Genomic DNA, 57,671 nt, shown 5'->3' with positions numbered 1-57,671 from the left:
ATCGTTGAGGAGTGCGGCATGACCTACGAAACGATCCGCTGTGCTACCGACGCCCGCGGCATCGCCCGGCTGACGCTTGCCCGCCCGGAAAAGCACAACGCGCTTTCCGCGATGATGATCAGTGAGTTGTCGGATATCGCGGGCCGGCTCGCGGCTGACGCGACCGCGCGTGTTGTCATTCTTGACGCTCAAGGGAAAAGCTTCTGTGCGGGCGGCGATCTCGAGTGGATGCGACAGCAGTTTACTGCCGACCGGCAGACGCGGATCGCAGAGGCGACGCGGCTCGCAATGATGTTTAAACTGTTGAACGAAATGCCGAAGCCGCTGATCGCACGGGTACATGGCAATGCCTTCGGCGGCGGCGTCGGGCTGATCAGCGTTTGCGATGCCGTTGTTGCTGCGAGGAGCGCAAAGTTCGGTCTCACCGAAACCCGTCTCGGGCTGATCCCGGCCACGATCAGCCCCTATGTCGTGGCCCGGATCGGTGAGGCAAGAGCGCGCCCGCTCTTCATGTCGGCGCGAATTTTCGGGGCTGACGAGGCGCACGCCGCCGGCTTGGTGACAACCGTGGTCGACGCTGAAGGACTGGAAGCGGCCATCGATAACGAAGCGGCGTCCTATCTCGCCGCCGCCCCTGGGGCAACCGGGCGCGCCAAGCGGCTTGCACGTTCGCTCGGGCTGCCTATCACCGATGCCATCATCGCCACGACGATCGAGCGGCTTGCCGATAGCTGGGAAACGGAAGAGGCGAGGGAAGGTGTGTCTGCTTTCTTCGAACGCCGCGATCCCTCCTGGCGAACCTGAGCGTCGGTTGCGCGGGGATGCTGCCTAACCAAGGACCTTGCCTGGATTGAGGATGCCGTTCGGGTCGAGCGCCTTCTTGATGCGGCGCATCACTTCGAGTTCAGCAGGACTGCGGGATCGATCGAGAAAGTCGCGCTTCAGGACGCCGATGCCATGCTCCGCCGAGATCGAGCCACGATAGCGGCCGACGAGAGTATAGACGATGGCGTCGACCTCGTGCAGTGTCTCGTCGTTCGTGCCCGGAAGAGAAAAGGCGATGTGCAGGTTGCTGTCGCCGACATGGCCGAAGAATGATACATGCGCTATGGGAACTCGGGCGGAAAGGGCTTCACCGCATTCATCGGCAAAGCGACCGATCTCGCCGATCGGCAGACTGATGTCGAGATTGACGAGCGAGGGCAACCTGTCCATCGCGTGGCCTTCGCGCACGCGCCAGAACGCCCGGCTCTCCTTCTCCGACTGTGCGATCAAGGCATCGGCGATCAGCCCGTCCTGAAGCGCCTGTCCGAGAAAGGCCTCGAACTCTTCACCCTCGCCGTCATGGCCACGGATATCCTGCTCGAGGATCACAGCGAAGGCGGGCGGCGTCTCGAAGAAATGCTGCCCTTCGGCTTCGCAATTGAAGCGGAAGTAGCTTTCCCACATTGCCTCGAATGCCGACACGCCGGAAAGCGCCTTCTGTGCCCGCTTGAGCAGGTCGACCACGCCGGGATAGGCGTCAAGGGCGCAGAGCGCGGTCAACCGCCCTGCCGGGAGCGGACGCAGGCGCAACACTGCGCGGGTGATGATGCCGAGCGTGCCTTCGGAGCCGATGAAAAACTGCCTCAGATCATAACCGGTGTTGTTCTTGACCATCTTGTTGAGCGACGAAAGCACGGTCCCGTCCGCAAGCACGACCTCAAGGCCGAGTAGGTTGTCGCGCGCAACGCCATGGCCGATGACCCGGATGCCACCGGCATTGGTCGCGAGATTGCCGCCGACCTGGCAGGATCCGCGTGCACCGAGGTCGATAGGCAGCAGATAGCCGGCGTCCTCGGCGGCACGCTGCGCCACCTCAAGCGGCGTACCGGCGAGAACGGTTATCGTGCCGGCCGCGGCATCGATCTCCTCGATGCCCGAAAGTCTTTCCAGTGAAATGACGATGTCGCGCACGCCCGGATTGGCGCCGCCGGCAAGGCCGGTCATGCCGCCCTGCGGCACCACGCTCTGGCGATGGTCGTTGCAGATCTTCAGGGCAGCGGCAACTTCCGCCACATCTCTCGGACGAATAACCGCCTTCGGGAGGTGGCGCCCGGTGAGGCTTGCATCGCTGCGATGACGTTCGGCGATCCGGCTACCGGTCAGCACTGCGTCGCCAAGGGATCGGGTGAGTTCGTCGATGACGGGCATGGCGTGTTCCTGGAAATATACGGCCTTGTCGGCCACGGCCCGGGATTGTTGCTATCGGAAGCACGCGCAGATCCCTTGCCGCGACGGACGCACTAAGGGCGATCCGATTTCAGGTGCCCGTGCGTGCCAGTTCGGCCGCTGTTTCCGCTCCACGCTGGGTCACCTGAACGGTCTCCTCCTTGCGGAAGAGCGTCCACTTCGTAGGTCGGAAGGCGATGCGGGTGTGATCGGTGGAGCTGGCGCGTTCCGGCGGCAGTTCGATCTCGACCGAAGGGTGGGTCCTGCCAAGATCGAGTTCGAGGTGCCGGGTACCGGCCACTCGGCGGCTGGCAGTGACCAGGCCGGCAAGACAGCCGCCGCAACCGTCGATGAGTTCGACGTCGTGCGGGCGGAAGAAGAGGGTCGCCGGCCCGTCGGCCTCGTTTGCGGACCGCAGGCCTATCGGTCGGTCCTCGAACCAAATTTCGCCGTTGGAAAGCATGACGTTGAGGCAGTTGGATTGGCCGATGAAGCCATAGACGAAAGGCGAGACCGGATGGTCATAGATCTCGTCCGGCGTGCCAACCTGCTCGATTGCGCCCTTGCTCATGACGACGACGCGGTCGGCGAGTTCGAGCGCCTCCTCCTGGTCGTGCGTGACGAATATGGTGGTGTGGCCGGTGCGGTCATGGATTTCACGCAGCCAGCGCCTGAGTTCTTTGCGCACTTGCGCATCGAGCGCGCCGAAGGGCTCGTCGAGAAGCAGCACATTGGGCTCGACCGCCATGGCGCGGGCGAGTGCCACGCGCTGCCGTTGGCCGCCGGAAAGCTGGGCCGGATAGCGTTTTTCAAGCCCCGAGAGCTGCACCAGCTCGAGAAGGTCCAGCGCTCGGCGGCGTATCTCGGCGGCGGGCGGCCGTCGGCTGCCGGGCCGTACCTTCAGACCGAAGGAGACGTTGTCGAGCACCGTCATATGCCGGAATAGGGCATAGTGCTGGAAGACGAAACCGATGTTTCGCTCCTGCACGCTTTTCTTCGACGCGTCCTCGGTGCCGAAGAAGATCATACCCTCGGTCGGACTTTCGAGCCCGGCCACGAGTCTGAGCAGCGTGGTCTTTCCGGAGCCGGAGGGGCCGAGCAGCGCAATCAACTCGCCGGACCGAATATTGAGCGAGACGTCGTCGAGCGCCGGAAAGCGGCCGAATTCCTTGCGTATGTTCTGGACGCGGACTTCCATGGATGTCTGGACCTTTCAGTGTCTGCGACTGGCAGCGATCTCGTCGCTGTAGCGAAGTTCAAGCGCCGTTTTCAATACGAGCGTTACCAGCGCCAGAAGCGCAAGGAGTGCGGCCACCGCGAACGCGGCGACGAAATTGTATTCATTATAGAGGATTTCTACCTGCAGCGGCATGGTGTTCGTTTGACCGCGAATATGGCCCGAGACAACGGAGACTGCCCCGAACTCGCCCATGGCGCGGGCGTTGCAGAGAAGCACTCCATAGAGCAGGCCCCATTTGATGTTGGGGAGCGTCACATGCCAGAAGGTTTGCCAGCCCGTGGCGCCGAGCGACAGTGCCGCTTCCTCGTCGCTCGTGCCCTGTTCCTGCATCAAGGGTATCAGTTCGCGGGCGACGAAGGGGAAGGTGACGAAAACAGTGGCGAGCACCAGGCCGGGCACGGCGAACAGGATCTGAATACCGTAACTCTGCAGGATGGGGCCAAGCAGGCTGTGCGAGCCGAAGAGCAGAACGAAGACGAGACCGGAGATCACCGGCGAGACCGAGAAGGGCAGGTCGATGAGCGTCGTCAGGAACGCCTTGCCTTTGAACTCGAATTTGGCGATCGCCCAGGCGGCCGCCACCCCGAAGATGAGGTTGAGCGGTACGGCGATCGCTGCGACCAGCAGAGTCAGCCGGATAGCCGAAAAGGTTTCTGCGTCGCGGAGCGCCGAGAAGAACTCTGTCGGTCCCTTTCGAAATGCCTCGATGAACACGGTGGCGAGCGGCAATAGCAGAAAGAGTGCCACGAAACCGAGCGCGATCACGATCAAAATCGTGCGCGCAAACCGGCTCTCCGAGGTTGCCGCGTTGACCAGGCTGGATGGCGCCGCGACCGACGCGGAGGTGACTTCATGCGCCATTAGCATATCTCCGTCTGCTCCAAGCCTGAATCAGGTTGATGACCAGCAGCATGATAAAGGAGAGGAGCAGCATCACCGCGGCGATCGCGGTCGCTGCCGGATAGTTGAACTCCTCGAGACGAATGATGATCAGGAGCGGTGCGATCTCCGAGACGTAAGGCAGATTACCGGCAATGAAGATCACGGACCCGTATTCGCCGACGCCGCGCGCGAAGGCGAGCGCGAAGCCGGTCAAACCGGCCGGCAGCAGGCCCGGTAGCAACACCCGGCTAATCGTCTGAAACCGAGTGGCACCAAGCGTGGCCGCCGCTTCCTCGACCTCCTTGTCGATCTCCTCCATGATCGGTTGCACCGTCCTGACAACGAAAGGCAGCCCCACGAAGACCAACGCTACGACGATGCCGGCCGGCGTGAAGGCGATCTTGATGCCGAGCGGCGCGAGAAGCGAGCCGATCCAGCCATTCGGAGCGTAGAGTGCCGTCAAGGCGATGCCTGCGACTGCCGTCGGCAGTGCGAAGGGCAGATCGACCATGGCGTCGATCACGCGCTTGCCGGGAAAGCGGTAGCGTACCAGCACCCAGGCAAGGACGACTCCAAAAACGAGATTGATGATTGCGGCAACGAAGGCCGTGCCGAAGCTGATCGTCAATGCGTTGACGGTGCGTTGGTCCAGTGCCAGCGCCAGGAACTTCGACCAGCCAAGGCCGCTCGATCGCCAAAGCAGGCCGGAGAGGGGGATGAGAACGATGAGGATAAGCCACGCCAGTGTGACGCCGAGCGCCAATCCGAACCCCGGAATGACGCTCGGCTGCCGAAACCGCCATCGCGTGCTGCTGCGAAAGGCCATGGAATCTTATTGTCCCGGCTTGTAGATCTGGTCGAAAATTCCACCATCGGCGAAGAACTTCGGCTGAGCTTCCTTCCAACCGCCGAATTCGTCAATAGTGACCAGCTTCACGTCGGCGAAGCGGGCCGTGTCCTTGGGGTCCGCAACCTCGGGCTTGTACGGCCGGTAGTAGTGCTTGGCCGCGATCTTCTGGCCTACATCGCTGTAGAGATAGTTCAGATAGGCCTCGGCCACTTTGCGCGTGCCATTGCTATCGACATTGCCGTCCACGAGCGCCACTGGCGGTTCCGCCTTGATCGAGATCGACGGCGTGACGATCTCGAAATTGTCCGGCCCGAGTTCTTCAAGCGACAGATAGGCTTCATTTTCCCAAGCAAGCAGTACGTCACCGAGGCCGCGCTGGACAAAGGTGGTCGTCGCACCGCGCGCGCCGGTATCGAGGACCGGAACATGTTTGAACAATTGCGCTACGTATTCCTGCGCCTTGGCGTCGTCACCGCCATTGGCGGATCGTGCCCAGGCCCAGGCCGCAAGGAAGTTCCAGCGCGCGCCGCCCGAAGTTTTCGGGTTGGGCGTAATCACCTGGATGTCTTCCTTGATAAGGTCGCCCCAGTCCTTGATGCCTTTCGGATTGCCCTTGTGGACGAGAAAGACGATCGTCGAGGTGTAAGGCGCACTGTTGTTTTCGAAGCGGGTCTTCCAGTCGGCCGGGATCTTGCCGCTCTCCTTGGCGATTGCATCGATATCTGCTTCGAGGGCGAGCGTCACGACATCCGCCTCCAGACCGTCGATCACTGATCGAGCCTGCTTACCCGACCCGCCATGCGAGGTCTGGATCGTTACGGTTTCGCCGGTGTCGGCCTCCCATTTTTCGGCAAAGGCCGCATTGAAGTCCTTGTAAAGTTCCCGGGTCGGGTCGTAGGACACGTTCAGGATCGTAGTGTCCGCTTGAGCTAAGCCAATCGAGCCAAGCTGCAGGCTTCCGACCACGAGCGCCAGTTTTACTATTCCGGCAAGTCTATTCGAGCTCATATCGACCTCCATCCTTTGCCAGATAAAACTATCAATTTAATCGACTACTACAACGCAAACATATGACGCCGAAGGCGCCTTTCGTGAAATGTCCTATCGCCGGTGCAGCCTAATCAGAAATTTCTTGCCCGCAGCGGGCAGCCGCGAGTGCAAGATAGCACGGTATTTTAGAGATGCACCCAATATGTGGGAACCTGGACTTTGCCTCCGCCGTCCGGCAACGAAAGCGCTATTCCACGTCCGGTTGCGGCAGGTGTTGCTGCTCGGACGAAGAGACGGCCAATGAAGCGATCGCGCGCCTGCGAGGAATTCGCCGGCGACGTGAGGCGTCACCAGGGAGGAAGCGCCCTCAGAGGATGTGGCCGCGCGCCACGACGGCCCATTCTTCCTTCGGTTCATCGCCGTCCACGATGTGCACGACGTCGACCATGTTGGTGACCACGCAGGCATGGTTCGGAACGATGCGGACCTGGTCGCCGACGGCAAGGCCAATGGGGCCATTCGAAACGAGCCGGCCGTGCTCCTCCGAAAGCTGGTCGATGCGGATGTCGTCGCGCCCGAGCACGTGGCCATAGCCGGTGAGGCCGAGGAGATCGGAGGTCAGGACCTTGCTGCCGGCGTCGATGATCGCCCGGTTCTCCGCCGGAACGGACACGACGGTCGCGAGCACCGTCAGGGCGCAATCGTCCCAAGTCGCGACGCCGCGCTCAACCAGCGAGCGGTCGTTGTAAATATAGGTGCCCGGCCGATACTCCGTTGCCACCGGCACATCGGCTGCCTGCATCATGCTGGGCGTGCCGCCGGACGTGATGGTTGGAACTTCCAGGCCCGCCGCCTCGATCAGCTCCTTCGCCTCGCTCATGAAGGATTGGACGCGCGCCGCCCCGTCGGCCGGCGGATAGGTCATCAACCCGCCGAAGCGCAACCCCGGGGCCTCGGCAATACGTTCGGCAAGGTGGGCCGCCTCCGCCGGCGTCGCGACGCCGCAGCGATCTGCGCCGGTGTTGCACTCGACGAGCACCGTGAGCGGCTTGCCTTCGCGCGCAAAACGCGCCGCCAGGCCGTCGATAACCGCAGTATTGTCCGCGACGACACTGAGACGCACCCGTTCGTTCAATCTGGCGAGGCGCGCGAGCTTCTCCTCTCCGAGGATGTTGTAGGTAATCAGCACGTCCTTGATCCGCGGGCTGCCGTCGACCATCGCCTCCGCCTCGGTGACTTTCTGGCAGGTGATGCCGATCGCCCCGGCCTCGAGCTGCAGCTCGGCCATCTGCGGCAGCTTGTGGGTCTTAATATGCGGCCGCACGCGGATGCCATGCCGGTCGGCGTAGGCCTGGAAGGCGCGGATGTTGCGCCGGGCGACATCGATATCGACGAGGACGGCGGGGGTGTCTGGCAGGCTCATGCGGCTTGTTTCCTCTTTCGGAAGGGTGGGTGAATGAATTTAGGCGGTTCCGCTTGACAAGTCATGGCCCAGAGCCTTTGATACGTCAATCCACTATTCAGGACGCATGTCCAGTATATTGGATCTCAGTATTGGGAACCAAAAAAGGGGAGAACTCCGATGATCAAGACATTTTCTGCGGCCGCGAGCCTCGTCGTCGCAACGTTAGCCGCCATGCCGGCCATTGCGCAGCAGCCGTCAAGCAAGCTCGACGAAGTACTGTCGCGCGGCCATCTGGTGCTCGGCACCGGCAGCACCAACGCGCCGTGGCACTTCAAGAGCGCCGAAGACAAGCTGCAGGGTTTCGACGTTGATATGGGCCGCATCATTGCCAAGGCGCTGTTCGGCGACCCCGAAAAGATCGAATTCGTCAATCAGTCGTCGGATGCCCGCATTCCGAACATCACCACAGACAAGGTGGACATCACCTGCCAGTTCATGACGGTAACGGGCGAGCGCGCCCAGCAGATCGCCTTCACCATTCCCTACTATCGTGAGGGCGTGGGCCTGATGCTGAAGGCCGACGGCAAGCATGGCGATTACGAGGCGCTGAAGGGCGCTGGCTCATCGGTTACGATTTCGGTGCTGCAGAACGTCTATGCCGAGGACATGGTGCACGCTGCGCTGCCCGAGGCGACGGTGGATCAATACGAATCCGTCGACCTGATCTATCAGGCGCTGGAATCCGGCCGTGCCGACGCCGCGGCAACCGACCAGTCTTCGCTTGCCTGGTACATGACCCAGAACCCGGGCCGCTACAAGGACGCAGGCTATGGCTGGAACCCGCAAACCTATGCATGCGGCGTCAAGCGCGGCGATCAGGACTGGCTGAACTTCGTCAACACGGCGTTGCATGAGGCGATGACGGGAGTCGAATTCGACTTCTACGCCAAGTCCTTCAAGACCTGGTTCGGCAAGGACCTCACTCCGCCGCAGATCGGTTTCCCCGTCGAGTACAAATAGGCTTCGCTCTTTGGCGACCCTGCTTAATCGGCGGGGTTGCCGTCCGCTCCCCACGGCAATGGCTGGCGTCCATGACTTATTCATTGAACTTCGCGGCTGTCTGGCGCTCGTTCGACCTTCTTTTGGAAGGGCTGGCGCTCAGTCTCGGCCTGGCAGTGGTGGCGATCCTCGCCGGCTGCGTGCTCGGGCTGATCACCGCTTTCGGCCTCGTTTCCAAGAGCGTGTTGCTGCGCAAACCCGCCGGACTCTATGTCACGGTGATCCGCAACACGCCGATCCTGGTCCTCATCCTCTTCACCTATTTCGCGCTCCCCGAACTCGGTGTCCGTCTCGGTAAAATCGAAAGTTTCGTGCTGACTCTGGCGGTCTATTCCGGCGCCTATCTCGCTGAAGTCTTCCGCGGCGGCCTCATCGCCGTTCCGCCGGGCCAAAGGGAAGCGGGGCTGGCGATCGGACTGACGGAGATGCAGATTCGCACCTCGATTATTATTCCGCTCATGCTGCGCAATGTCCTGCCCTCCCTCGGCAGCACCATGATCTCGCTTTTCAAGGACACCTCGCTTGCCGCGGCGATCGCGGTGCCCGAACTCACCTTCGAGGCGCGCAAGATCAATGTCGAGACTTTCCGTGTCATCGAGACGTGGATCGTCGCGAGCTGCCTCTATGTTGCAACCTGTTCGCTGCTGGCCGCGCTGATGCGCGGGGTCGAACGGCGACTTGCGGTTCCGAGGTGATCGTCATGGACTTCGCTTTTCTCGATCAACTCTGGCTCGCCCGGATTCCGCTCCTAAAGGGGCTCGGCGTGTCGATTTCCATTTCGTTCCTGTCGATTGCGGTGGGTACCGTGCTCGGCGTCTTCGTGGGGCTTGCACTCACCTATGGCTACCGCCCGCTGCAATGGGTGGTGCGCGGCTATACCGACTTCATCCGCGGCACGCCGGTGCTCGTTCTTGTGCTTGCGAGCTACTACGTTCTGAGCACTGTCGGCATCGACCTCGGGCCGTTCCAGGCGGGCATCCTGGCGCTCGCCGTCTTCTGTAGCTCACATGTCGGCGAACTGGTGCGCGGCGCGCTGCAATCGATTCCCAAGGGGCAGACGGAAGCCGCGAAGGCGATCGGGCTGACCTTTCCGCAAACCTTCGCCTATGTGCTGGGGCCGCAGGCCCTGCGGCAGGCGCTACCTGCCTGGGTCAATACCGCGGCCGAAATGGTCAAGGCGTCGACCTTGCTCTCGATCATCGGCGTTGCGGAACTGCTGCTACGCACCCAGGAACTGATCTCGCGCACGTTCATGAGCCTCGAATTCTATTTCTTCGCAGGCTTCCTTTATTTCGTCATCAACTACGGCATTGAGCGTTTCGGTCGATTCGTCGAACGCAAGACCGCTGTCCCATCGTGAGGCTTCGGATCCATGACCAATCTTCTTGAAATCCGCGATCTTCACAAGCGCTATGGCACGGTGGAAGTGCTGAAAGGCGTCGACTGCACCATGCAGCAGGGCGAGGTGATCAGCATTATCGGCTCCAGCGGTTCGGGCAAGACGACGATGCTTCGCTGCATCAACATGCTCGAGGAATTCCAGGGCGGCACGATCAGCATCGACGGCCAGGAAATCGGCTACGAGACAGTCGGTGGTGTCCGCCGCCGCAAGCCTGAGCGGGAGATCGCCCGCCAGCGCGCGCTGACGGGAATGGCATTCCAGCAGTTCAACCTCTTTCCGCATATGACCGCCGCCGGCAACGTCATGCTGGGCCTGATCAAGGTCAAGACGATGAGCCGCGACGAGGCAAGGACGGTTGCGGAGAAGTGGCTGGACCGCGTCGGCCTTCTGTCGCGGATGGATCATTACCCCGGCCAGCTTTCCGGCGGCCAGCAGCAGCGCGTTGCGATCGCCCGCGCCATCGCGATGAACCCCAAGCTGATGCTTTTCGACGAAGTGACCTCGGCCCTCGACCCGGAACTCGTCAACGAGGTGCTGCAGGTGATCAAGGGCCTTGCGGAAGACGGCATGAGCATGCTGATCGTCACCCACGAGATGCGCTTTGCCTATGAGGTTTCGTCCCGGGTCATCTTCATGAACCAGGGCCGTATCGCCGAGGAGGGCAATCCGCGCGAGATGTTCCTGAAGCCCAAGACCGAACGCCTGGCGGACTTTCTGAAAACTTCGACGTTCAACTGAGCAAACGATTGAAATGAAAAACTGGAGTGAAGTGTTGTGACGATAAAGCGTTATGGAACGGGCGAAACCGGTGCGGGCAAACAGGCCTTACCCTTTGCGCGCGCTGTCGAGGCGAACGGCTGGCTTTATGTTTCCGGGCAGGTCGCCATGGATGCGGGCGAGGTCATTGGCGGCGGCATCATCGCGGAAAGCCGCAAGGCGATCGAAAACATGATCGCGATCCTCAATGAGGCGGGCTACGGCCTGGAAGACGTGGTCCGCGTCGGCGTCTGGCTCGATGATCCGCGCGATTTCTGGACCTTCAACGGCGTCTACGCCGAATATTTCGGCAAGAACCCGCCGGCACGCGCCTGTGTGCAGTCGCGCATGATGGTCGACTGCAAGGTCGAAGTTGACTGCGTCGCGTACAAGGCTAAATGAGGTGAGCTTGGCACGGGGCCGCTCATGGAACGGGCCCGGCAAGGAGGACGCGATGGCTGATGCGGCAGATACGATCAATCGGCGGGCACGGGGGCTCGATCGGGCGTTCGAAATTCTCGACTTTCTGCGGCTGCAGCGGCAGCCCTTGCGCCCAAACGAGATCGCCCAGGGAATCGGCGCGCCGCGTTCGTCGGTCTATGAACTTGTCAATCTGCTGATCCGGCAGGGTGTGATCGAGTATCGGGGCGACGACGGCCGCGTCTTCCTTGGCCGAAAGCTCTATTTCCTCGGCGCCGCTTATGCCGAACAGTTCGATCTCATGCGCGAATGCGAGCATTTGCTGGCGAGAATCGCCGAAGAAACGCGCGAGACGGCGCAGATGTGCCAGCTGGAAGGCAACAAATATGCCGTCGTTTTGATGAACGAGGGCAGCCGACCGTTCCGCATATCCACCAATATCGGTGAGCCGGTCGCCATTCCGTGGACCGCCTCCGGCCGCCTCCTCGTCGATCATATGAGCGACGAGGAGATATTGGATTTCATTCCGGAAGAAGACTTCGTGCTGCCGAGCGGCAAGCGCCTCGATCCGTCCGAATTCATCCGCCAGGTCCGACAAGCCAAGCTGGACGGTTATTTTACGTTCAACAGCATCGTCGACAGCTTCACGCATTGTTTTGCCGTGCCGGTCTATGACGCCGGCCAGGTTTGCGTGGCGACACTTTGCCTTGTAGCTCCCAAGGAAGACGGGCTGCGCAACCGCGCCGAATACCTGCGCGTGCTGATCGATGCTGCCGGGGAACTTTCCGAAAAGCTCGGCTACAGGCAGGATGGCGGACCTTCGGCGCGGACCCCGGCGCGGGCAGCCACCGGCTATTGAGCTCGGGATCTCATGCCGTCAACAGCGAGCGACCGCTTTCGGGATCGAAGAGATGCAGTGCCGCTTCGTCGAAGGAGAAGACATGCGCCGATCCGGAAGTAATCGCCGTGCGCGGCGGAAGACAGGCCGTGATGCGCTCTTCCCCGATCTTGGCCGTGGTCACGAGCTCAGGCCCCGTCAGTTCCATGACTTCGACACGCGCTGCGAGGCGGATGCCTGAGGCATCGGCCTCTGCGAGCCGCAACGCCTCCGGGCGAATGCCGATTTTGACGCGTCGGCCAGCGGCGGCGTTCCTTAAAGTCGCAGGTAGAGGCAGCATCTCCCCGGAGCCGGCGAGCTTTAGGCCGCTTCCCGTCGTTTCCGCATCGAGAATGTTCATCGGCGGCGACCCGACAAAGCCGGCGACGTAGAGTGTAGCCGGCCGGTCATAGATATCTTCCGGCGTACCAAGCTGCTCTATGCGGCCATCGCGCATGACGGCGATACGCGTTGCGAGCGTCATCGCCTCGATCTGATCGTGGGTGACGTAGACGACCGTCGTCTTCAGCATCTGGTGCAGCCGCTTCAACTCCGTACGCATCTCCATGCGCAGCTTGGCGTCGAGGTTGGATAGCGGCTCATCGAAGAGAAAGACCTCCGGGTTGCGCACCAGCGCGCGGCCGATGGCAACGCGTTGGCGTTGGCCGCCGGAGAGCTGGCTCGGCTTGCGATCGAGGAGATTTTCGATCTGGAGCAGCCTCGCTGTCTCGCGCACCGCTTTGTCGCGCTCTGCCGCCGGCACTTTTCGCATTTCGAGCCCGAAACCGATATTCCGGGCGACGCTCATGTTTGGATAGAGCGCGTAGGACTGAAAGACCATGGCAATATCGCGGTCCTTTGGATGCGCACCGAGGATCGATTGCTCACCGATCAGGATGTCTCCGCCGCTCGGTTCGGCAAGACCGGCGATGATGTTCAAAAGAGTGGATTTGCCACAGCCGGACGAGCCGAGCAGCACCAGGAACTCGCCGCTTTCAAGCGCGATGTCGATGCCCTTAAGCGTCTCCACCTCGCCGTATCGCTTGTGGATGTCGCGGATTTCGAGTGCGCTCATTGTCGGGTCTCCTGGAGGAAGGCCGAAAGGGGTTTGCCGTAGCTGCGCGGCAAGGTCGAGATTGCTTCGGACGCAACGATGACGCCCGTCCTCAGGCAGGCCTCAAGCGGCATATTGGCCGCAAGCGCCGCCAGGAAGCCTGCATTGAAGACGTCGCCGGCGCCGATCGTATCGACGACCTTGACGGGCGGTGCGGGCACGGAAAACTCTGTACCGTTCCGGTCAAGGGCGAGCGCCCCGTGAGGTCCGCGTTTGACGACGACGATGGCCTCAGCAGGCATCCTCTGTTTCAGACTGCGGGCTGCCTCCGCAGTGTTTGAGTTGCCGGTGAGCGTCGTCGTTTCCACCTCGTTGAAGAGCGCGCAATGGCAGCGCTTCAGCCATGCGAGGGTTTTGAGCTTGTTCGCATCGGTCCAGCCATCGAGCGGCCAGCCGGTATCGAGCGCCACGGCGATCTCATGCGCGTCCGCCCAATCGAAGAAGTCGTCGTAGGCTAACGTCAGAGCGTCTGTCAGGAACGAACCGGAGAGCAATGCAAAGCCACCGCGAAGGCGCTCACCGTCGAGTATCGAGCGCACCTCGTCGAAGCTGAAGAGCGGCAGGTGGCCGCGCGTGGTGAAGAAGGTGCGCTCGCCATCCGGATGCGTGATGCCGACCGAGAGCGTGGTGCCGACGGCTTCCACCGGCCAGTCGCGGGCCCGTTCGCCGAAGGCCTCCTTCAGCCAGGCGCCGAACTGGTCATTGCCGACGTTGGCGGCGATCGCATAGTCGACACCGAGCGAATCCCAGGCAAGCGCGCTGTTTCCGGCACAGCCGCCGACACGGAGTTCGTCATGATCGACAATGACTTCGGTCCCGGCCTTCGGCCAGGGCTTGGCGGGGCCGAGGATGAGATCGACATTGACATTGCCGATGGCTGCAAGCGGACGCATATCGCTACTCGCTCCGGGTGATCTTCGTCGAACGCAAGGGCGTGCCGGCATTCTCGACGCGCGCCGCGGCAAAGGCGAGCATGAAGGATTGTGCCACCGGCAACAGGGCGAAAATCGCGGCCATGCCTGCCGCCGGCTTGAATCGGATGTTCGCGAGGCCTTCGACTGGCGGCTCGCCCGATGCGTCGAAGACGACGACCGGCGAACCCGCCTCTGCTGCCGATCTTGCCATCGCAGCCACCAGCCCGGCAGTCGGATCGGCAGCTCGGAAGAGCACGACGCCGACGGAAGGCCCCAGCATTTCCATCGGCCCGTGACGCAATTGTCCGCCTTCGAGCGAAAAGCAGGGTAGACGCGAGAGTTCCGTGAGACCGAGCGCGATGGCTTCGGCGAGGCCCTGGAGCCTGCGACCGGAGGTGACGATCGCGCCGACATCGGCGACCGCCGCAAGGGCGCCGTCGGTCGCGGGCGTCTCGGGAGCCTCCAGGGCGCGAAGCGCGTCGGCCGGATCGGCTCCGAGGGCGGTGAGGATCGCCAGGTGCAGCGAGAAGGTGACCGTCAGGCTGCGGGTGGCCGCGAATGCCCGCTCCGTGCCTCCTGTTCCGACAAGTGACGGCGCCGCTTTCGCCAGGAACGCATCTTCATCGAGCGTCAGGCCGAACGTATCGGACGTGCCGCCGTTCGTTTCCCTGAACCAGCGCAGCACCTCGGCGCTTTCCCCGGATTGCGAGCTGACGAGAATGGTCTTGCCTTCGATCGGCAAGGGCTGACCGAGTTGCTCCGAGAGCGGCAGAGCCACAGCCTCGATCCCGAGCGCGCGATAGAGCGGTTCGACGGCACGGCCGACAGCATGCGAGCCCCCCATGCCGAGCAGGAGAAGCCGGCCGGTCGATTTCAGCGACGCGGCAATCCTTTGCGCGAGAGCGGCAGACTGTCTGTAGGAGGCTATGGCATCGGCGTGCTGGCGCGCCATCTCCCGATCGATTGCGACGAGCGCCGCGGGGCGGTCTTTCGAAACACGCATGATCATCCTTTGACGCCACCGCTGGTGAGCCCGGAAATAAGGGCGCGTTGCATGACGAGACCGATCAGCACCGGGGGCAGGGCGGCAAGCACCCCGGCGGTAGCGATCAATCCATAGTCGGAAACACGGCCGCCAGCGAGATCCGCAATGGCGACGGTGAGGGTCTTGGCGCGCAGATCCGAGGTGAAGAGCAGCGCGTAGAAGAATTCGTCCCAGGCAAGAAGAAAGGCGAAGAGGGCGGATGTCGCCATGACCGGGGCGGCAAGCGGTAGCGTCAAGAGCCGGAGAATCTGGTCGAGCCGCGCGCCGTCGATCATCGCTGCGCTCTCGATTTCCTTCGGTATGGAATCGAAGCCCGATTTCAACAGCCATGTGGTGAAGGGCGCCAGAATGGTGAGGTAGACGAGTGCAAGGCCGAAGACCGAATTGAGAAGGCCGAGATAGGCGAGCCCCATATAGAGCGGTACCGCAAGCGCGACTGGAGGCAGCATGTAGGTGGCGATCACCGCATAGAGCGACCACGAGACGGCCGGCGTGCGCGACACGGCCCAGCCGGCCGGAACCGCAACGGCAATTGCGGCGAGCGTCGCCATTCCGGCGACTTTGAGGCTGTTGAAGAGCGACGCCATGAAAGCGGCGCCGGCGCTGTTTTCGACGGTGGAAAGCAAGGCGCCATAGCGGGAGAGATCGATCTCGCTCGGCCACCAGTTGAGCGGTTTTGCCGAGAGATCCGCGGCCGACGAAATGCTCATGACGAAAAGCCACACGACTGGCGCCAGGATGACCGCAGCGAGAAGCATCGCGCACGTATAGACGAAGGCGGTGAAAAGGGGGCTTTGGCGTTCCATCATGACGCTCCTGCGGCCTTGCGAAGCAGCGCGGCATAGGCACCCGCGAGAATGGTCACGAGCAGCGTGACGATCAGCGCCAGCGACGCACCGGAACCCGCACGCTGGAACGAAAAAGCCTCCTGGTAGACAAGGATCGAAAGCGTGCGCGTGCTGTTCGCCGGTCCGCCGCGCGTCATCACCCAGATGATATCGAAGACCTTGAAAGCCTCGATGGTGCGCAGCACCAGCGCCACCAGCAGCGGCCCAGCCAGATACGGCATGATGACGAAGCGGAAACGGTTGAAGGGGCCGGCGCCATCGACCAGCGAGGCGGCGGTGATGTCGCGCGGAACGGCCTGGAGAGCGGCAAGTGCGATCAGCGCCACCAGCGGAAAGTTCTTCCAGCAATCGGCGACGATCAATGCCACCAATGCCGAGCCGGGCTCGCCGAGCCAGGAACGATAGCTGTCGAGAAGGCCGAGCTGGGTCAGCGCCGCATTGAGCGCGCCGTATTCCGGATTGTAAATAAGCCGCCAAAGGGTCGCATTGACCACCGTCGGCAGAGCCCAGGGGAGGATCATCAGCGCTCGGAGCGCCGTTCGCCCGCGAAATTGCTGATTGAGCAACAGGGCGGCAAGTACGCCGAGCACCATTTCGGCGGCAACGGAAACGACGGCGAACCAGGTTGTGGTGACGAGCGCCCGCCGGAAGTTCGATCCGCCGAACATCCTTGCGTAGTTGTCGAGGCCGACGAAGCTGCCTTCCGTGCCGACGAGCTTCGCATTCGTGAAGGAGAGCCGCACCGTGTCCACCAGTGGCCAACCGATGACAGCGATCATGACCACGAGGAGCGGCAACATCAGCAGCCACGCGCGCGTTGATATCCAGGTGCCGGACATGAATGGAGACCTTTGTCGCTTTTACTGCATGTTTCCGTAAATCGGCTCCGATTTAAGGAAAAAACATGCAGCATTTCAAAGTGCTACAGCGATTTTTGCGCGTCTGAAAAGACGCGTGGCGCTGTAGGTCAGGAAGATCTCAGCTGAGATCGGCCCACCTCGCAAGCCTATCAACTTGAGAATTTAAGACCGGAAGCGGCTGTAAACCGTTCCATCGTCGGTGTTTTCTGTTCTGATCGTGCCTCTCGCCGGGAGAGCGTGCTCGGCGAGCTCCGGACGATTGCTCGTCCGGGGCGCGAGCCGACAGACGTCAAAGGCCGCTGTTTTCGGCGGCCGCCTTCAGCGCTTCTTCCGGCGAAGCCTGAGCGAGCAGCGCTTCCTGGATCGCCTGCTGCAGGGCGGTCGAAAGCTCCTGGTACTTTGGTGTGGTGGGGCGCGGATACATCGCGGCAAGACCAAGTTTTGCCGCGGCGATCAACTCTTCCTGGCCCTTCGTCACGTTCGGATCTTCATAGGACGACGCCCAGATCGGCAGGCTGAGCTTTGCATAAGCGTTCTGCGTCTCCTGCGAGGTCATGTGAACGATGTATTTCCATGCCTCTTCCGGATTCTTGCTGGTCGAGGTAATACCGAGCCCCATGGAGCCGTTCACCGCGGAAACCTCGCTCTTGCCCGCTACGCCTGGAGCAGGCACGACGCCGACCTTGCCGGCAACCTTGCTCTCCTTCGGATCATTGGCGAGATTGTACATGTAGGTCCAGTTGAGCGCGAAGGCGGCGTCGCCGTTCTGGAATACCTTGCGCACGTCCTCCTCGAGGAATTCCTTCGAGTTCGGATTGGTCAGCCCGGAGGTGTAGCTCGAAACCATGTAGTTCAGAGCTTCGAGGCCTCCCCCTGTTGTGAACGCCGGCTTGCCGCCGTCGAGGAACTTGCCGCCATACGCGCTCACAAGCGTCGTGTAGTCGCAGATTGCTGCCTCGGCCTGAGCCCAGCTCCAGGCGATCGGGTTCGCGAGCAGGCCCTTGTCCTTGATCGTCTTCGCCTGTGCGGCAAGCTCATCCCAGGTTTTCGGCGGTGCCTTGATGCCCGCTTTCTCAAGGATTTCCTTGTTGTAGAAGAGATACTTCGTGTCGAGGATCCACGGCATGCCGTATCGTTTGCCGTTATATTCGACCGTGGTCCAAGCTCCCGGCAGGATACCTTTTTTCATTTCATCGGTAATGCGATCGGTGACATCGACGAGCACATTGTTGGTGGCGTATTCCGCTGGCCAGATCACGTCGAACAGGACGACGTCGTAACCGCCGCCGGAACCTTGCGCCAGCACGGTCTTGTCGTGCAGCCCCTCATAAGGGACGAATTCCAGATTGACCTTCACGTCCGGATTGGCCTTGGTGAAGGCCTCCGTCATTGCGCGGACGTCGGCTTCGCTATAGGCCGCCTGCGCCATGAACAGCGCGTTCAGCGTGGTTTCCGCATAGGCATGGCCGGTGAAGGTGACGCCGATGAGTGTCGCACCGATCAGAGCGTTGCGTGTGGTTTTCAACATTGCTGCCTCCTGTAACTGATCGTTCAGTCTTCGCGGCGGCCCGAGCGGGTACGCCGAATGGAAGAAATCTGCCGCTCAAGCTAGCGGCCGTCGGCAAATCAATCGGAGCGTTTGCAGCTTTTCCTGCCGCTTGCGTTCCCCCGAGGTTTCTTGCGACCTCTTATTAAGTCAATTGTCTTGACTTATTTCTTGTTCAATATTCTAACAGTGTCAAGAGGGATTTGTGGATGAACGAGATGCGCCCGATCCGGGCCAAGAGCGGCACCAATCAGGAGGGGACGAGTGCCCACAACCGACGCGTCATGATCGACGCTCTGCGGCTGAACGGGCAGTTGTCACGGGCCGACCTTGCGCGGGCAACGGCACTCACCAAGCAGACCGTTTCGAACATCATTGACGAGCTTGAAAACGACGGCCTGGTCACTTCTCTCGCCGCTGTGCGCAGGGGCAGGGGACAGCCCTCGACGCCCTACCGGCTGGTGCCGGAAGGCGCCTTTGCTATCGGGCTGCAGATCGACCGCCATGTGACGCGGACGATCGCGGTCGACCTCGTCGGGACGGTGCTTGCACGAGGCGAGGCAAACCTGCCGGCCGGAGGGCCGGAAAAAGGTGTCGAAACGATTTTGACCTTGATCGATGAAACCCGTAGCGAACTGGCAACGATCGCACCCCAATCCAAAGATCGGTTCGTCGGCCTCGGGGTCGCGATGCCCGGACCGTTCGGCGTCGAGGCAGATGCCGATGATCCCTGGATGATGGCCGCGTGGCAGAGCTTCCCTTTGCTGGATACGCTGTCGGCAGGAACGGGCCTCGACGTGCGCCTGCAAAATGATGCGGCGGCCGCGGCGACGGCGGAAAAGATGGTCGGGGCTGCCCATGGGCTGGATCAGGCGATCTGCATCTATCTCGGTTATGGTCTCGGTGCCGGTTTGATCCTGAATGGCGAACTTTACCGCGGCGCCCACGGCAATGCCGGCGAGATCGGCATGATCCTCAGCCCGCCGCGGAACGTGACCGGCGGCCCAAGTGCGCCGCTCGAACATCGAGCTTCCATCGCTTCGCTTTCCAAGATCCTGGATCTCGACCCTGCAGACCCTGATCTCTATCGCCGGATCGAGGCTGCTGCGGCGGCGCCGGACTCGCGCGTTGCAGGTTGGATTGCCGATGCGGCCTTCGAGTTGCGGGCCGTCATTCAGATTCTAGAGACCGTCTTTGATCCGCAAACGATTATCTTGTGTGGCGGCATGCCTTCCGGTCTCGCACGCCTCCTGACGGATGCGATCCGCCCGCTGCTGCCCTCGATCGCCGAGCGGCGGACACGCACCGTGCCGCGCCTGCAACTGGGTTTCACGGATCCCTGGGCGGTGGCGATCGGCGCCGCCGCGGAACCCATCAGCCGCACCTTCGACCCGCGCTTTTCCGCGATCCTGAAGACGCGGGCGGGTTCTTCCTGATTGCGAGAAGTCGTGGCGATTTTCGCGTCTCTCGTCCTGCACGAGATAGATTTTTCCTTGTTACTTGAAATATTAGCGATATAGCGCTTAAATGCGGCTAATGCCGACAAGGCGATGTTTATCGCCGCAACTGATTTGATCAATTACATCTGCGGCTGATCCGTCGTGGATGACAAATTCATATAAATGCATAGCATAAATTTTATTTTTTAAAGTTTAGAGGGATTGTGGCATGTCTCTTCCCCATCTTCGCCGGCTTGAATCTGAAGCAATTCATACAATCCGAGAAGTAGTCGCAACGTTTTCAAATCCGGTAGTGCTTTATTCCATTGGGAAAGACTCGTCCGTTTTGTTGCATCTTGCAATCAAGGCGTTTTTTCCCGCTAAGCCGCCTTTTCCCTTTCTCCATGTGGATACCAGATGGAAGTTTCGGGAAATGATCGAATTCCGCGACCGAATGGCGCGGGAGCGTGGCTTCGATCTTTTGGTTCACGTCAACCAGGACGGCGTCGATCAGGGCATTGGCCCTTTCTCGCATGGGTCGAATGTCCATACGCATGTCATGAAGACGGTTGCGCTGCGCCAAGCGTTGGAGAAATACGGATTTGACGCTGCGCTCGCAGGCGCACGGCGAGACGAGGAGAAGTCACGGGCCAAGGAGCGCATGTTCTCCATTCGCAACGCCCAGCACGGATGGGATCCGAAGCGCCAGCGTCCCGAAATGTGGAAGACCTATAACACGCGCGTCGGTCAGGGCGAGACGATGCGCGTATTTCCGCTTTCCAATTGGACCGAATTCGACATCTGGCAATATATCCTGCGGGAAAACATTCCGATCGTGCCGCTCTATTTCGCGGCGCGGCGGCCGGTCGTCGAGCGGGACGGCATGCTGATCATGGTCGACGACGATCGTATGCCGCTGCAGCCACAGGAACAGGTCATGAACCGGATGGTTCGCTTCCGCACGCTTGGCTGCTATCCCCTGACGGGCGCGGTCGAATCCGAAGCCGCCACACTTCCCGACATTTTGCGCGAAATGTTGACGGTGCGCACGTCCGAGCGACAGAGCCGGCTGATCGATAAGGATGAAGCTGGCGCAATGGAGAAAAAGAAGCGCGAGGGGTACTTCTGATGTCGTATCTTCATTCCGTGCCGCCGCATGACATACTGGCGCATCTCGCCGATCACGACAACAAATCGATCCTGAGATTCATCACCTGCGGTTCGGTCGACGACGGCAAGTCGACGCTGATCGGTCGGTTGCTCTTCGACGCCAAGCTGGTTTTCGAAGATCAGTTGGCAAACCTCGGACGCGTCGGTCCTCGCGCCGGCGCCAATGGCGAGGAGATTGACCTCGCGCTGCTCCTGGATGGGCTTGAGGCCGAGCGGGAGCAGGGCATCACCATCGACGTCGCCTACCGCTATTTCTCGACCTCAAAACGCAAATTCATCGTCGCCGACACGCCCGGCCATGAAGAATATACGCGTAACATGGTCACAGGGGCCTCGACGGCCGATCTCGCGGTGATCCTCATCGATAGTCGCCAGGGCATACTCCAGCAGACTAGGCGCCACTCCTATATCGCGTCGCTGCTCGGCATCCGTCATGTCGTGCTGGCGGTCAACAAGATCGATCTCGTCGATTTCCGCCAGCAGGTGTTTGACGAGATCGTCGCCGACTACATGGTCTTCGCCAAGGAACTGGGCTTTGTCAGCGTCCAGCCCATTCCGATTTCCGCCCGGTTCGGGGACAATGTTATTTCGGCGTCTGAGAACACGCCCTGGTATAGAGGGCCGGCGCTTCTTGAATATCTCGAGTCGGTCGAAATCGCCCCTGCCAATAAGGAAAGTCCTTTCCGCTTCCCGGTTCAGCTCGTCATGCGGCCGAACGCGGATTTCCGCGGCTATGCCGGGCAGGTCTCGTCCGGCAGGATCTCGGTTGGCGACCCGGTCGTCGTCGCGAAATCCGGACAGCGCTCGTCGGTGAAGGCGATCGTCACGCATGACGGGAATCTGACGGCAGCAGCAGAAGGCGAGGCGGTGACGCTTGTCCTTTCGGACGAGGTGGATGCGTCGCGGGGCAACATGCTTGTCGCGCCGGCCTCGAGGCCGTTCGTATCGGACCAGTTCCAGGCGCATGTGATCTGGTTCGACGCCAATGCGATGATGCCCGGGCGAAGCTACATCTTACGGACGGAGACGGACAGCGTCAGCGCCACGGTCACCGCGCTCAAGCATCAGGTGAACATCAACAGCTTCGCTCGTGAGGCCGCCAAGTCGCTGCAGATGAACGAGGTGGGCGTCTGTAATATTTCGACGCAGACGCCGATCGCCTTCGATGCCTACAAGGACAACAGGGCGACCGGCAACTTCATCTTCGTCGATCGGGTGACCAACGCGACCGTCGGCGCCGGCATGATCGACTTTCCGCTTCGCCGCGCAGATAACGTCCATTGGCACGCGCTCGAAGTCAATAAGATCGCCCGCAGCGCGATGAAGCACCAGCGTCCGGCGGTTCTTTGGTTCACCGGACTTTCCGGCTCGGGCAAATCGACCATCGCGAACGAGCTCGACCGACTTCTGCACGCGCGTGGCAAACACACGTATCTGCTCGACGGCGATAACGTCCGCCACGGCCTCAACCGCGACCTAGGTTTCACTGAAGCGGACCGCGTCGAGAACATTCGCCGCGTGGCGGAGGTGGCGAAGCTCATGGCCGATGCCGGCCTGATCGTGCTCGTCTCCTTCATTTCGCCTTTCCGCGATGAACGGCGAATGGCGCGCGAACTGATGGACGAGGGCGAGTTCATCGAAGTTTTCGTCGACACGCCGCTCGAAGAGTGTGCGCGCCGCGATCCGAAGGGACTCTACGAGAAGGCGCTCGCTGGCAAGATTGCAAACTTCACCGGCGTCTCCTCTCCCTATGAGGTACCGGAAAACGCGGAACTGCATCTCAAGACGGTCGGTCAAGACCCGACCGCGCTTGCGCTGAAGATCGAGGAATTCCTCGACAGGATGATGGAGGAGAAATGACGCCGCTCTGTGAACTGCTCGAACGCATTGCGCTTGATGCCGGCGCTGCGATCCTCGAGGTTTACGAGGCCGGCGCCAATGTCTGCTACAAGAACGATCATTCGCCCGTGACTGAGGCGGATGAACGTGCGGAGGCCATCATCCTCGAAAGGCTTTCGGCGGCCTTTCCGCACATTCCCGTCATCGCTGAGGAAGCCGTGGCTTCGGGCCGGATTCCAGATATCGGCAGCAGCGCTTTCTTTCTGGTCGATCCCCTCGACGGGACGAAGGAATTCATCAACCGTCGCAATGACTTCACCGTCAATATCGCGCTTATCGAGGGCAGTGTCCCAATCGCCGGCATCGTCTATGCGCCGGCGCAGCGCTGCGCCTATGTCGCAGACAAAGGCAGGGCGGAGAAGCTGCTTTTTGGCGACAGGGCCGCGATCGAGGACCGCCAAGCCATACGCGTGCGTACGCGCGGGCCGGTTCTCACGGCGGTTGCCAGCCGCTCGCACAACAGCGCCGAAACCGAGGCGTTTCTCGTCGGGCATGGTGTCACGGACTACACCTCCGTCGGTTCGTCGCTCAAGTTCTGTATGCTTGCCGAAGGCAAGGCGGATGTTTATCCGCGCTTCGGCCGGACGATGGAATGGGATACGGCCGCCGGAGACGCCGTGCTGCAGGCTGCCGGGGGGTCGGTCGTCCGGCTGGACGGTTCGCGCCTCCTCTACGGCAAGAGGATGCAGGAGGGCGACAGCGATTTCGCCAACCCGCATTTCGTCGCCTGGGCCAATATGGCCCCGGCTTCGCCCGCCCAATGCTGAAAGCTCATGTGCTGTCCGCATGCGTTTTGCCGCCGGGCGTGCAGCACAGGTACTTTACTTTAGCGCGTTAATCGAAGGGCACATCGATAATGGACGGGCAAAGGAAGAAGAACACCAGCAAGCCTGCGTTCTGCCGTTTTCGAGATCTCAGCCAGGCGCAGCTGAATGTCGAACTCCAGGTTCATACCAGTTGGACCGACGGGCAGGCGACGGCGCTTCAGATCCTGGAAACCGCCAAGGAACGCGGGCTGGGTGCCTTGGCTTTCACAGAGCACGTTCGCGAAGAAACGACCTGGTTTAATCAATTCAGGGAGGAAGTCCTTTCCGCAGCGCGTGGCTTCGAGGGCATTCGGGTTTATGTCGGCTGCGAGACCAAGGCGATGGATGACAGGGGCAGGCTCGACGTCTCCCAGGATGTGCTCGACGCATGCGACATCGTCCTCGGCGTCGTTCACCGGCTCCCCGACGGAAAGGGTGGTTACCTGGACTTCAAGCAATTGTCCTTCGAGCAGACCGCGGAAATAGAGTTTCGGCTGTCGATGGGAATGATCTGGAATGCGCCTATTGATGTCCTGGGGCATCCGGGCGGTATGAGCCTGAGACGACACGGCCGCTTTCCGAAAGCGTATTATCGCGAACTGATGACGGCATCGCTGGAACGGCAGATCGCACTCGAGATCAACTCCTCGTATCTCGTCGACATGCCGGCATTTCTGGCTCTGTGCGACGAGATCAATCCGTTTGTTTCCATCGGCTCCGATGCTCATCGGCTGAGTGAATTGGGCCGTTGCAGGGATCAGCTTATCGAATTGGGGGTCGGGCAATCATGAAGGTTTTTGTCACGGGTGCAGGCGCCCTGCTGGGGCAAGGGATCATTCGTGCCTTGAGGCGCTCGACCTTGAAGGCGACGATCATCGTAGGAGACCCAAGCCCGCTCTCGGCCGGTCTTTACTGGGGCGATGCGGCGCATCTGATCCCGATGGCGCGGGATCCAGCCTATCTCGACAGGCTGGGCGACCTGTTGCGTGCCGAACGGCCGGATGTCCTCATTCCGGGAACCGACGTCGAACTTCCGATCCTCGCGGCAAATCGCGAGGCAATTGAAAGAGCCTATGGAACCAAGGTGATCGTCAGCTCGCCTCGTGTCGTGTCCATCGCCAATGACAAATGGCTGACATCCGAATTTCTCCGGGGAAAGCGTTTAGGCTTCGTTCCTTCGTGTTTGCCGGGCGATGAAGAGACGCTGATCGAGCAATTCGGATTTCCGCTTGTCGTCAAACCCAGGATCGGCGCCCGGTCGATCGGCTTCAGCGTCGTGCGTGATCGCGAGCAGCTGAGGCGTGCAATTGCCGAGCAGCCTGAAATCGTTATTCAAAAATATGTTGGCTCGGAGACGACCGAGTATACTGCCGGCACGCTGACCTTTGATGGGGGATGCTGCGCGACGATCGTCATGCGAAGGGATCTCAGGGACGGCAACACCTACCGCGCATTTGCCGAGCCCTTTCCCGCTCTGAACAGGGCGATGGTGCAGGCTGCCGATGCTCTCGATGCGTACGGTCCGGCGAACTTCCAGTTCCGCCTGGATGAAGGGGTCCCCCGCATTTTCGAGATCAATGCACGGTTTTCCGGAACCACGGCGGTAAGGATCCATGCAGGCTTCAACGAGGTCGAAATGTGCATTCGCCATATTCTTTTCGGTCAGTCGGTCGTACAGCCGGAGATCACCCCGGTGACGATCTTACGACACTGGTCGGAAACTGTGGTGAAACCGGGGGACTTGATCACAGCTTCAGAACGGCTGGAAGAGAAGGTGTAAGGCTTGCAGGGGAAGGGTTGGCGGTGGCTTCAGTGCGGCTCGTCGTTACCGGCGCGACAGGTTTTATCGGCGCGAGGCTGATCGATCAGGCCCTTTCGAGAGGCTATCTGGTCACGGCTCTGGCGCGGAATCCGGAGCGGGTGTCGGCCAGAAAGAACCCTCGTTTGCGCATTGAGAAATGGTCGATTGGGGAGCCCCTGCCGTCGGTGACCCAATCTGATGCCATTTTTCATCTTGCCGCCTATATTCCCGCCGACCTCAGCGACCCGCATCAGGCGGCCAGATGCTTTGAGGTCAACACAAACGGCGCCTTGCAGGTTGCGATGCAGGCCGCTTCGAAGGGGGTGAAGAGGTTCGTCTTTTTCGGATCGGGGCAGGTTTATGCGCCTGCCCTCGGTCCTGTATCGGAAACAAGTCCCGCCTTTCCGATTGATCGCGCCAGCTATTACCTGGCGAGCAAGCTCGCGGCCGAGATTTGCCTGATCGCGTTCGGAAAGGCGAACGCGACACCGGTAACGGTGCTTCGTCTCGCATCCGTCTATGGTCCCGGCATGCACGGCAGGGGAATGGTGCCGACGTTTATTCGAGCGCTCGGGAGCGACCGTTCTGTGAGCATACAGAATGGCGGTCGCTACCGTGTCGATCTTGTGTATGTAGACGACGTGGTTGCGCTCGCTATGCAGGTCATCGAGAATGAGCGCGCGGGCGTGTTCAACGCCGGTAGCGGGCAAACCTGCACGTCGCTGGACGCCGCCCAAACAGTCGCGGATGTCATCGGAGCAGACCGGCTCCTCATAGCAGTCGAGGGTGGCAGTGACACGGTAACCCAGGGCTTCAGCCCGCTTGATATTGCCAAAGCAGCAAGTCAACTGAATTACAAGCCGCGCTCATTCCGTGAAGGCATTGAAGCATGGAAGGTAAGGACGGGTTTTGCCGAGTTCCAGACGTGAAGTAGTTCGAGCGAACCCGCGGGAAGGAGAGCGGGGCGAACGAAACCAGCAATTGCGCGGCCCGCCCGACAATGGAAGAAGGCGCCACCTGCTGACGCCTTCCCCATTTGATTGCCTACGCGAACAGGAAATCGCCTCTCGAAAAGTTCGAGGCGGTAAGATTGCTGTTGGGATCGTCCACCAGGATCGACATCGTGTTGCCGGCGGAATCATAACCCTTTATCAGCACATCACCGCCGGCGGTGTCGTAGGCATAGATGGTGCCCGCTGCGCCCGAATTGGAATATTGTGTAATCCCGAGTTTCTCGATGACGAGGAAGTCTACGCCATCCTGAAAATCCATGACGGTGTCCTGACCGTTCAACGCGGGTGTCGCTTTGAAGACGAAACGATCGGAATCGGCTCCACCCCAAAGAATATCGCTTCCCGCTTCGCCAAGGAGAATGTCTTTCCCCGCATCGCCGTGCAGAGTGTCATTGCCATCGCCCCCGTAAAAGCGGTCGTTGCCGATACCACCCTTGAGGAGGTCTGCTCCGCCTTCGCCGGAGATGAAGTCGTCGCCGTCATCTCCATAGGCGAGATCATTACCGCTGCCCAACTCGATCCTATCGTTGCCTACTCCGCCGTGGGCCTCGTCGATGCCGCTTTCAGAGTCGATCACGTCATTGCCATCGCCACCGTCGAGGTAGTTATTCCCGTCGCCACCGTCGACGATATCGTCGCCAATACCGCCATATACGCGGTCGTTTCCGGATTGGCCCTTCAGGGCGTCATTGCCCCCTTCTCCATAGATCGTGTCATTGCCGGCTCCACCGCTGACGGCCTGCTGAGTGAGTTTCCCTGTTGCCGGGTTTATTCGATTGTTGAAGCCATCATTTCCCGAGCCAGCGTAGATAATGTCGTCGCCATCGCCAGCGTCGATGTATTCTTCGCCTGCTCCGCCATAGATCTTATCGTTTCCGGCGCCAGCGAGAATATGATCATGGCCGTCACCACCGTCGAGGACATCGTTGTCGTCGCCGCCATCGAAGATGTCGTTTCCTAATCCGCCGATGAATGTGTCAGCGCCGATGCTGCCGTCGAAACGGTCGTTGCCGTCGCCGCCCTCCGCATAATCGTCTCCGGGCCCGGCCTTGATGAGGTCGTTACCAAGACCTCCGAAGAGCCTGTCGTTGCCGGCTCCGCCTTCGAGATAATCGTCGCCGGCATAGCCCAAAAGTTCGTCGTCACCGTCAAAGCCGCGGATCGTATCGGATGAATTGGTTCCAAGCAGTCGATTGGCGCCATTGGTTCCGTTCAGAATCATCAAGATCTCCTCTAGCTGTTTGCCGAGGGGGCGATAAGGAGAGAATGAGGCGCAAACATGATCCGCAGCCTACCGCCACCCGAGACCGCAAGAAAACGCAACTTTATACAAGGAAAAGCGAAGTATACTACTTTACTTAGAAATTATCAAACGCCATTCAACCTGGTTAAATAATTGAAACGTCGTCCAACAGTTCCTGCGCCATGCGCGGTTTACCGCTCAATTCCATGATTTTACAGTATGTTGGTTGCAAACAATGCTTGCTTTTTAAGCTGTTAAAAAAGCTGAATATTTCTTAGCGACGGCAGCGAGTGTGTACTCATTTTCGATGCGTTCTCGTGCCTTGCAGGCAAAGCGAGCATATTCCGTAGGCGTCAGGTCGAGAATTTGGCGGATGGCGTCGGCGAGAGCTTCGGGATTACGGGCGGGTACCGCAATGCCGGCATCTCCGGCAATGTCGGCGGCATCGCCGACATCCGTGGTGACGATCGGTTTGGCGTAACTCATGGCTTCCGCAATGACATTTGGAAATCCCTCCGTCCTCGAAGACAGAACCAACGTGTCGATACCTTGATAGAACTCGGCCATATCGGAGATTTCCCCTCTGAGTTCTACCACGTCTGCGGGAAGGCCCGCTCGTGCCATGAGCTCGACCACCGCGGGATTGTCGCGGGAGAGCCCATAGCCCGCAGCGGAAAAGATCGTTTGCGGATGGGTTTTGATGACCGCGGCCGCCGCCTTGAAGAATGTTCCATGATCCTTCTGCGGGTGAAAACGGCCGACAATACCGATCCGCCGGGCCGTCGCGGCCACAGGAGGCGATAGCTGCGGGAGCTCGAAGCCGTTCGGAATGACCACCATATTCCGATTTGCGTAACCGTATGCGCTGTGCAGGTTGAGAGCGCGCGTGCTGTTATAGATTATACCTGACGGCCGGGCCGATAGGAGCTTTGCCATCGCAATTGCGATGCGTGAACTGCGTGTAAGGGAAGCCGGATCATCCAAAGACTGGCGAACGTTCCAGAAAACACGGGTTTTCCGCTGGGCCATGCCGGCCGCCACCGTGCCGACGACCATCGCGTGGTACATCCAGCACAGGATTGCGTCGGGCCGCTCCTTGCGGATCAGTCGTGCGAGCCGCAGCGCCGCGCCTGGTAGCGAGGCGAGGGACGCGGCTTCCAACGGAACGTAGACCACGCGAGGGTTATTGGCGAGGTCGCGGTTCCGATCCGAAACGCCGATAAGCGAGGCGACGACGATGCGCTCGTCGGATGAAGTGCTCAGCAGGCGCGCGAGCATAGTCTCGGCCCCCGCGCTGGCGGTAAAATTGGTTATGACATGCATAATCATCCCGGCGGCCCTGCGGCTCCACGCTGCTCGTGGTTCATTGGGTGGCTGATCCGAGGCGCCATAAAGCTATCTGATCAGTCGGTTAACTGCAGACTATCAAGCAGCATCCCGTTGACTGCATGCACGTCAAATCTAGCCTCCGCGATCTTTCGCGACCGTTCGCCCATTTTTTCCGCCAGCTCCGGATGCTTGGCAAAGGTTGCCATCGCATCGGCAAGCGCTGCAGCATCCCGTGCCCTGACCGCCATCCCATTCTCTCCCGGGTGCACCGTATCGCGACAACCGGGCAGGTCCGTTGTAATCACTGGTCTTCCAGTGGCGAGTGCTTCGAGAATACTGCGCGGGATACCTTCGCGGTAGTAGGACGGCAGGACGAAAACGCTGCACGCTGCGAGATGAGGCCGCACGTCCTCAGTGGTTCCGAGGTAGTCCAATATTCCCTCGCGCACCCAGCCGTCGATTTCATCTCGTGAAATCGCCGTCGGGTTGCTGTCGAAATGGCCGAGCAGTTGAAACTTGGCATCGGGAAAAGACCGACGCAGTATGCGTGCGGCTTCCACATATTCAACGACGCCTTTGTCGCGGAGGAGCCGCGCGATCATCAGAAAAACTGGTCCGCCCCGAGGCGGTCTTGAAAATGTGAAGTGGTCGAGATCGACACCAGATCCGGGGATCATCGTCGGCGACTGATTATCCTGCAGCATGCGGTGGCGGCGAATGTCTTCGGCATCCGCCTCGTTGTAGACAAAGACGACCTTGGCACCGCGCAAGGCCAGGCGATACAGCCGGACGCATAGGTGACGGATGACCCATGCTTTGAACGAGTGGCCGGCAGCGTCCGAGAACACATGACCAAGGCCGGTGACCAGGAAACAACGCTCCTTCACCCCCAACAGCCTGGCTGCGATGCCGGCATAGATGATTGGTTTCATCGTATAGGGAAGAATCATGTCTGGCTTCAAACGCTTGAAATGTTTATGCAGCGACCACAGCGTGCGGATGTCATCGAGCGGATTGAGGCCGGTGCGTGCCATGGGAATGCGAACGAAGCGTACGCCGATCTGAGCCAGGGCCTGCTCGACCCGGGGATCGCGTTCGGGCGCGAAGGCAATGACCTCGTGTCCGGCTCCAGCCAATCGCTTCAGCAATTCGAGCCGAAAAATCGTGAGGGAAACTGTCAAGCTTGCGACCACAGCAATTACATGTTTGCGCTCATTCGGACATAGGACGCCGGACGGCTTTACCGAGCGGGCCTCAAAGTCTTCGGGTTCAATTCGGGAAGCCTGCCCTGCCGGATTCAAAATCACCTCCTGGATCGATCCGATCGTGAAGACACTCGCATTCGCCGTTCGCTCTTCACGTCCTAAAAGGCATTGCGCTATCGAGAGGTACAAAAGCTGTTGCTGTAATCTTCAGCTTCTCCATGATCTCGGACTCAGCGCGGTTCCGACTCCCGTACAGTGCGTCTTTTCAGACGCGTAAGGGTTGCAGCACTTTGAATCACGGCATGGTTCTTAAAATCGGTCCCGGTTCGAGGAACCATGCAAGTCCTGCGCAATCGGCCATTCCAAATTCCCGCGCTTCAACTTCCCGGCAAGCGGACGTCGGTGCGTTTGCTTTTGGCGTAGACGGTTTGTGTCGAGCCTGCCTTCACGCGGTCTTTGGGGCGACCCGGCGCTCTCTTGCTTGCATAGCGGGGCGTCGCGCTCGTGTCCCCATGTTGGTAGTGAGGAAGCAATTCACGCATGACCGAGACCAATGCACGTTCGTTGCCCCGCTCCGCGTAACGTTGCAGCCGGGCGAAAGCGTGCCTGAGTGTCGGCAAGGGAATCGGGTCCGGGACTGCGCCAAGAACGCCTGGTACAGGTGATGAAATGCGCTTATCCGTTTCGTCGAAGAGCTCTTCAAAGAGCTTCTCGCCCGGGCGGCAGCCTATGATCTTGATCTCGATATCCTTATCAGGCGCAAAGCCTGCCAAGCGGATCATACGGCGGGCGATGTCGATGATCTTGATTGGTTCGCCCATGTCGAGGACGAAGATCTCGCCTTGCCCGATCTGTTTCTCAAAGCCGTAAGCGGAGGCCTGCAATGTCAGTTCCACGGCCTCACGGATCGTCATGAAGAAGCGCGTCATGCATGGATCGGTGACGGTGAGCGGGCCGCCTCTCGCAAGCTGTCGCTCGAAGAGCGGAATCAGCGAGCCGCTTGATCCCAGCACATTCCCGAAACGAACCGTCATGAACCGTGGGCCCTTGCCTGTTTCGACGCCGTCCAGATCTAGCGCTTGGCAATAGAGTTCCGCCAGACGTTTTGTCGCTCCCATCACGCTCGTCGAGTTCACAACCTTGTCGGTCGAAATCTGAACCATGGCAAGTGTGCCGAATTTCTTTGCCGCGTTGGCGACGTTCATGGTGCCGACGACGTTGGTCAGCACGCCTTCGCACGGGTTCATCTGCACCATGGGCACATGCTTCAGCGCCGCCGCGTGAAAGACGAGCTCGGGCCGGTGGCGCTCAAAGATCTCTTCCACCCGCTGGCTACGCCGGACGCTGCAAAGATAGCTTGAGCGCGGGACCTCCGAAAAATTCTCGTTCAGGTTCATGTCGATGGCGTAGAGATTGTACTCAGTGTTGTCGATGAGCACGATCTCCGATGGTTCGCAGGCTGCGACCTGAGTGGTCAACTCGCTACCGATCGATCCGCCAGCACCGGTGACCAACACGCGCCTGCCGCGAACGAGTCGTGCTATCGCTTCCTTGTCGAGTGCCGCCTGCGGCCGTTCGAGGAGATCGGTCAGTTCGATAGAACGCAGTTCAAACGGGTTGTCGGACTTGGCACGTTTAAGCTCGGTCGGCTGCGACAGCCGTGAGACCGCGATCCCGAGCCTGTCCGCAGATCGCAGCAGTTCGTCCGACGCTTTCTCGCCAAAAGCCGCAGGTGCCTCCGTGAAGACCACGTGACGCGGCTGTTTGTTAGCCTGCTGCAATTCTCCGACGACACGCTCGAAATCCTCGATGCATCCGGCAATCGGCACGCCACGAAGACTCATGCCAAGCTGGTCAGAACTTCTGTCGAGGCAGGCGACCGGTATGTATGTGGAGTTGGGATCCCGAGCGAGAGCCCGCAGATAGAGGTCGGCAGCATCGCCAGCTCCGACAAGCAACAGCGGTATGCAATGATCGTCGTTCGCACCTTTGTTGCGTCCGCCCTTGAAAACAGGCCGCGCAAGTGGAATTTCCTCCGCGCGAAAGCTCAGTCTCGATGCGGCCAAGAAGGCAATCAACAGAAGCGATTGCAGCGGGACGACAGTTCTCGGGATTTCGCTCAGCCTGGTCGAGAAGAAGAGAAGCGAGACCAGCAGCAAGGAGGTGAGAAGAACCGCACGGAGTATAATGAACAGATCAGAAATGGAGCCATATCTCCAATTCCGGCTGTAGAGACCGGCTAATGGAAATACGAATGCACACACGGCGATATATTGAGCACCAGACCATAGCAACACAGACGTGACGGCGGGTCTTGCACTCAGCTCCGTGAGGCCATACCGAAGCAAAAACGCAACAGCAAGCGCAACTCCGGCGGAACCGAGATCGGCAAAATACAGCGCGGAGTACTTTTGCGCGCTACGAGCTGCCATTCGCAGGCGGCGAACGCCAATTTCGAAAGCGGTTCGGCAAACGCTCCAGATGAGTACAGCGGTTATCCTTCGTGCCTCCCCGCCGCGCGACATAGACGGCCAGATGAGGAAGTTGTCACGAATAGTCTTCGCGGCGGCGCGTATACGCAGCATGGCAGCCCCTCTAACTACTGCAAGCCTTCTCACGACGCGGCGATTGCAACTGCACCCAAGTCACTCGGATGACTAGGAATAGCTTCTCTGTTAGTTTGACTTGTCGACCGCGTCGAAAGGCTTGATAAATATAATTGAGCAAAAAAATAGGCGTTCGCGGCTTCGTAAGCCGCGGCGCAAAATTCCAATGGCATATTCAACTTCCGTAATAAAAAAGCACGTAATTAACCGGTTGTAAATGGTCTTCTGCGATTAGCCCAATTATAGTGTCCTACGAAAACAGTGTGCTTAAGGAATAGCCCCCTTCGCGGTGAGGTTGTGGCGGTGGTGGTCCTTGGTCGCGGTAACCGACGCAACTTGCTGATCGAGCAAGCGCTGATCCGATGCCCATTTCGGCGCCGTTCCATGCCATCGACACGGACACCATTATCTGGCGGCCGGCCATTGCTACAGTGCAGTCCGCAACAGGTCTGCCCCAGGCTTCACGGTCAAATGCGAAAGGTCAGAGTCCGGTTCAAGTAATAATTTATCGGGAAAATAGCGCCAAGCGTTGTGATCTGAGCGGCGAGATATGGAAGCACTGTCAAGAGACTGTTGAAGAGAACGGCATTCGCCGCAAGCGTGCAGAGCGCTAAAGCGACAAAGCGCGGTGCCGCAATGACGTGCTTCGACTTCGACCGGAATGTTAAACGATGTTGAAGGCTGTAGTTGACCATGACAGCGATCGCGAGTGCCACTGTCGATGCCAGCAAAGCGTTCATGCCGGCGAGTTCTATGAATATGGTGAGCAAGCAAACTTGCAGAAGCGCCGCGCAGCTTCCGACAAGAGCATACCTCAACAGGCGCATTTCGAGCGCCGCTCTCAGTGTCCTTGCAATATAGATTGGGGATGATCTCAGCATCTATGTCGAGCCAAATGAGTGGTAGAATGGCCGCATGAGAGCGGCCCGCCTGATAGCGAGCGGGTAACGTGGGTTGCGACCGAGATTCCGGCTCGCCCCGCCGACTGACCGCGGCGCTCGGAACTCCGTCGCCGCGGAAATGGGTACCTCCTAGGCACGAGTTGCCTCATAGAAAGTAGAGAGTTCCGTCTGGAAGTCTGAGCGCCCGAGGAGCTCGCTGAAATGGCTTATGGTTTTCGAGAGCCCCTCTTTCAGCCCAACTTTCGGTGACCACCCAAGCTGGTCTCGCGCCCGCGAGATGTCCGGGCGCCTCCTGCAGGGATCGTCCTGAGGTAGCGGTCGATACACGATCCGGGACCTGGAACCGGTGAGGTCGATGATCAATTCCGCCAGGTCGCGCATTGAAATTTCGTTCGGATTGCCAACGTTGAGTGGGCCTGTGACCTCGAATGGCGAATCCATCAAACGCAGAAGGGCATCGACCGTATCGCTGACATAGCAGAATGATCGCGTCTGGGAGCCGTCTCCAAAGACGGTTATGTCTGCATTGAGAAGTGCCTGGACGATAAAGCTGGAAACCACTCGCCCATCGCTCGGGTGGGTGCGGGGGCCGTAGGTATTAAAGATGCGCGCAACCTTGATTGCGACCTGATGCTGCCGCCTATAATCGAAGAACAGCGCTTCGGCGCACCGTTTGCCTTCATCGTAGCAGGAGCGAGGGCCAATCGGATTGACGTTTCCCCAATAATCCTCGGTCTGCGGGTGAACCGAGGGGTCACCGTACACTTCTGACGTCGAGGCCTGCAGGACGCTCACCTTCAGCCGCTTGGCGAGGCCGAGCATGTTTATCGCGCCCTGGACGCTAGTTCGCGTCGTTTTGACCGGGTCGAATTGGTAGTGCACGGGGGAAGCAGGGCAGGCAAGATTGAAGATCTTGTCCACCTCGACATAAAGCGGAATAGTCACGTCGTGCCGGAGCAACTCGAATCGCGGATTGGAAAAAAGCTGTTCGACATTGCCGCGAGAACCAGTGAAAAAATTGTCCACGCAAAGAACGTCGGCTCCGCTCTCGATCAGCCGCTCGCAGAGGTGTGACCCTATAAAGCCGCAGCCTCCGGCCACGAGCACGCGCTTGGTGAATTGACGCCCCATCGGACTCTCCTCGTCTTAAGCGAGCTGGAACGGAACGGTGGTCGCGGTTGGCGGACCGAAACCGGCTCTACGCGAATATTGGCCAAAGCCTTGCATAGCGAGGGTCATCGCGCTAACCCGCGTTTCGCGAGTTCGGCGGCCGCATGCTCGAACCGATCTTCCGCCTGCTGGTCTTCGGCCCAAGCGATGAGATCCTCGATACCGACTTCGAGCTCGACAGCAGGCTTGTAGCCGAGGTGCCGCCGAATTTTGTCTATGTCGGCGTAACAGTGCCGAACATCGCCCTCCCTGAACTTATTTTCTATTCGGGGAGCAACGTCCCGCCTCATCTTGCGAGCGAGAATGGTGGCGACGTCCTTGATCGACGTCGGTCGACCGGTGCCAACGTTGAACACCTGCCCATTGGCCTCGTCTTTCGCAAGGGCAAGGGTAATAGCCTGCACGATGTCTGTTACATGCACAAAATCTCGCGTTTGATTGCCGTCTTCGAAGACGACCGGGGCATGATTGTTGAGCAGACGTGAGGAAAATATTGCGGCCACCCCCGTATAGGGATTCCCCAGCGATTGGCGAGGGCCGTAAATATTGAAGAACCTAAGCGCGACGGCGGGAATGTCGTAAGCTCTCCCAACGACCAAGCACATTTCCTCCTGGTCTCTTTTGGTAATCGCATAGATCGATGTCGGCAGTACGGGCTTCAACTCATTGGTGGCTGTTGGCGATGCAGTTCGGTTGCAGATCGGGCATCGTACCTCCCAATCGCCGAGCTTCATTTGCCCTCCGTCGCGGAGCGTCGGCGTAACATCGCCGCAATTGCTGCACCGAGCCCCTCCCTCGCCGTAGATCGACATCGACGATGCAACCACAAGCTTTTTGACACTGTGCTTACGGGAGGCAAGCAACTCGAGCAGGACCGCCGTTCCGACGGTGTTGTGGTCGACATAGCGGTGAATTTCGTACATCGACTGACCGACCCCGACCTGTGCGGCCAAATGGATGACGGCATCCACATCCTTCAGCGCAGCGTCGAGTTGCGTGGGGCTTCGGGTATCACCATAGAGGATCTCGATGCCCTTGAGAGGCAACCCGTTTGGCTGCAACAGGGCTCCGAGATTGCTCTGCGACCCAGAGTGAACTTGCGGCTCGTAATTATCGAATATTCTCACCTCGTAGCCGGACTTGTGAAGGCTCTCACATAGAAAAGATCCTACAAATCCCGCGCCCCCTGTGACGAGTATCTTCATAATTAAATTCCTTGTTCCACGAAAAATGTGACATATCAGAATTCATACTTACCGCGATAGTTGTGCCATATTATTTTTAATACATCAAAGCCATATTGAACTGGCTTTAAATGTGATTTTTCATCAGCATACCTTGTTGGTATTGCGATCTCCTTGATCCGCAATTTGCGTTTCCCCGCCATCATGATCATCTCACCGTCGAAGTGAAATGTATCGCTGAGACGAACGAATGGAATAGTTTGAAGGCATTTACGGGAATACAACATATACCCGCTGTGATATTCACTCACGCGGAGGCCGTATGCGAGGTTTTCGACGGCCGTAAGTGCTTTATTGGCAATGTACTTATACAGCGGCATGCCGCCCTTTAGAGCGCCACGTTCGAGCATGCGTGAGCCGATTACGACGTCAGCCTCGTCTCTCTCCAGGGGAGTCAGCAACCGGGGCAGCAGTTCGGGCGCGTATTGCCCGTCGGCGTGCAGGAGTGCGGCGATTTCCGCCCCTTGCGCCAGGGCATAGGAGAAACCTGTTTTTTGCGCCTGTGCGTAGCCTCTATTTTGGGGATGATCGATTACCTCCACATTCGCTCGCGACTGAGCGATTTTCCGCGCAATATCGCCGGTCGCGTCGGAACTACCGTCATTCACGACGACGATGCGGACATCCTTTTCATAGATTTCCCTTGGGATTCTCTCGAACACGCTTTCAAGCGTCTGCGCTGCTTGATAAGCAGGAATAACGACGTAAATTCTCTTCTGAACTACCACGACGCGAACTCCCCTTGCCATTCTAGTGGTGCAAAGATTCCTACATGTCTTCATTCAATGTCGATGACGCGCTTCGCTGCAAAACCGGCACGTCGGTTACCTTGTTTGCTCCGCGATAAACCCGACCGTCGGGAAGCGTTGCTTCCTCGACGAGCGGAACCGAAAGAAGAAGAGCGTTCTCGCTGATCAGGTAGTCGCGCCAGTCCACGCCATAAATGAAGACGACGTAAGCATTTCCTTGCGCCAGACGGCGACGCATGGCGTTCACCTGATGTGCGAAGGGCACGGGAGAATCATCACGACCGGAGAGATGATTGAAGCGGGCGGGAATATACGCGGCGCTCCGTCCCAGCCGGAATTCAACAAGATCTGGCGCGTTCGAGTAGATCGCGGCTCCCGCCGGCAATTTTGCAGCCGCTGCAAGTACAGGCGAAGTAGACCATACCTTGTGCGCGTATCCTTGACCTGAGCTATGAGTGGATACGGTGAAAACTGCCGTTCGAACGAGGTTGGAGGCTCCTATCACAAGGGCCAAGGCCGCAAGCACTGTCCCGAGCTCGCGTCGTCGCATAAAACCAAGGTTTCCCGCTCCGAAGGGAGTGATTGCGGCCAGCACGAGGAAAACATACAGAGGTAGAAGAAAACGCCCGGTGAGGTTCAGTCGATACTGAATCATCACAGATACAACCAAGAATATGGCGTAGAACAACGAGAGAAGGCCAAAGACGACCGGCACAAGAACCTGTGGCTGTGCTCTCCTTACGGGCGACAGGCGCAGCCACGCGTGGGCGTAATTCACGGCGATGATAACGAAGGCGCCACTCACGAGGGCAAGAAACAAAATGCGAATGGCAGGCCCGAGCGCAGACGGCAAAAGCATTGTCGCTGCGGATACGATTGTCCGAAGCCAGTATTCCGTGTCGGGATCACCCCGAAATTCGAGCGACCGGCCCGTCGATTGCCCGGAGGTAAGTTCGCTTGCGATTAGCCATGACCCGAACACGATTGCGCAGCCACAGACCATCATCGCGCAATCGATCGTTCGTTTTGCAAGATTTCCGCCGCCAGCGAGGAGCCTTATGGTCGCCAAGGTAGGCAGAAGCGGTGCTGCAGCGAACCTTGTGAGCATTCCTAGGCCAATGACTGCTCCCACGAGTGCCAGGCCTGAGCCGCGGTTGTCCTGCACCGCCCGCAGGAACGCAAACGCGGCTGTGAGGACCAGCGCAATAAACAACGGCTCTGTCATTGCGATCGAATGATATTCCACGAAGACCGGATGACCGACGATCAGAACCGTTCCCAAGAAGGCCCAGATTGGGCTTAGCGTTCCCAGGGACAACAACCGCAGGATTAGAACTGCGTTGACGACGTAGAGAATCCAATTGAGCAACCAGGCCGCCGCGGTGAGCTCAATCTGAGCGAGCGTCGCCCCTTTCAGCAGCCAAGTATAAAGCGGAGCGAAGTGGCGCGCGCTTCCAATTTGCATGTAAGCCACTGAGTCAGGTAGGATTCCTATACCGATCGAGGTGGTTGTGAGAAACAGAATGGAGACAGCTAGAGAGAGAGCTGCGGCCGAGATGAGTTGCACCCTCGCATTAAAGGGAGCAAGCGCATTATTGGTCAGTCTCGCCGACCACTGTTGCGCCCTTTGTTGTCTTTGTCGCTCCATGCAGCCGTCGCTCCCATTCCTGGTGCGTTCGTCGGCTCCGGCGTTCTGACGGGGTTAGAATTCTTCCCACAAGGCTGGCTGCATCGCGCCGCGATCGGATAGCCTGATCGGAGCGAATAGCAACAATCCGTCGAAATCTTCGTTAAGCCCCCATCCTTAGGCGACGCCCTCGCGGACTTTATAAAAAGATCAGGTGCTTGGTCCGTTGTTCCCGTCCAAGTCAAAAAACAGCCGATAAAAGTCATTCATTATGCAGCACGGCTATAAATGCCGGCCGAGTGTTCGTTATCGCATAGGACAGTGATAATGTCGACTACCTAATATTCTTGAATGCCGTTCCTAACGCGCGAGTCAGGATCTACTTATGAAGCTTGCTGTGGATGGGGGGCCGTTTGTCAGAAGGTGAAGCCCAGGCCACTACCTCGATGCATTCGCCGTCCCCACAGAGAACGACAAAGCCGTGGTTGGTATGAGCCTGCACCTGGCCCGGCAAGCCGATGAATTGCGTTCCATTCTTCAGCTGCACGGCTGCATCGACGCGGATCTTCTCGCCATTGTGAAATGAAAACGCTCCAGGGTAGGGGGCGCCCACGGCACGAATGAGACGGAGCACCGAGGCGGCGGATGCGTTCCAGTCAATCAAGCCATCCTCCGGCGTCCGCTTTGCGCAATAGCTTGCCTTGTTCTGGTCCTGCGGTATTCGAGGGGCGTGACCCATTTCAACGAGCGCAACGGCCTCGACAACCATCTCAGCAAGGTTTGCAGTGTGTTTGGCGTAGAGGCTGCCCGCCGTTTCGTTCACGTCCAAGGGGAATAGCCGCTGAAGCAGAATGGGGCCAGAGTCGATGCCATCGTCCAACCAGAACAGCGTCGAGCCCGACGTATCCTCGCCCCGAATTATCGTCCAGGCGATAACACCACGACCGCGAAGACGCGGCAATGCTGCCGGATGGAAACCTACCGTGCCGTTACGCGCAATGTCTCGAAACGACCGCTGGCACACTTGTGACCATCCGACGACAAGTGTCAGATCGGGGTTGATCGATGCCATTGCTTCCAGCACCGCGGGAGCATTGATGTTGGTAGTATAATAGACTGCGCTCCCGGCCCCTCTGGCTAGCTCCGCTATCGCGGCAAAATCGGAATGGCGTCCCGCCGCCTCGGGGGGGAGGGTTATCACAAGGGCTGGAGTGCGCCCCGCATTTATGAGCGCTTCTAAAGCGATTTTGGAGCTCTCGACGGCGCCAACAAAAACAATACGCATGATTCCCGCACCAAAAAAACGAAATATACATCTGAAGTTGACCACGAGGGCGTTTAAGATTGACATCCTCATAGAGAAACATTTCCTGACCAGCCGCTACTACATGGTTACTTAAACCGGAACCGCTGTGAGGCTAAAGTGCCAAGGAGGTATTGGTATTGAAGCCCGATCAAGGCCGCCGTGTCTAGAGTGGAGCGGTCTCCATATCCGAGCCCCTTGCCGAAGGAGCTTACGAGCGTTGATCGAGATCTGGGCATCTCCCAATGTCACCTGACTTTGATAAGAACGCTCTTGGTCTCTTCCTGACGGTATTGGGACAGAGCGATTATCGTCGGCTGCATGGTCAACAGCAGGACTGTATACCAGTGACGTGAATATATGTGTGCGGTCGCGCTCGCCACCGTTACGAAAACGACGAAACAGACCAATACGGCGGCCCTGCCATGCGGTATCACGTTTCGCCGCCACGCCAACAGCCACACAATAATCCCCATCGACGACATAAGCATCCATCCGGCCAGCGAAAGTACGCCTCCTTCGACCCACAAGATGAGGAAGGTGTTGTGCACAGGAACTTCGTGAAAACTGGCCAATCTGAACTGGTCAGCACCAATTCCAAGCAGGGAAAACCCTCTGCTACCGATCATTTCCAAGGCTTCATAGTTCAACGCGGCGCGGTCGGTAAAGGTGCCGGCCTCCGTAATGTCGCCTTCAAGCACGGCGGCCAGAACTCGCTTATGGAAGGTGGCAGGCAAATAATTGGCGCCGCCAAGAAGAAAAAAAGCCACGGCAAGGACGATCGCCGGCACGATCCGCACAAGAAGTCCGGGTCGAAATGTTACAGCGAAGTAGATCAAGGTTCCCGTTGTGACCGCTATGAGACCTGTGTTGGAACTTGTGAGCACCAATGCGAGGATCATCGTGGAAAGAATACATAGAAAGGGGAGGAAGGAGATGCGACCGATTGTACGGAGCCAAAGCAGGATGACGATTGTCATCGCGTTCAGGCTGGCTGCCGCATTGGCTGCTCCCATTAGGGTTGCTAACCGAAGGGCACCAGTCACCACCTGTGATTCAGGTGAATAACCCACAGTATAGAATGTAACAATGCCGTGAATGTCCAAGGCCAGGACACCCAAGATAAATATTATGATAAGGCGATACGCTTCATTCTCATCGCGCTGCATAAGGGCGTGGGGAAGAAGTATGAAGCAAAAGAAATATTGCATTATAAGGATTACCCCGCGCGTGGCGTCTCCAATGAACAGGCTGCTTAAGTAAATACCACTAGAGATTAACAAGAAAGCAGATACCCAAAAAAACGCTACTACGCCCATTGGAAATCTGTGGAGATCTCCGCGTATAAGTAAGATTAGCAACAGCACGCAATATAAAGCATCACTTACAGTGAAGTAAATATCACCCCTCAAGTTAGGAAATGGCGAAAGAAATACCGCAAAGTACAAAATGTATCTCTGTATGCTAGCAGGTTCGATGAGGCGTTGTCGCTTTGACAAGCGGCGAACGGGCGAGATGCGGGGATTTTGCCTCATATTTGCGGGTCCCATGCGACGTCGGTCCCTTGTCTCTCAGCGATGTAAAAGGCGCCGGCGACCGTCAGTTCGACATGAGCAATGTTTGCGGCTCAGTCTGAGCATCCCAAGCGGTCCAGTCACCGAAGTGCTCGAGGGATTTGATCAATGCTTCCGACAGATAATCTATATGAAAAAATTTCAGTAATGAGAACGGTTAACAGTACTACATATTGGCGGTAAGCGTAAACGGAGATAATTGGGTTTTCGCTCAATTTGGCGGAGTGCCTCGGCACTTGGTATGTGGTTTTCCGCCATCGGGAATGGTTAATGGTTCAGAGAAGGTTCAGAATTGCCCTCTCTGATACGAACCGGCCAGAGCACGCCGGATCAAATGATGACCCAGTCCCTTTCGCCAGGCGGTGAAATAGAATTCGTCGAGAACGACATTTTGAGCCGGTCAGGATGCTTTTGCGGGCGGATTTGATTGATTAGTGCCGCGAAGATTCCGAATACACAAAGACCGAGCGCCAACTGAAAGGGCAATGATCGCCGAACTTTGCGACGGTCCCGCGCTTCCACCAGACATATCTGCCGGCTCACCACCGGGTGACAATAACTCTAAATGCGAAAGACCCACAGGCGGGCGACCAGATAGTTCCAGGCAAACACCACAGGTACGCTCAGGATCTTTGCCAAAGCCGGTGGGATCAAAGAAGCCAGAACGGCAACGAGGCAAGTTGAAATTAACAGGCCGGTGAGCGTGGACAGGACGAACTTCAGTGCTTGGACGTGGCTTCGTCCGGCACGGAAAGTCCAAGACCGATTGAGAAGATAGCTTACGAGAATACCGCAGGAATAAGAGAGAATATTGGCCGACACCGGTGCAGAACCGGCTGCAACGAGGGCGGTAAAAAGCGCGAAATCCAATGTCGTTGTGACCGCTCCGACCAGAGCGAAGCGCACGAGGGTCTCGACGTTTCTATCCCGGCCGGTGTGGTAGCGGGCGAGGAGATGGCGCATCATCGTCAGCCCAATTTCGATGGGGTGAAATCACGGCTGGGGTGGACATCGTCATTCAGGCTTATCTCGATAATCGGCGCTGGCCGGCGCTTGGATTGCATGAAGATCCGTCCGATGTATTCGCCGATAATCCCGAGGAAAATTGCATTCAATGTAATTGAGAGCAGGATCAGGATTGTGGTGGTCGCAAAGCCTGCCGGCCAGTCCCGACCGAAGATTAGTTTGCCAATGACATAGCCTATCAACAACAGAAAGGTCGCCGTTCCCATAATCAGGCTCGTCATCGACGCCATCCGCAGCGGTGTCAGCGAATGGTTCAGAATACCGTCCACGGCCAGTGAAAGCATGGCCTTGACTGGAAAGTTGCTCTTGCCGGCCACCCGCGCCTGGCGGTCGTATTCGAAACCGATTTGAGAAAAACCCATCGCACTGATCAGCCCGCGCAGATAGGGCGATGTGTCGTCGATCCGGCGCATTTCGTCGAGAATGCGCCGGTCCACCAGCCGGAATTCTCCTGCATTCAAAGGAAGGTCGTCCTCACTCAAGGCATTAATGAATCGGTAGAAGGTGCGTCTGATGAATGCGGTGAGCCAGTCATCCTTCAGCGAACGACGAATTCCATAGACGACCTGATGGCCCTGGCGCCAGAGCGCCAGCATTTGTGGAATGAGGTGTGGCGGATCCTGGAGATCGCAGTCGATCTGAACGGAGCAATCGCCGGTCGCCGCTTTATAGGCGACGAGAAGCGACCGCTGGTAACCTATGTTGCGGCTGAAACGAATGACGCGGACACGGCGATCCTCACGCGCGATCTCCTGGAGTATTTGGAAGGTGCGGTCCGTTGAATGATTGTCGGTGAAAATGATCTCGTAGCCATAGCCGGGCAGATCGCGAAATGTGTCAACAATTGCCGCATAGGCTCGCCGCACGTTTGCCTCTTCGTTAAACGCCGGCACTAGAATGGAAATCAATGGTTTCATGTCGGCCACTATCGGGCTCCAGTTCTGTCTCTGCGTGGTGTAGCGGGCAACTGGCCTTGGCTGCACGACCCATCCAGGCGCGCGCGTTCTCGATACCATTCAACAGTCCGAACGAGGCCTTCGGCGAGCGGAACGGATGCTTTCCAGCCTATGAAGCTGCGCGCCAACTGGGTAGCGCCGCGGAAGTCCCTAAGGCCCGACGACCCACCTGCCGGGCCATATTGAATGAGGGCCGGATCAGCGCCCGTTTCCTCGAGCACGAGGCGGGCCACGTCCCGCATCTTGGGGGCGAAGCCCGTTGCAATATTGATGATCGTCCCGATTGATGATCGGGTATCCGCCAGGTGAAGAAGCGCCTCGACTGCGTCGTCGACATAGATCAGGTCGCGCCGGTCGTCCGGATGTTGTACGACCGAGGGCTCTCCAGCGAGGCAACGAGTGATCAGCCACGGCAAGAAATAGGCCGTCGATTGAAATGCGCCGTAAACGAGTGCGAGGCGGGCGGTGATCACCGGAAAGGGCAGCCGCCGCTGAAGCGCGCCAATCAAATGTGTAGCGGCCACAAGTTCCGCGCCATAGGCATTGACCGGAGCCTCGCGCGTGGTTTCGTTATAGGGAGCGGGCGCCGAACCATATTCGGCGAGCGAGCCCGTGCGGATCATGATTCTGGGCGGGCGAGGTGCAAGTGCGGCGGCACTCAGCAGGCCGGTCAGTCCCTGCAACTGCTCCCGCATACCGTCCATGGCGTCGGACAGGTCCGGGGTTTCCCGTCGGCGAGGGCGGGCTGCAAGATGAAAGATGCACTCGGGTTGGACGTCGGAAAGACACTGCCTTAGTTGGGTCTCGGACAGGAGATCGAAGTTGTGCCGAATAACGCCGTCCAGATCGTGAATTCGCTCATCGTTCGAGCCGGGGCGGATGATGAGGTGAAGCTGATGGCCGGTTGCAAGGCAAGCCCGTGCGAGATGAGAACCGACGAATCCTGCGCCACCGGTGATGAGTATACGCGACATCGACCCTACCCAAACTGCCTCGCTCCTTGAACATGCATCAAGGCGAAATCTGCCCTGAAACGGCCGCCGGAGGTGATGCGAAGCCTCATTCACCCGCCGATTAAGCCAGTCCACTGAGGATCCCGGCGGCGCCGCCATAAAGCCACATGGCTTAAGCTCCCGCGGCTGCCGCCCGAAGCGGCGATTGCGTGGTTCGCTTCGTCGAGAAATTATCCGCGAACTCTCGGAAAGCACTGTGTATGTGGTCGAGTTGCTCTGGAGTGAGGCCATGGTGACAGGCGAGCAAAATGCCGCCGCGCATCACTTCGTCCGCCACAGGATATCCGTCCCCGCAGGCCCGGAACGCCACGTCTTTCATCGCCGGTTGCCGCAGGATGTTGCCTGTGAAGACCGGACGGGTCTGAATGTTCCTGAGTTCGAGGAAGATCTGCATATCGCGTCTGGTGAACGGTGCATCCGGCCGGATCGTAAGTGGAAAGGCGAGCCAGCCAGTACGTGTCTCGGGCAGCTGGCGGGGCAAAATGAACCAGTTTTCGTACTCTTTGAAGAAAGCGAACTGGGCGGCAAAATTACGCTCTCGTGCTCTTATGTTATCTTCGAGCTTGCTGAGTTGGACGAGTCCGAAGGCGGCACCCATCTCAGAAGGTTCCAGGTTGAAACCGAGCGTCTCGAATACGAATTTGGCGTCATAGGAGAAGCCGTCGAGATCGATATTGAAGCGGTTTTCGATCGATTCGGAATCGACGAACAATGATGACGTTCGGCCCCAGGATCGCAAAAGCCTTCCCCGGCGCGCCCATTCGTCGTCGTTGACGCAGATCATGCCCCCGTTCCCGCCTGCCGTGATCACATGCGAACCATAAAAACTGGTCGTGCTGATGTCGGAACGCCTACCTGTGCTTGTGCCATGGAGAGTGGCGCCGAGTGTATCGCAGCTGTCTTCGATGACTATCAGATCATGCGCATCGGCAATGGAGCGAATGCGATCCCAGTCCGGAAGGTTGCCGATGAGCGATGGGATCATCAGTGCGCGCGTTTCGGGCGAGATCATGCGCTCGATCGCGTCCACGTCAATGTTATAGGTCGCCTCCGCCGCGTCGACGAATACCGGCACTAGACCGGATCTTACGATCGGCGCGACTGTCGTCGCAAAGGTCAGCGCAGGGGTGATTACTTCAGCTCCCCGTGGAAGCTTGAGCATTTCGATTGCGAGGAAATTGGCCGAAGATCCGGAATTCACCATGATGCCGTGTCGCTTGGCGAAGATCATCGCGATCCGCTCTTCCATGCTTCTCACGGCGTGGCCCATTTGCGTCGACGTACGCATGACATCGACAACGGCGGCTATTTCGTCTTCTCCGTAAACGGACTGCCCATAGTTGACACGCATCTCATGCTCCCCTCTGTCTATACCTAGACTATGCGACCCCAGGTCTCGGCATATTGTTCAAGTTGCTGTTGCGAGAAACGGCGTATTTGAGCTGGCCTTTCGAGATAGTTCCTGTACCAGGCGACGGTCATAGCGACGGCGTCGTCCAGACGTAGCAGCGGCCTCCAGTCGAGCTCGATGTGCGATTTGGTGCTGTCTAGGCGCAGCACCATCGACTCGGGCGGTTCGCCGGTGCGCGGCTCAATGACATATTCGGGCGGGCTATCGCCCCAGTGCGCGACCACCATGTCGGCGAGTGTTCCGACATCTACCGTGGCTTCCTTCTCCGGACCAAAATTCCAACTCCCCGCGAAGGATGCGCCGGCGTCGATCAGGCCAGCGGCCAGCATGAGGTAGCCACGAACCGGCTCGAGCACATGCTGCCAGGGTCTGACGTTCTTCGGGTTGCGCAATCGCGCTGGGGTTCCGGTTTCGACGGAGCGAACCAAGTCGGGGATGAGTCTATCGGCCCCCCAATCGCCCCCGCCGATAACGTTGCCGGCACGCACTGTTGCAAGCTGGGGACCCTCGGGATCGCTGAAGAACGAGGATCGATACGCAGCCGCGACGAGTTCGGCGCACCCTTTTGACGAACTGTAGGGATCGCGACCGCCCATAGGGTCGTTTTCCCTGTAGCCCCACACCCATTCACGGTTCTCATAGCACTTGTCGCTGGTGACCACGACAATGCCGCGTAACGACGGCATGCGACGGGCCGCCTCGAGTACGACGGCGGTGCCGACAACGTTGGTGAGGTAGGTGTCGACGGGACTCTCATAGGATGCACGAACGACCGCCTGAGCCGCCATATGGATGATCAGGTCGAAATCGTGACCCTCGATGTTTTGGTTGAAATCGGTCTCGGCGCGGATGTCACCAACGTGCCCCTCAACAAGACCCTCGAGATCGACGGCGGCGCAAAATGAGGGGACGGTTGCTGGTAACGCAACACCGACGACGTGGGCACCGAGACGCCGGAGCCAAAGCGACAGCCATCCGCCCTTGAAACCGGTATGCCCAGTGACCAGGATGCGTCGGCCGCGAAGAACCTGTGAGAGATACCACTCGTCCACGATCGCCTCGTGATCTAGAGTCTTGCTTGCGGCTGTGTAGTGCTCGCGTGCTGAGCTGTCGGCCCCCGTTCGAACTGCAACCACGGCGGGTCATCCGTCTCCGCCAGGCCGTTGAGGTAGTCGCGATCTCGCACTGTGTCCATCGGATGCCAGAAGCCCTTGTGCTTATAGGCAAAGAGCTCACCATCCTTGGCGAGGTTTGTTAGCGGCGACATCTCCAACGGCTCGGCCGGCCCCGGGATATAGTCCAACACCCCAGGCTCGAAGACGAAGAACCCGCCATTGATCCAGGTTTCGTGCTTCCGGACCTTCTCAGTGAACTCGACAACCCTGTCGTCCTCGATCTCCAGATTACCGAAGCGTGCCGGCGGTTGTACGGCCGTAACCGTTGCCAGGCGCCCGTGCGAACGGTGGAAATCAAGCAGCGCCTCCAGATCGATATTGCCGACACCATCCGAATAGGTGACCATGAAGGTTTCGCCATCGAGCCAGTCGCGCAGTCGCAGCAAGCGGCCGCCGGTCATCGTCGCCAGTCCGGTGTCGACCACCGATACGTTCCAATCCAGAGGATGAACCGGTCGCAGCACCATCGCGCCGCTTCCAAGCGCCACCGTGAAATCGGCAGTCGACAAATGGAAATTGTGGAAGAAGTTCTTGATGAACATGCATTTGTATCCGCCGGCGATGACGAAGTCGTGGTAGCCCCAGTGATTGTAGATATCCATTACGTGGAGAATGATCGGCTTGCCGCCGACTTCGACCATGGGCTTTGGAATGCGCGTGGTCTCCTCGGCCAGTCGAGATCCGAGACCTCCTGCGAAAAGAATGACCTTCATGATGGCCTCCAACAGGTCAGCAGTTGAAATCGGGTTGGATCATCCAATCGATGCCGTGCACGCGTCTCGCCGACGTGCTCCCAATAGCGCATTTATTGAAGTTGAATTCGCATAGAGACCGAACAGGTTGCGAAGATTTCAATATAAATGCGACTGCAATTGAGTTATATTTCTCAGAAATTATTTCGGTAATTTAATATATAACAAATATGCTATCGGGCCTTCTGTGAATCCGCAAGATCAGCCGTGTCAGGATAATCCCTATGGTGCTGTCGGGAATAACCCGGGATAGTGCCGAGGAATCGCTTTAGATATACAAAAAGGCATTGTGGGGTGAAACCGTTGGTCGCCCTTCCGCGGAACACGCGGCTGCTCGGGGGAATGCGACAAACCTCAGCGATGTCCGATTTGATTATATCTTTCTTGGGTCGAGGTGTCTGAATGACGGAATTTAAAGAGGCAGTTGCCTCGAAAGTCGTGATGCACTCGGCAGACCTTAAGGCGCAGCTGTTCCGTGCCGCCACCATCACGTTTTCGGCCGTGCTTTTATCTGCTCTGTTCATCCGCATCATGAACTACGAGATGCGTAAGGACGAGCAGCTATACGTGCCTCCCATCCGTCTACTCGATCACCATCGCCTGTATGAGGATTTCTTTTACAACCATCCACCGGGTTCGGCCTGGCTATTCTATGGGCTGGGCAAGATTGCCGGCTCCGATCAGCTGTTGCTCAACGGACGGCTCGGCGTTTTCGCTGCCTGGGTGTTTCTTGCAGCGGCGATAGGCGGCATCACCTATGCGTTGACGCGGTCCGGCCTGGTCAGCTGGTGTGCTACCGTCCTCACAATAACAAACGACCTCCTCTTGACGCAGACGGGGATGACCGCGACTAACAATCTGCTGCCGCTGCCTCTTTCCTTCATTGGCTTGGGGCTCTTTGTGCTCGCTATCCGAGAAAGAGACGCGAAGCCTATCTTGATCGCCATCGCAGGACTATGTCTTTCAATTGCCGTGAGCTTCAAGATCAGCGCTGTTGCATTTATTCCGCCGGTTGCGATTGCATCTTTTTTTCTGCCTCGCTCTTATCAACTCAAGGAGCGCCTTCGGCGCATCGTCGTGCCTCTCGTGGCAGGCGGATTGGCAGGCGGGATACCGATCCTCGTCTCCTTGTTCTCCGGGCCACAGAGGTTCCTCGCCCACGTGGTCAGATATCATATCGGCCCACATCTGCGGTATTGGCAAATTTCGGATGCGCAGGGTGAGGACGCAGCTATTTCACTGTCCGCCAAACTGTTGCTTGCGCGAGATGTTTGGCTCTCGGCGACGATCGCTGTTGTCATCACGGTTCTGCTGACGCTCCTGCTGACGGCGCTTAAGGCGCAAACGGCGGGACGACTGCCGCGGCTGCGTGTCGTCAACGGGCCGCTTCTCGTTGTGGCCGGCGCGCTTGTTTGTAGCGCCGCACTGAGCCTGGTGCCTACCCCAAGCTTCCCGCAGTACTTCGCGCCGCCGCTAATCTGCATTCCTCTGCTGTTTGCGCTGCTTTTTGGAGGCCTCGATGCCGAAGCGCGGCTGCGCATGCAACCGCTGGTAATCGCTGCGACGTTAGTTGTTCTGGTGATCGAGGCGCCGCGCTTTGCTCAATACGTGGCGACGATTACCCGTCCGGAGCGGTGGACGGTGATGCGCGTGCATGATGCGGGTGTTGCTATCGCTCAGAGCATTGCCGAGGCTGGCAGCGAGGGAAAAGTGGCTACGCTGTCACCTATCTATCCGCTTGAGGGAAATCTCGAGGTTTACCCCGAATTAGCGACAGGCCCCTTCGCCTACCGCACCGGGGACATCACCGAAGCGGAGCTTGCCGCCTGGTATAAGATGACATCGCCCTCGCGCATCGCCGCCCTGTTCGACGCAGATCCGCCCGGCGCGCTGCTGCTCGGCTTCGACGAGGTTCTCGAGCGGCCCATGCTCGCTTACGCGCAACGAAACGGCTACCTGCGATCCGACGAACTTGGATTTCGAGATCGCTATGGCGCTCCGGTGCTTTACCTGAGGCCACCGGCGCACCGCTCGCTGGCGCCATCGTGATCTCGCTTGCAGCGATACGTACCGACGAACCGACTGACGAGCAGGGGTTATCAGCGATCATTCACCGGCGCTTCCAAGCGCCACCACTGTCGCTGCATTTGCACCGATCACGTGGACCGACGCGCTTCATACGGCCTTATCGATCACATCGTCCCACTGTTCCAGAATGGACGAAGTGGCATAGCGCTTGGAGGCGGCAATGGCTCCCGACGTTGCGAGCTTGTTCCTTAATACCGGGTCGGTCAACAATGAGCGAATTGCTTCGCCGAGCTGCTCGACGTTGCCGGCTGGCACGAGCAGGCCAGTGTCAGGACTGCTTAGAATCTCCGACGGACCCCACGGGCAATCGAAGGCAATCGACGCCAGACCTGCCGTCATGGCTTCCAGAAGAACGTTTGGAAAACCTTCGAACCGCGAGCTGAGAACGAAGATGTCGCCCGCGCCAATCCAGTCCACGGGGGACGTGGTGATGCCCGGCATCTCAACGTTGTCATCAATACCGAGTTCCCGCGCCTGGCGCTCAAGAGCGCCACGCTGCGGCCCATCGCCGAAAATGGTCAACTTGGCCGCCGGAACGGACTGTGCCACATGTCGAAAAGCTTCAAGAAGCAGATCGAAGCCTTTTTGCTTCTCTAGCCGACCGACAGCAACAACTCTCGTACCATCGCCCGGAATACGCACGCAATCGCGCGGCAGCGCAACCGGATTGGGTATGATTTGCGCCTTGGCGCGCAGTCGTTCCGGGAGAGATTGATAGGCATCACTTGTTTGCATCACCAGACTCGCGGCACCTCGCACGGCGACCGGTTGCGCAAGCCGCCAAAGCGGATGCGTCTCCTGTGATCTGAAATTGTTTCGCTCCGACATGATGATCGGTGAATTGAGGCCGCGGGTGGCGAGCCCGACCAACACGTTTACTTTGGTGAGGAAGGAGATGACGAGATCGGGTTCCAGCTTTCGCAGACGACGCCGGAGTTTCAACAGCCTTTGCGCGGCTTGCGCGACGCGTGGGATCCGGGGCGTTGAGCCCCCGAGCGCCTCGACTTTTATGGCACTGTCGTAAGGGAAGTAGGACTCCGGGCTGTCGGCATTAACGGCGAGGACGTGGACGGTATCGCCTTGGGCCATGCGATGGTGCGCGAGGAGATTGACGATCTTCTCCGCGCCGCCCGCACCTAGTCCGGAAAAGACGAATGCTATCCGCACGGCAAACTCCAACGCTTCGCTCGAACGCCTTCCAATGACGGCGGCGCTGCTTGGCCATGAGTTCCGGCCACATTATTCAGTGGGGCTGGCGATGCAGCCCCACTGCAAAAAACTGACCAATCCCGTCCCGTACGCCTTAGGTCGACTTGTGGCACGTTACATTCTTTCATCGAAAGGCGACCTTCATCGAAAGGAAAAACGTTCAGGAATAAGGAGTTGAGCCCGTGATTATCTCGTGGGCATCAATTAACGCTCATCCAACCGTGGGTCAAAGCGAAGTGAACGATTTGTGCCCGCGAATGGAGTTTCAGCTTTTCCGTGGCTCGCGCTTTATAGGTCTCGATGGACTTGATGCTGATGTTCGTACGGGCACCGATTTCCTTGTTCGAGTAACCGAGTGCAACCAGTCGTAGGACATCTTGTTCTCGAGCGGTTAGCCCCAGCCCGCCAAGCGACGCTGTGCGTGCGGAGCTTCGCTCGATGGATGATGAAGTCATCTCGCGTGCCGTGAGTGGATCGAAAAAAAGCCCACCAAGCATGACTGAGCGGACGGCGAGCAATAGATTCTCTGCTGCCGAGCATTTCTGGACGAAACCTTTCGCACCGATATGTAGAGCCTGCTGGATATATGATCGATCGTGGTACTCGGTCATGATTACCACGCGAGGTGAGTAGCCGTTTGCGATGACCTTCTCTGCGAGTTCCAGACCGCTCATGTCCGGGAGCGACACGTCCAGTATAGATACGTCGGGCTCGGTTTGGCTGATCAATGTAATGGCATCAGCGCCGTTATTGGCTTCGCCGATGCAGGTGATATCACTCGAACACTCTATCAGAGCTCGAGCACCTGTAACCACCAGCGGGTGGTCATCGACGACTATCGTGCGAATGGGTGACTTCATGCGAACTCTCCGTCATGATGCAAGAACCGGGAGCGTCCCATCGGAATTGCCTCCACGAGCTGCATGCCCCCAGTTGCCATCGTCAGTATTTTTCGAAGATCGGCGCAAGACGCCCGTAGCGTCCCTCCGTAACGCGGCGTTCCACAGCCGCCAGCCGAAACAACGCCGATGCAATATGCTGCCCGGAAAGATCGTTTATATCAGGCGCAAAACTCGGGCGTTCTGCATCAACAGCGCGCGATACCGCCCCTCTTTTGTCGTCCGATGCGTTTGCCCGGCCGAGCTCCCGGAGACGCGATGCTGAAGATTTCGGTGGCTTCGCCTGTTTTCTGGGCGGTTTGCTAGCGGCTAGAATCGCTTGTGGGGAAGCCAGCGCTCGTATTTCAGAAGGACCGCGCCCTGACAGACGAGAACCTGTGTCATATTTGGATAATTCCGAACCAAAGCCGTCGCGATTGCGGACGATCGCCATCAGCATAGCAGCCCCCGCCGGCGTTGCCATGGTCTGACGTCTGAGTGTCCTTCCGCTGTCAAAGAAGGCGGGTTGGAATATTCCCGCAGTTCTAGAACGACCGAAATGGCTTTGTGACTTAGTCATGACAAAAATACCGCCAAGTCATAAAATCTGTTCGCCCAACTAATCGGGCCGGATAAAATCGTCAGAGGTCCGGTGGGACCATGGTAAAAATCAATAAATTCAGTTCATTGATGGTTGGAAGTATTAAGAATAGCAGATAGTTTTTTTGCGTCAACTTTCGCGGTCGACTTGCAATGGCGGGACAACTTCTTCGCCGAATTACAGAAGTGTCCTGCTGACAGAGCAGTGCAGACCGGAAGCATCGGCTTCTCCAGGCTCTCGTCGGCCCTCTCCGGTGGGGCTGCGTCGCGACGAGATGTGCCGTCGTAATCCACGAAAGACGAATTTGCCGGTCATCCGACGGATGGTTTCATTGCAGCCGAGCGCCTTGATTTCTCAGCCAGCCATTCAGATCCTTGCCAACTATGGCACCGAGTTTTTCTATTTCCGCGGCGTAGTAGTCGGTCATGCGCTCTCGCAAATCGCGACTCAATGGCGCGTACTCGACTTCGCTGGCAGTCAGCGACCGTAGCTTCCTGAAACCGGCATTTTTCCTGAACGGCGCTACCACCGGTTTCAGGGGGCGCAGCAGGCGGCGCAAAGTCGGATTGATGATCGGCTCAGATTTGTCTTTTACTTTCTTTTCCAGAGGTCGAACCGGCAGGTCATCGGCGGCCTTCAGAAATTTTCGGACTCGATCAAGCTGTATCCCCGCATCGACTTTCATATCTTCATAGAGCAGAACGAGAAGTTGTTCTGCCGGAAACCGGTCCAGATAGGATTGCAGCTGTTGAAAATACAGGCCGCCATTCAGGAAGCGCCCACCGGCACCGCGGCGCGGGTCAAGATACTGTGCGATATCGCGGCTGACCTCGGCCCTGCGATAGAGCATGCAATAATCGGAGTAGGCGCGGTCGACGGGGTTTCGAAGCTGTGCAATCAGCAGCGCCCGCGGAAGCTTTTGCTTTATACGTTCCGCCGCCTCCGGCGTATCCATGTAGGAGTTGGATTTCTCGCCAGCGAGGCATTGTTTCTTCTTCTGCTCGAAGTTTGAAAGATACCATTCGTCTCCACGGTCGTAATAACGACTGAAATAATGTAACTCAGGATCCGGCATGAATATATTTGGGTCCTGCTGAAGCGACTGCTGAAGCCAAGTCGTCGCGCTCTTGGTCGCACCGATAATCAGGAAATCAATCTCGTGCATCTCCATTTTTCACTCCTTTAGGTCCGACCCACAATGATGAGGAAACATGTTGGCGCTCAAACGGCGCGACTTGATATCCTGTGTGATACGAGTGCCTCATACAGCCGGTTAATTCGCGTCGACATGGACTTTGTTGCCATGTTGGGCACCGGCCTTTTCCTGGGCGGTGGCGCTTCGACGAACCTGGGTGAGCTCTCGTATTCTTTTGTTTTCCTTTTAATTTAAATTCGTTCGATAGAAGTACATGCGCCGCTCGCGCGGCTAAAAATACAATTCTGGTGCAAGAATTTGGGACGATGCCACATATATTAGCGACGGTCGGCGAATTGACAAGCGGTTGGAACCCACGACTCGAGCAGTCGCAGGCACTCGCGATTGGCACGCCGCGTTCACGACGCCGAGCGTAAACCGTGTGTTCGCCAGCCACCGTGTGATCCCCCACACGTCATCGATCCTTAAATCGACCTCGACGATACACAATTGTCATTGCCGTCAGCCAGATCGAGGCCATGACGATGTGTGCGATATTCGCGCCCATGGGGCCGATCCGGGGAATTAACAGCAACGCAGTCGTGTGAAATGCAATCGTCGCGATGAACACGCTCCGTAATATTTCGTCCTCCCGCCCCATTGCCAGAAGCGCCGACCGCATAACCGTTCCAAACAGTACCACGGTGACGGCAACGGATTGAACGACAACCAGGGGAGCGGCGCCGACGAACTGCGAGCCGACTGCCAATTGTAGCAACGGGCCGATCGTGAAATAGATCCCACCGATGAGGAGTATTCCGAAGCCGACAAGAAGCGCCTGCATTTGCACGACGGTGCGGCGGAACTTAGAAAATGCTTGCGAGGCCCATGCGCGAGCCAATTCCGGATAGAGTACCGCCTGGACCTGATCGCCTGCTTGCAGTGCAATCCGGCCGATCCGTTTGGCGATGTGGTATAGGCCGGCGGCCGCCGGGTCGCCAAGATACCCCACGAGAAGCGTGTCGAACTGATTAGCACTCGAACGGAGCGTCAGCGATATGTTCGTCGAAATCGCGAACTTCCAAAGACCGGGGAATCGAGATGTAATTCCGCGGACAGGAGCGGTTAGCATACCGCTTAACATGCCCTGTCTTTGCAATTCCAGGAGGGAAAGTGCGACGCCGGTCAGCGAGCCAATAATCTGGGACGTCATCCAGATCAGCACGAACTCGAACAAACCGGCCCCGGTGACAACGCCAGCGGTACAAAGCACGACCCTTAGGACGCTTGAAGCGATCTGGCCGTAGGCGATGGACCTAAACTTCCCGAACAGGCGCAGCACGGCGATGGGCATTCCGGTGATTTGAAACGGCAGAAGGGAACAGTAGATGGTGACAAGGCCAGACATGTCCTTCGAAATGCCGAACCACGGTGCGGCAGTCCACACGAGTGCCACCGCGATCAGCCATCCAGTCGCTGCGGCGGAAATGTCGAGCAGCAAGCCGAATTTGAGTAACGAACTCAGTTTTTCCGCATTCTGCGCTTCCGCCCCGTACTTAATGAGCGGCTGCCAGGATTGGAAGTTTACAAGCCGCTCGACGGCGCTTGTGTAGGTGAAGCAAAGGGCAAGAATACCATAGTCCGTGGGACCAAGCGCCCGTGCCGTCAGGGCAAAGCCAACAAGGCCCATGAGGGAGGTTAGAACGTTCCCCGTTAGCAAATGCCCGATGTTCTTTAGGCGGTCCATCAGGCCTTTTTCTCGAGCCAGGCCTTTGCGTAACCCGCTGAACTTCCCGGTTAGCTTTTTCCTGATCGCCAAAGGAACCCTCCTGTCTCAAAAATAAGACGGTTGTTAAATGCACGCCCCTCGCCGCCGCAGCACGTTGGCGAACTGGTCGTTAATATGATGGGCGGGACGTCCCCGGCGAGCCTAGGGCAAGGCCGCCTTTTTGATGGTGGTCAATTGTAGCCCCCCGGCCTCGAAAATAGTTAAATTCCTTTGACGTGGCAGTGTTTTGAAGAATATAGTCGCGAAATATATTTTGGTAGCGTTTTCTTTATTCCTTTTTTGGAGTGCTGGTCTGATGGGGATCTCACGGATTGCAACCAGGATGAGTTCGTCCGCCCGAGCTTGGGGGACGTATCTGCTTTTGATCGCGCTGCTGACGGTCGCATTCACAATGAATCCGACGCAGCGCGGTTACGCCGCTGAGTACAGGCTCGCGACGGGCGACGTATTGACGTTCGATTTCCTTGACGACGCCGAACTCCCGGTCACTGCGACGATTTCCGGTGACGGTGAAGCGCAGTTCCCGCTTATAGGGGCGGTGAGTGTCGTAGGCCTGACGCTAACTCAGGCGCTTGCAAAGCTCCGCAATGAATATCGCAGCCGCGAAATCTTGGTTGATCCCAAGCTGTCGCTTAATATCTCGACGTTCCGCCCGGTTTTCGTTCTCGGGGAAGTCAGGAGTCCGGGTTCCTTTCCTTTTTATAACGGCTTGACCGTTGAGCAGGCCATTGGCTTGGCGGGCGGCCCACAGGTGGTCGCAGCGAACGCCTCCGACCGTCTCATTGCACGCGCGCGTCTGCGCGCAGAGATCGAGGGAGCCGTTGCAGAAATGGTCCACGAAGCGGTCTATTCCGCAAGACTGGCCGCTCAGCTGAAATTCAGCGACAAAATTGATCTCAAGGACGTGCCCGAGATCGCCCGCGAATATGTCGAGGACGTGCCTTTGGAAGGGGTGATCGAGATCGAGGAGAAAATCCTTAAAGCGGACCTAGCAGCCAGCAGGTCTCAGGCACAGATCCTCTCGGAAGGGATTGTCCAATCGGAGGGTGGGATCGAAATTTTGAACGAGCTCATCGTGCAGCAAAAAGAGGTCGTCAACAACAACGAGGAGGACCTTGAACGCGTCGGTGTGCTTCGGAAGCGTGGTCTGAACACCGAAAGCGATCTTTCGCGCGCAGAGAACAATGCATCGGCTGAAAAGGCGCAGCTTCTTCAGTTCTTCGCCACCGTTGCGCGGTCGCGGTTGGAACTGAGTGAATTGAAGCTGCAGCTTGCTAAGCTGAAGGCCGACCGAGAAAAAGAAATTCTGACTCAGCTCCAAGCGCGTGAAATCGCCATCAAGAAGCTGATTTCGGTGAAACACTCTGCTGAGGAGCAAATTCTCCTCATGTCAGCAGTTGCTGAAGATGAAACGAAGAAAAATCAGATTTCATATACTTATGAAGTCCGGCGGAACCCAGTCGGCGGCAAGCCGACCAGCATGCAAGCGTCCACCTTGACTGAGCTGCTGCCTGGCGATGTGCTCGTGGTTGGTATCGCGGGAATGTAAAACATTTTTTTAGCTATATTTGAACATGCGCTCCAAGAGCTTCTGCCTTGACAAGGGAATACTGAGGTGAAGTCGAATCGCGAGCATGCCGCCTCCAGCTTTGTCTTATTTCTGCCGTGGGGAGGCTATCGGCTCAAACGCATCGTCGAGTGTTTCCTCGCCGGATCCATTTTTGTTTTATGTCTGCCGCTGATGGGACTGACGGCCTCCTTGGTATGGCTCAGTCTGGGTCGCCCACTGTTCTTCACGCAAGCGCGTGCTGGCGCGGGTTTGCATGTCTTTACCGTTGCAAAGTTTCGCACGATGACGGATGCGCGTTCGTCTGACGGCACGTTGTTGCCGGACGAGTTGCGTCAGACTGCAGCGACAGCGCTTCTGCGTCGGCTTCGCTTCGATGAGTTGCCACAACTGCTCTCCGTGCTTTGTGGCGACATGTCGATGGTGGGGCCGCGTCCTCTTCCCTTAGCGACAATCGCAGCTTTCGGTGAACTGGGGCGTATGCGTTGCCTTGTTGCGCCGGGTATGACGGGCTGGGCTCAGGTAAACGGCAATACGCGACTTTCTGACGATCAAAAAATCGCGCTGGATCT

At 58.4% G+C, this 57,671-nt stretch carries 52 protein-coding genes (2 of these 52 running past the window's edge); 18 read left to right on the top strand and 34 right to left on the bottom strand.

The features are described from left to right. Both PYH37_RS05445 and PYH37_RS05440 read left to right on the top strand, forming a co-directional pair. On the top strand, positions 1-22 hold the 3' end of the coding sequence (locus PYH37_RS05445; RefSeq protein ID WP_280732402.1) for a hydroxymethylglutaryl-CoA lyase. The gene continues 848 nt to the left of window position 1, outside the view; the window shows 22 of its 870 coding nt (coding positions 849-870); its start codon lies beyond the left edge, outside the window; the stop codon is at positions 20-22. Next, positions 19-804 carry a crotonase/enoyl-CoA hydratase family protein gene (locus PYH37_RS05440; protein WP_280732401.1) on the top strand — a complete coding sequence of 262 codons (786 nt, stop codon included), beginning with the start codon at positions 19-21 and terminating at the stop codon, positions 802-804. The genes PYH37_RS05445 and PYH37_RS05440 overlap by 4 nt, the downstream gene beginning before the upstream one ends. Positions 805-828: 24 nt before the next feature. Here the strand turns inward: PYH37_RS05440 and PYH37_RS05435 are convergent, their stop codons facing one another. From PYH37_RS05435 to PYH37_RS05410, 6 genes are all read right to left on the bottom strand, one after another. Continuing rightward, entirely contained in the window at positions 829-2,193 is a 1,365-nt protein-coding gene (locus tag PYH37_RS05435) for an FAD-binding oxidoreductase (RefSeq protein ID WP_280732400.1), read from the bottom strand. Positions 2,194-2,302: 109 nt separating this feature from the next. Next, entirely contained in the window at positions 2,303-3,409 is a 1,107-nt protein-coding gene (locus PYH37_RS05430; RefSeq protein ID WP_280732399.1) for a sulfate/molybdate ABC transporter ATP-binding protein, read from the bottom strand. A gap of 15 nt (positions 3,410-3,424) precedes the next feature. Then, entirely contained in the window at positions 3,425-4,312 is an 888-nt protein-coding gene (cysW, locus tag PYH37_RS05425) for a sulfate ABC transporter permease subunit CysW (protein ID WP_280732398.1), read from the bottom strand. Continuing rightward, positions 4,302-5,159, bottom strand: coding sequence for a sulfate ABC transporter permease subunit CysT (gene cysT, locus PYH37_RS05420; RefSeq protein ID WP_280732397.1), 858 nt, complete (start codon positions 5,157-5,159; stop codon positions 4,302-4,304). Before cysT ends, cysW begins: the two co-directional genes overlap by 11 nt. A gap of 6 nt (positions 5,160-5,165) precedes the next feature. Beyond that, entirely contained in the window at positions 5,166-6,191 is a 1,026-nt protein-coding gene (locus tag PYH37_RS05415) for a sulfate ABC transporter substrate-binding protein (protein ID WP_280732396.1), read from the bottom strand. A gap of 349 nt (positions 6,192-6,540) precedes the next feature. Continuing rightward, positions 6,541-7,596: a D-TA family PLP-dependent enzyme gene (locus PYH37_RS05410; RefSeq protein WP_280732395.1), complete on the bottom strand. Its 1,056-nt coding sequence runs from the start codon at positions 7,594-7,596 to the stop codon at positions 6,541-6,543. A 159-nt stretch (positions 7,597-7,755) separates the two neighbouring features. Between PYH37_RS05410 and PYH37_RS05405 the strand changes: the two genes are divergently transcribed. The 6 genes from PYH37_RS05405 (at position 7,756) to PYH37_RS05380 (ending at position 12,074) form a co-directional block, all read left to right on the top strand. Beyond that, complete coding sequence (locus PYH37_RS05405) at positions 7,756-8,598, top strand: transporter substrate-binding protein (protein ID WP_280732394.1); 843 nt, start codon at positions 7,756-7,758, stop codon at positions 8,596-8,598. A 71-nt stretch (positions 8,599-8,669) separates the two neighbouring features. After that, the gene (locus tag PYH37_RS05400; protein ID WP_280732393.1) at positions 8,670-9,332 is read left to right on the top strand and encodes an amino acid ABC transporter permease; all 663 of its coding nucleotides are present in this window, start codon (positions 8,670-8,672) and stop codon (positions 9,330-9,332) included. A 5-nt stretch (positions 9,333-9,337) separates the two neighbouring features. Continuing rightward, positions 9,338-9,997: an amino acid ABC transporter permease gene (locus PYH37_RS05395; protein ID WP_280732392.1), complete on the top strand. Its 660-nt coding sequence runs from the start codon at positions 9,338-9,340 to the stop codon at positions 9,995-9,997. A 12-nt stretch (positions 9,998-10,009) separates the two neighbouring features. Further along, entirely contained in the window at positions 10,010-10,777 is a 768-nt protein-coding gene (locus tag PYH37_RS05390) for an amino acid ABC transporter ATP-binding protein (RefSeq protein ID WP_280732391.1), read from the top strand. Positions 10,778-10,813: 36 nt separating this feature from the next. After that, entirely contained in the window at positions 10,814-11,197 is a 384-nt protein-coding gene (locus tag PYH37_RS05385) for a RidA family protein (RefSeq protein WP_280732390.1), read from the top strand. Positions 11,198-11,249: 52 nt separating this feature from the next. Continuing rightward, on the top strand, positions 11,250-12,074 hold the full coding sequence (locus PYH37_RS05380; RefSeq protein WP_280732389.1) for an IclR family transcriptional regulator: 825 nt from the start codon (positions 11,250-11,252) through the stop codon (positions 12,072-12,074). A gap of 10 nt (positions 12,075-12,084) precedes the next feature. Here the strand turns inward: PYH37_RS05380 and PYH37_RS05375 are convergent, their stop codons facing one another. The 6 genes from PYH37_RS05375 to PYH37_RS05350 all read right to left on the bottom strand — a co-directional run bounded on the left by PYH37_RS05375 (position 12,085) and on the right by PYH37_RS05350 (position 18,401). Next, positions 12,085-13,167: an ABC transporter ATP-binding protein gene (locus PYH37_RS05375; protein ID WP_280732388.1), complete on the bottom strand. Its 1,083-nt coding sequence runs from the start codon at positions 13,165-13,167 to the stop codon at positions 12,085-12,087. After that, a complete protein-coding gene (locus tag PYH37_RS05370) occupies positions 13,164-14,099 on the bottom strand; it encodes a carbohydrate kinase family protein (protein WP_280732387.1) in 936 nt (311 codons plus the stop codon). The genes PYH37_RS05375 and PYH37_RS05370 overlap by 4 nt, the downstream gene beginning before the upstream one ends. Before the next feature lie 4 nt (positions 14,100-14,103). Continuing rightward, positions 14,104-15,129 (bottom strand): SIS domain-containing protein, encoded by a 1,026-nt coding sequence (locus PYH37_RS05365; RefSeq protein ID WP_280732386.1) that lies wholly within the window; start codon positions 15,127-15,129, stop codon positions 14,104-14,106. Then, the gene (locus PYH37_RS05360) at positions 15,126-15,971 is read right to left on the bottom strand and encodes a carbohydrate ABC transporter permease (RefSeq protein ID WP_280732537.1); all 846 of its coding nucleotides are present in this window, start codon (positions 15,969-15,971) and stop codon (positions 15,126-15,128) included. Before PYH37_RS05360 ends, PYH37_RS05365 begins: the two co-directional genes overlap by 4 nt. Continuing rightward, on the bottom strand, positions 15,971-16,852 hold the full coding sequence (locus tag PYH37_RS05355; RefSeq protein WP_280732385.1) for a carbohydrate ABC transporter permease: 882 nt from the start codon (positions 16,850-16,852) through the stop codon (positions 15,971-15,973). Before PYH37_RS05355 ends, PYH37_RS05360 begins: the two co-directional genes overlap by 1 nt. 310 nt (positions 16,853-17,162) lie before the next feature. Beyond that, positions 17,163-18,401: an extracellular solute-binding protein gene (locus PYH37_RS05350; RefSeq protein ID WP_280732384.1), complete on the bottom strand. Its 1,239-nt coding sequence runs from the start codon at positions 18,399-18,401 to the stop codon at positions 17,163-17,165. A gap of 227 nt (positions 18,402-18,628) precedes the next feature. Here PYH37_RS05350 and PYH37_RS05345 point away from each other — a divergent pair, with 227 nt between their 5' ends. The 7 genes from PYH37_RS05345 (at position 18,629) to PYH37_RS05315 (ending at position 26,463) form a co-directional block, all read left to right on the top strand. Further along, entirely contained in the window at positions 18,629-19,855 is a 1,227-nt protein-coding gene (locus tag PYH37_RS05345) for an ROK family transcriptional regulator (protein ID WP_280732383.1), read from the top strand. A 232-nt stretch (positions 19,856-20,087) separates the two neighbouring features. Further along, positions 20,088-20,987 (top strand): sulfate adenylyltransferase subunit CysD, encoded by a 900-nt coding sequence (cysD, locus tag PYH37_RS05340; protein ID WP_280732382.1) that lies wholly within the window; start codon positions 20,088-20,090, stop codon positions 20,985-20,987. Further along, positions 20,987-22,888, top strand: coding sequence for a bifunctional sulfate adenylyltransferase/adenylyl-sulfate kinase NodQ (gene nodQ, locus PYH37_RS05335; protein WP_280732381.1), 1,902 nt, complete (start codon positions 20,987-20,989; stop codon positions 22,886-22,888). Before cysD ends, nodQ begins: the two co-directional genes overlap by 1 nt. After that, positions 22,885-23,694, top strand: a complete 810-nt coding sequence (gene cysQ, locus PYH37_RS05330; RefSeq protein ID WP_280732380.1) for a 3'(2'),5'-bisphosphate nucleotidase CysQ — start codon at positions 22,885-22,887, stop codon at positions 23,692-23,694. Before nodQ ends, cysQ begins: the two co-directional genes overlap by 4 nt. A gap of 89 nt (positions 23,695-23,783) precedes the next feature. Continuing rightward, positions 23,784-24,524 (top strand): PHP domain-containing protein, encoded by a 741-nt coding sequence (locus PYH37_RS05325; protein ID WP_280732379.1) that lies wholly within the window; start codon positions 23,784-23,786, stop codon positions 24,522-24,524. Further along, positions 24,521-25,513 carry an ATP-grasp domain-containing protein gene (locus PYH37_RS05320; RefSeq protein WP_280732378.1) on the top strand — a complete coding sequence of 331 codons (993 nt, stop codon included), beginning with the start codon at positions 24,521-24,523 and terminating at the stop codon, positions 25,511-25,513. The genes PYH37_RS05325 and PYH37_RS05320 overlap by 4 nt, the downstream gene beginning before the upstream one ends. Positions 25,514-25,545: 32 nt before the next feature. Further along, a complete protein-coding gene (locus PYH37_RS05315; RefSeq protein WP_280732377.1) occupies positions 25,546-26,463 on the top strand; it encodes an NAD-dependent epimerase/dehydratase family protein in 918 nt (305 codons plus the stop codon). Positions 26,464-26,578: 115 nt separating this feature from the next. Here PYH37_RS05315 and PYH37_RS05310 read toward each other — a convergent pair whose 3' ends face one another. The 17 genes from PYH37_RS05310 to rfbF form a co-directional block, all read right to left on the bottom strand. Beyond that, complete coding sequence (locus PYH37_RS05310; protein WP_280732376.1) at positions 26,579-27,769, bottom strand: calcium-binding protein; 1,191 nt, start codon at positions 27,767-27,769, stop codon at positions 26,579-26,581. A 267-nt stretch (positions 27,770-28,036) separates the two neighbouring features. Beyond that, positions 28,037-29,119 (bottom strand): glycosyltransferase family 4 protein, encoded by a 1,083-nt coding sequence (locus PYH37_RS05305; protein WP_280732375.1) that lies wholly within the window; start codon positions 29,117-29,119, stop codon positions 28,037-28,039. Positions 29,120-29,193: 74 nt separating this feature from the next. Next, entirely contained in the window at positions 29,194-30,393 is a 1,200-nt protein-coding gene (locus tag PYH37_RS05300; RefSeq protein ID WP_425336094.1) for a glycosyltransferase family 4 protein, read from the bottom strand. Positions 30,394-30,701: 308 nt separating this feature from the next. Further along, positions 30,702-32,849 (bottom strand): polysaccharide biosynthesis protein, encoded by a 2,148-nt coding sequence (locus PYH37_RS05295; protein ID WP_280732536.1) that lies wholly within the window; start codon positions 32,847-32,849, stop codon positions 30,702-30,704. 548 nt (positions 32,850-33,397) lie between these two features. Then, the gene (locus tag PYH37_RS05290; RefSeq protein WP_280736686.1) at positions 33,398-33,757 is read right to left on the bottom strand and encodes a GtrA family protein; all 360 of its coding nucleotides are present in this window, start codon (positions 33,755-33,757) and stop codon (positions 33,398-33,400) included. Positions 33,758-33,961: 204 nt separating this feature from the next. After that, positions 33,962-34,963 carry a UDP-glucuronic acid decarboxylase family protein gene (locus PYH37_RS05285; RefSeq protein ID WP_280732372.1) on the bottom strand — a complete coding sequence of 334 codons (1,002 nt, stop codon included), beginning with the start codon at positions 34,961-34,963 and terminating at the stop codon, positions 33,962-33,964. A gap of 104 nt (positions 34,964-35,067) precedes the next feature. Continuing rightward, positions 35,068-36,207, bottom strand: a complete 1,140-nt coding sequence (locus PYH37_RS05280; RefSeq protein ID WP_280732371.1) for an NAD-dependent epimerase/dehydratase family protein — start codon at positions 36,205-36,207, stop codon at positions 35,068-35,070. Positions 36,208-36,242: 35 nt separating this feature from the next. Next, the gene (locus tag PYH37_RS05275) at positions 36,243-36,974 is read right to left on the bottom strand and encodes a glycosyltransferase family 2 protein (RefSeq protein WP_280732370.1); all 732 of its coding nucleotides are present in this window, start codon (positions 36,972-36,974) and stop codon (positions 36,243-36,245) included. A gap of 40 nt (positions 36,975-37,014) precedes the next feature. Continuing rightward, positions 37,015-38,643 (bottom strand): glycosyltransferase family 39 protein, encoded by a 1,629-nt coding sequence (locus PYH37_RS05270; RefSeq protein ID WP_280732369.1) that lies wholly within the window; start codon positions 38,641-38,643, stop codon positions 37,015-37,017. A 358-nt stretch (positions 38,644-39,001) separates the two neighbouring features. Further along, on the bottom strand, positions 39,002-39,907 hold the full coding sequence (locus tag PYH37_RS05265; protein WP_280732535.1) for a methionyl-tRNA formyltransferase: 906 nt from the start codon (positions 39,905-39,907) through the stop codon (positions 39,002-39,004). A 266-nt stretch (positions 39,908-40,173) separates the two neighbouring features. Next, on the bottom strand, positions 40,174-41,244 hold the full coding sequence (locus PYH37_RS05260) for an O-antigen ligase family protein (RefSeq protein WP_280732368.1): 1,071 nt from the start codon (positions 41,242-41,244) through the stop codon (positions 40,174-40,176). Positions 41,245-42,060: 816 nt separating this feature from the next. Continuing rightward, the gene (locus tag PYH37_RS05255; RefSeq protein WP_280732367.1) at positions 42,061-42,465 is read right to left on the bottom strand and encodes a GtrA family protein; all 405 of its coding nucleotides are present in this window, start codon (positions 42,463-42,465) and stop codon (positions 42,061-42,063) included. Positions 42,466-42,467: 2 nt separating this feature from the next. Then, positions 42,468-43,442, bottom strand: coding sequence for a glycosyltransferase family 2 protein (locus PYH37_RS05250; protein ID WP_280732534.1), 975 nt, complete (start codon positions 43,440-43,442; stop codon positions 42,468-42,470). Positions 43,443-43,450: 8 nt separating this feature from the next. After that, positions 43,451-44,455 (bottom strand): NAD-dependent epimerase/dehydratase family protein, encoded by a 1,005-nt coding sequence (locus tag PYH37_RS05245; protein ID WP_280732366.1) that lies wholly within the window; start codon positions 44,453-44,455, stop codon positions 43,451-43,453. 151 nt (positions 44,456-44,606) lie between these two features. Continuing rightward, the gene (locus tag PYH37_RS05240) at positions 44,607-45,845 is read right to left on the bottom strand and encodes an aminotransferase class I/II-fold pyridoxal phosphate-dependent enzyme (RefSeq protein ID WP_280732365.1); all 1,239 of its coding nucleotides are present in this window, start codon (positions 45,843-45,845) and stop codon (positions 44,607-44,609) included. Positions 45,846-45,868: 23 nt separating this feature from the next. Continuing rightward, a complete protein-coding gene (gene rfbG, locus PYH37_RS05235; RefSeq protein ID WP_280732364.1) occupies positions 45,869-47,041 on the bottom strand; it encodes a CDP-glucose 4,6-dehydratase in 1,173 nt (390 codons plus the stop codon). Continuing rightward, on the bottom strand, positions 46,972-47,793 hold the full coding sequence (gene rfbF, locus PYH37_RS05230; RefSeq protein WP_280732363.1) for a glucose-1-phosphate cytidylyltransferase: 822 nt from the start codon (positions 47,791-47,793) through the stop codon (positions 46,972-46,974). Before rfbF ends, rfbG begins: the two co-directional genes overlap by 70 nt. Before the next feature lie 441 nt (positions 47,794-48,234). Here rfbF and PYH37_RS05225 point away from each other — a divergent pair, with 441 nt between their 5' ends. Further along, entirely contained in the window at positions 48,235-49,881 is a 1,647-nt protein-coding gene (locus tag PYH37_RS05225; RefSeq protein ID WP_280732362.1) for a dolichyl-phosphate-mannose--protein mannosyltransferase, read from the top strand. A 126-nt stretch (positions 49,882-50,007) separates the two neighbouring features. Here PYH37_RS05225 and PYH37_RS05220 read toward each other — a convergent pair whose 3' ends face one another. The 5 genes from PYH37_RS05220 to PYH37_RS05200 all read right to left on the bottom strand — a co-directional run bounded on the left by PYH37_RS05220 (position 50,008) and on the right by PYH37_RS05200 (position 55,562). Further along, on the bottom strand, positions 50,008-51,087 hold the full coding sequence (locus PYH37_RS05220) for a glycosyltransferase family 4 protein (RefSeq protein WP_280732361.1): 1,080 nt from the start codon (positions 51,085-51,087) through the stop codon (positions 50,008-50,010). Positions 51,088-51,329: 242 nt separating this feature from the next. Further along, the gene (locus PYH37_RS05215) at positions 51,330-51,989 is read right to left on the bottom strand and encodes a response regulator (RefSeq protein WP_280732360.1); all 660 of its coding nucleotides are present in this window, start codon (positions 51,987-51,989) and stop codon (positions 51,330-51,332) included. 82 nt (positions 51,990-52,071) lie between these two features. Next, a complete protein-coding gene (locus PYH37_RS05210) occupies positions 52,072-52,467 on the bottom strand; it encodes a hypothetical protein (RefSeq protein ID WP_280732359.1) in 396 nt (131 codons plus the stop codon). A gap of 469 nt (positions 52,468-52,936) precedes the next feature. Further along, positions 52,937-53,779: a sulfotransferase gene (locus PYH37_RS05205; protein ID WP_280732358.1), complete on the bottom strand. Its 843-nt coding sequence runs from the start codon at positions 53,777-53,779 to the stop codon at positions 52,937-52,939. A 439-nt stretch (positions 53,780-54,218) separates the two neighbouring features. Further along, positions 54,219-55,562, bottom strand: coding sequence for a lipopolysaccharide biosynthesis protein (locus tag PYH37_RS05200; RefSeq protein WP_280732357.1), 1,344 nt, complete (start codon positions 55,560-55,562; stop codon positions 54,219-54,221). 265 nt (positions 55,563-55,827) lie between these two features. Here PYH37_RS05200 and PYH37_RS05195 point away from each other — a divergent pair, with 265 nt between their 5' ends. Next, on the top strand, positions 55,828-57,081 hold the full coding sequence (locus tag PYH37_RS05195) for a polysaccharide biosynthesis/export family protein (RefSeq protein WP_425336093.1): 1,254 nt from the start codon (positions 55,828-55,830) through the stop codon (positions 57,079-57,081). Between the two features lie 66 nt (positions 57,082-57,147). Next, positions 57,148-57,671: the 5' portion of a sugar transferase gene (locus PYH37_RS05190; protein WP_280732356.1), read on the top strand. It continues 199 nt past the right edge of the window; only the first 524 of its 723 coding nucleotides appear in the window; its start codon is at positions 57,148-57,150; its stop codon lies beyond the right edge, outside the window.

The organism is Sinorhizobium numidicum (genome assembly GCF_029892045.1).
GTDB classification, from domain to species: domain Bacteria; phylum Pseudomonadota; class Alphaproteobacteria; order Rhizobiales; family Rhizobiaceae; genus Sinorhizobium; species Sinorhizobium numidicum.
Note: the sequence above shows the minus strand (reverse complement) of the source record. Positions and strands in the feature narration are given on the sequence as shown.

Bases quoted from the DNA above. Each gene is read 5' to 3' on its own strand.
- PYH37_RS05440 (WP_280732401.1), top strand. From the start codon at position 19: ATGACCTACGAAACGATCCGCTGTGCTACCGACGCCCGCGGCATCGCC.
- PYH37_RS05435 (WP_280732400.1), bottom strand. From the start codon at position 2,193: ATGCCCGTCATCGACGAACTCACCCGATCCCTTGGCGACGCAGTGCTG.
- PYH37_RS05430 (WP_280732399.1), bottom strand. From the start codon at position 3,409: ATGGAAGTCCGCGTCCAGAACATACGCAAGGAATTCGGCCGCTTTCCG.
- cysW (WP_280732398.1), bottom strand. From the start codon at position 4,312: ATGGCGCATGAAGTCACCTCCGCGTCGGTCGCGGCGCCATCCAGCCTG.
- cysT (WP_280732397.1), bottom strand. From the start codon at position 5,159: ATGGCCTTTCGCAGCAGCACGCGATGGCGGTTTCGGCAGCCGAGCGTC.
- PYH37_RS05415 (WP_280732396.1), bottom strand. From the start codon at position 6,191: ATGAGCTCGAATAGACTTGCCGGAATAGTAAAACTGGCGCTCGTGGTC.
- PYH37_RS05410 (WP_280732395.1), bottom strand. From the start codon at position 7,596: ATGAGCCTGCCAGACACCCCCGCCGTCCTCGTCGATATCGATGTCGCC.
- PYH37_RS05405 (WP_280732394.1), top strand. From the start codon at position 7,756: ATGATCAAGACATTTTCTGCGGCCGCGAGCCTCGTCGTCGCAACGTTA.
- PYH37_RS05400 (WP_280732393.1), top strand. From the start codon at position 8,670: ATGACTTATTCATTGAACTTCGCGGCTGTCTGGCGCTCGTTCGACCTT.
- PYH37_RS05395 (WP_280732392.1), top strand. From the start codon at position 9,338: ATGGACTTCGCTTTTCTCGATCAACTCTGGCTCGCCCGGATTCCGCTC.
- PYH37_RS05390 (WP_280732391.1), top strand. From the start codon at position 10,010: ATGACCAATCTTCTTGAAATCCGCGATCTTCACAAGCGCTATGGCACG.
- PYH37_RS05380 (WP_280732389.1), top strand. From the start codon at position 11,250: ATGGCTGATGCGGCAGATACGATCAATCGGCGGGCACGGGGGCTCGAT.
- PYH37_RS05375 (WP_280732388.1), bottom strand. From the start codon at position 13,167: ATGAGCGCACTCGAAATCCGCGACATCCACAAGCGATACGGCGAGGTG.
- PYH37_RS05370 (WP_280732387.1), bottom strand. From the start codon at position 14,099: ATGCGTCCGCTTGCAGCCATCGGCAATGTCAATGTCGATCTCATCCTC.
- PYH37_RS05365 (WP_280732386.1), bottom strand. From the start codon at position 15,129: ATGATCATGCGTGTTTCGAAAGACCGCCCCGCGGCGCTCGTCGCAATC.
- PYH37_RS05360 (WP_280732537.1), bottom strand. From the start codon at position 15,971: ATGGAACGCCAAAGCCCCCTTTTCACCGCCTTCGTCTATACGTGCGCG.
- PYH37_RS05355 (WP_280732385.1), bottom strand. From the start codon at position 16,852: ATGTCCGGCACCTGGATATCAACGCGCGCGTGGCTGCTGATGTTGCCG.
- PYH37_RS05350 (WP_280732384.1), bottom strand. From the start codon at position 18,401: ATGTTGAAAACCACACGCAACGCTCTGATCGGTGCGACACTCATCGGC.
- PYH37_RS05345 (WP_280732383.1), top strand. From the start codon at position 18,629: ATGAACGAGATGCGCCCGATCCGGGCCAAGAGCGGCACCAATCAGGAG.
- cysD (WP_280732382.1), top strand. From the start codon at position 20,088: ATGTCTCTTCCCCATCTTCGCCGGCTTGAATCTGAAGCAATTCATACA.
- nodQ (WP_280732381.1), top strand. From the start codon at position 20,987: ATGTCGTATCTTCATTCCGTGCCGCCGCATGACATACTGGCGCATCTC.
- cysQ (WP_280732380.1), top strand. From the start codon at position 22,885: ATGACGCCGCTCTGTGAACTGCTCGAACGCATTGCGCTTGATGCCGGC.
- PYH37_RS05325 (WP_280732379.1), top strand. From the start codon at position 23,784: ATGGACGGGCAAAGGAAGAAGAACACCAGCAAGCCTGCGTTCTGCCGT.
- PYH37_RS05320 (WP_280732378.1), top strand. From the start codon at position 24,521: ATGAAGGTTTTTGTCACGGGTGCAGGCGCCCTGCTGGGGCAAGGGATC.
- PYH37_RS05310 (WP_280732376.1), bottom strand. From the start codon at position 27,769: ATGATTCTGAACGGAACCAATGGCGCCAATCGACTGCTTGGAACCAAT.
- PYH37_RS05305 (WP_280732375.1), bottom strand. From the start codon at position 29,119: ATGATTATGCATGTCATAACCAATTTTACCGCCAGCGCGGGGGCCGAG.
- PYH37_RS05295 (WP_280732536.1), bottom strand. From the start codon at position 32,849: ATGTCGCGCGGCGGGGAGGCACGAAGGATAACCGCTGTACTCATCTGG.
- PYH37_RS05290 (WP_280736686.1), bottom strand. From the start codon at position 33,757: ATGCGCCTGTTGAGGTATGCTCTTGTCGGAAGCTGCGCGGCGCTTCTG.
- PYH37_RS05285 (WP_280732372.1), bottom strand. From the start codon at position 34,963: ATGGGGCGTCAATTCACCAAGCGCGTGCTCGTGGCCGGAGGCTGCGGC.
- PYH37_RS05280 (WP_280732371.1), bottom strand. From the start codon at position 36,207: ATGAAGATACTCGTCACAGGGGGCGCGGGATTTGTAGGATCTTTTCTA.
- PYH37_RS05270 (WP_280732369.1), bottom strand. From the start codon at position 38,643: ATGGAGCGACAAAGACAACAAAGGGCGCAACAGTGGTCGGCGAGACTG.
- PYH37_RS05265 (WP_280732535.1), bottom strand. From the start codon at position 39,907: ATGCGTATTGTTTTTGTTGGCGCCGTCGAGAGCTCCAAAATCGCTTTA.
- PYH37_RS05260 (WP_280732368.1), bottom strand. From the start codon at position 41,244: ATGGGCGTAGTAGCGTTTTTTTGGGTATCTGCTTTCTTGTTAATCTCT.
- PYH37_RS05255 (WP_280732367.1), bottom strand. From the start codon at position 42,465: ATGATGCGCCATCTCCTCGCCCGCTACCACACCGGCCGGGATAGAAAC.
- PYH37_RS05250 (WP_280732534.1), bottom strand. From the start codon at position 43,442: ATGAAACCATTGATTTCCATTCTAGTGCCGGCGTTTAACGAAGAGGCA.
- PYH37_RS05245 (WP_280732366.1), bottom strand. From the start codon at position 44,455: ATGTCGCGTATACTCATCACCGGTGGCGCAGGATTCGTCGGTTCTCAT.
- PYH37_RS05240 (WP_280732365.1), bottom strand. From the start codon at position 45,845: ATGCGTGTCAACTATGGGCAGTCCGTTTACGGAGAAGACGAAATAGCC.
- rfbF (WP_280732363.1), bottom strand. From the start codon at position 47,793: ATGAAGGTCATTCTTTTCGCAGGAGGTCTCGGATCTCGACTGGCCGAG.
- PYH37_RS05225 (WP_280732362.1), top strand. From the start codon at position 48,235: ATGACGGAATTTAAAGAGGCAGTTGCCTCGAAAGTCGTGATGCACTCG.
- PYH37_RS05215 (WP_280732360.1), bottom strand. From the start codon at position 51,989: ATGAAGTCACCCATTCGCACGATAGTCGTCGATGACCACCCGCTGGTG.
- PYH37_RS05210 (WP_280732359.1), bottom strand. From the start codon at position 52,467: ATGCTGATGGCGATCGTCCGCAATCGCGACGGCTTTGGTTCGGAATTA.
- PYH37_RS05205 (WP_280732358.1), bottom strand. From the start codon at position 53,779: ATGGAGATGCACGAGATTGATTTCCTGATTATCGGTGCGACCAAGAGC.
- PYH37_RS05195 (WP_425336093.1), top strand. From the start codon at position 55,828: ATGGGGATCTCACGGATTGCAACCAGGATGAGTTCGTCCGCCCGAGCT.